Here is a 57,671-nt window from a genome sequence, read left to right as displayed (position 1 = left end):
GAGCTGGTCGATGGTGTAGGTGGCCGGATCGGCGGCGCCGGATTCGCCGTGGCCGCGATGGTCGTAGAACACCATGCGGGTATCCGAACCCCATTGGCGCAGCAGCTCGTCCCGCAGGAACGACCAGGATTCGGCCCGCAGACAATGCCCATGCACGAAGACGACCGTCAACGGCGCGGCGGGCGAGCCGAATTCGCGCACGGCGAGCGGTGTGCCGTCGTCGGCGGTGACGGTGACACGGCGGCCGTCGTATTCGGCCGCGCGGAGGGCGATCGTGGACATGTCGTGCTCCTGGAGAGTCCGCTCGTGCCCGGTTGTCGATAGGTATTACCGACGCGTCAACCCCTCGAACCTGGCGTTATGCACACGTTGTGGAACCGGTGCCGCGAATAGACCGCGCGGTCGGATGAGGTTCGTCAGGAGAATCTCGGCCAATCTAGTAGATATCCTAGAAACGCGTAGATTGCCCGATGAACGGGCTGATCATCGTTATCTGCACCTATCTAGCTTCTCGCCTAGACAGACTGAGAAATCGGAATGCGGCGGGACCGAACGATGACTCCGGCCGCTGCTGTCCCGGCGAACAATCAGTAACTTCGTCACGCCCGGTGGCCCTGACGTCAACGCGCTGGTGGTGACGCCAGGGTCGCGCAGTTCGGCGATTGCGTAAGCTGAGCGACCGATTGGCCTGCGAGACGAGAGTTTGCTGTGGAGTTACGCGATATCGAGATCTTCCTGACCCTCGCGGAGGAACTTCATTTCGGCCGGACCGCGGCACGGCTGCACGTATCTCCCGGGCGCATCAGCCAGGTGATCAAGAAGCAGGAGCGCAGCGTCGGGGCGCATCTGTTCGAACGCACCAGCCGAGCCGTACGGTTGACTCCGTTGGGTGAGCAGCTGCGCGACGATCTGCGGCCGCACTACCAGGGCTTACTTCAGAGCCTGGTCCGGGCGCGGCTGGCGGCGCAGGGCAAGACCGAGATGTTGCGGGTCGGGATGATCTCCACGAATGCCTATGAGCTGCGGCCGTATTGGGACGAATTCCGGGCTCGCCATCCCGCGTGCGGCCTGACCATCCGCCACAACGCCTTCATCGATCCGTTCGTGCCCCTGCGCAACGGGGATATCGACGTGCTGGTCGCCTGGCTCCCGGTCGAGGAGCCGGATCTGACGGCCGGGCCGGTCGTGTTCTCCGAGCCGAAGGTGCTGCTGGTCTCCTCGGATCATGAACTGGCCGAACGGATATCGGTGCCACCGGAGGTGCGGGGCGACTTCGCCGGAGCGACCGCGGTCCCGAGTCTGCCCGAATACTGGGAGGATTCGTTCCACCCGTTCTACACACCCACCGGCCGCATGGTGGAGAAGTCGCTGTTCGTCCGGAGTGTGGAGGACATTCTGGTCGCGGTCGGCAGCGGTGAGGTGATTCAGAATCTGGGCGCACACGCCAGTCGCCACTTCGCCCGCCCGGGCATCGTCTTCCTGCCTATCGAGGACTCCGCGCTGCTGCGATGGGCGCTGGTGTGGCGCTCGGATCGGGAGAACCGATGGATCCGCGGGCTGGCCGATATCGCGCGGGATCTCGGCACGATCGAGATGTGACCCCCGCCGGACCACCGGCCCGCGGCATCGAATGCGGTGCGGGCCGATGGCTTTCCGGGTTCGGCGTCCGGAGTTCTATGTTCCCGCAGTCGTTCTGGTCGAGGGCAGGAACGGGGTGAGCAGATTCGATTCGGTGGAGGCGCCGAACTGCCATTCGGCGATCCACGGTCCGGTGCCCTCGCTGGGGTCGAGCACGCCCTCCTCGAGCCAGCGGAACCGGCCGTCGAGCACCTCGCGGGCGAGTGCGGCATCGGCGTCATCGGTGTTGTCCCACAACGTATCGAACAGGCGCTCCACCCGCAGCCGCGCCTGCTTGCAGAAGGTGTCGGCCAGCTGTTCGGCGGCCGGGCCCTCCGGACTGCCCGCCACCCGCAGTGCCTGCGCGCGCACGCAGGCCGCCGACATGGCGAACAGTTCCGCGCCGATATCGACGACGCGGCCCAGGAAGCCCTGGCGGTATTCGAGTTTCGCCTGCCAGCGCGCCATGGCGTACATCAGCGACCGGGCCTGCTTGCGCGAGGACCGTTCCACGAAGCGCAGATGCTTTGCCAGCGACCCGAACTCGGTGTAGGCGGCGGGCACGGTTCCGGCGCCGACCGCGAGCTGCGGGAACCATTTGGCGTAGAAACCGCCCGCCCCGACCGCGGCCTTGGCCTTGGCCTTGAATTCGGCATTGCGGTCGACCAGCGCCCCGGCCGCGGCCATATGGGCATCGGCCATCTCGCGGGCGATCAGCAGCCGCATGATCTCGCTGGAGCCCTCGAAGATTCGGTTGATGCGCAGATCGCGCACCAATTGTTCGGCGCCGACGGCACGTTCGCCGCGCGCGGCCAGCGATGCCGAGGTCTCGTAGCCGCGTCCGCCGCGGATCTGCACCAGCTCGTCGGCGATGGTGCAGCTCATCTCCGAGGCCCACAGCTTGGCCAGTGCCGCCTCGATGCGGATATCGTTGCGCGCCTCGTCGCACATGGTGCCGGACAGATCCAGCGCGGCCTCCAGGGCGAAGGTCGTCGCGGCGATGAACGAGAGCTTCTCGCCGACGGCCCCGTGCTCACCGACCGGGCGACCCCACTGCACACGGGTGGCACACCATTCGCGGGCGATCTTCAGCGCCCATTTGGCCGCGGCCGTGCACAGCGCCGGGATCGCGAGCCGTCCCGCGTTGAGCGTGGTGAGCGCGATCTTCAGGCCGTCGCCCTCGCGGCCGATCAGATTGGCCTTCGGTACCCGCACGTCGTACATGCGGGTGACGCCGTTCTCGATGCCGCGCAGACCCATGAACGCATTGCGCCGCTCGACCGTGATACCCGGCGAATCCGCCTCCACCACGAATGCGGAGATGCCGCCGCGATGGCCCTCGCTCTTGGGCACCCGCGCCATCACCACGAGCAGCTCGGCGACCACGCCGTTGGTGGTCCACAGCTTCACGCCGTTGAGCGTGTACGCCTCGCCGTCCTCGGTCGGCGTGGCCGTGGAGGCCATCCGGGCCGGATCGGAGCCGACATCGGGCTCGGTGAGCAGGAAGGCGCTCACGGCCCCTTTCGCGCAGCGCGGCAGGAACTCTCGCTTCTGCTCGGGGGTGCCCGCGAGCTTGAGCGGTTCGGGGACGCCGATGGACTGATGCGCCGACAGCAGTACGCCCAGGCTCGGATGCGCCGATCCGACGATCATCAGGGCCTTGTTGTAGCCGACCTGTGAAAGGCCTTGCCCGCCGTACTCTTCGGGGATCTTCAGGCCGAAACAGCCCAGTTCGGCCAGGCCGCGCACGTATTCGGCGGGGATCTTCGAGGTCTCCTCGATCACGGCGCCGTCGATGGTCTCCGCGAAGGCGCGCAGTCGGTGCAGATAGGCCTCGGTCTTGGCCGCATCCGCCTCCGAGGGCTGTGGATAGGGGTGGATCAGGTCGAGCCGGAAGCGCCCGAGGAACATCTCCTTGGCGAACGACGGCTTGGCCCAGGTGGTTTCACGCGATTCCTCGACGAGCGCCCGGGCCTGTTCCTCCGTGGCGTCGACTTTCGCGGTAGTCGCCATGATGTCCTCCTCGGACGTGATCGGAATCACATTCGAGTGTAGGAGTGTTGGTTACTCGCCGGTAGGGGTTCGGGGGCAGGGAAATCCAACCGTCGCTAATGATCTTGGCGGATAAGAGGATTGCTCAGCTCACACTGCGGAGATATCGGCCGAAATGGGGCACGGTGAATCCGATGGTTCCCCGCTCCGCCGAGTAGATGAGGCCCTTCTTGATCAAGCCGTCGCGCGCGGGTGACAGTGAGGCGGGTTTGCGGCCGAGTTCCTGGGCGACCGCCGACGTCGCGACGGGCCCATCGTCGCCGGACAGATCGGCCATGGCGCGCATGTACTCTCGCTCGGCCGGGGTGGCGCGCTCGTAGCGGGAACCGAAGAATCCGACCGCCAACTCCTCCTCGGCCGCCGGGGCGGCCAGCTCCACATCCTCCGCGCCGATCGGGCTCTGCGCCGCGAAGTCCCAGGTCGCCTTGCCGTAGGCCTGGACGAAGTACGGATAGCCATCGGCCTTGCGGTACAAGGCATCCAGCGCGGTCTCGGTGAACTTCACCTGTTCGCGATCGGCCGGGGCGATGAGCGCATGGTCGGCCGCCGCACGGTCGAGCCGATCGATCTTGTGATAACTGAACAGTCGCTCCGAATAGCTTTTCGATGCCGACAGCACCGCGGGCAGATGCGGCAGCCCCGCGCCTACGACGATCAGCGGCGCCCCCTCCTGGCTCAGCTCGTGGCAGGCGCCGCAGACGGCCGACACATCGGCGGCGCTGAGATCCTGCATCTCATCGATGAAGATCGCGATCCCCACACCGATGTCCCGGGCCACCTGGCCCGCCTCCATCAGCAGTTCCACCAGGTCGATCTCGATATCACCGGAATCGGCACGCCCGGTTACCGCGGGCACATCGATACCCGGCTGCCAGCGCTCGCGCATGCCCTTATCGGCGGTGGAGCGCAGCGCGAAGGCCTTGAGGATGCCCAGGAAGTCGTCGACCATCTCCGGATTGCGATGGGCCACCGCGACCTGCCGCACCGCCATATGCAGCGCCGAGGCGAGCGGTCGGCGCAATTCCTGATCGGGCCGGGCCTCCAATTTGCCCGTGCCCCAACCCTGGGACCGCGCGGCCGACCGAAGCTGATTGAGCAGCACGGTCTTTCCCACCCCGCGCAGCCCGGTGAGCACCACACTGCGCTCCGGCCGCCCCCGCGAGACGCGCTCCAGCACGATATCGAAGGCATCCAATTGCCTGTCGCGCCCGGCGAGTTCGGGCGGCCGCTGGCCGGCGCCGGGGGCGTACGGGTTCCGCACGGGGTCCATGCCCATACACCGTAGCCAGTGCGCACTGAAATCTGGCGATATCTACGGTATGTCCTAGAAACAGCTATCGGCCCGCATACGGGGTCGAAAGCGCCTGGCGGACACCTAGGCTGGGGACTGTTCGCGTCCGGGTCCCAGCGCAGGGAGAAGGTTATGTCCGAGGAGCCCATCCCCACCGTGGCCGAGGTGGTCGAGTCCTGGAACGTACCGGCGGGGGCACCGGTTGCCGCGCGCATTCGCAACAGCATTCTGGTGGCCATCGAACGGGGTTATGACGATCCACAGCTGGTGGCCGATCTGGCGGTCGGGCCGTTGGTGATGGCGCTGGGGCAGCTGGAGGTCGGTCTGGCCGACGCGCGGCGGCGGATCGAGGAGTTGGAGCGGGCGCTGGACGACCGCGACGGCTCCGAGAACTGACGTCCAGCCCCGTAACGCTCGCGGCTCTCGGTTCTATAACACCGATGAGTGCTCCAAGATCGGGTTGTACCCACCGCCCGAACTCGTGAAACCGCAGGCCGCCCATGGTCGGTGTTAGTTGGGCCTTAACTATCGGGTTCTACCGGTGGACATCGACGCGGCGTGGCCGTAATCTTCTCGTGACTTCACGGAGTCTGTCGCTTCATCGGAGAGGCGGCCCGAGAAGTCACCCGCCTAATCGGTGGTCGAGCGGGCAGCTCGAACGCCGAACCGGGGACCCAGGTGTGTTGGGGTGAATCCCTTTCGGTCGCAAGGCCGATGGGGTAGGGCCGAAACTTCCCGGCCCGAACCCGTCAGCTAACTCGGTCGGCGGCGTGGGCAGGAAGAAACAGGAGATTCAGCTCGGTGGGTAAGCACAGTTTGCAGCGGGAATCCCGGCTGCCGAATTCGGTCAAGGGCGCGTTGGTTTTCGGCGCCGTGGCAGCGACAACCGGTGCGATGCCGGCGATTCCAGCCATGGCCGCGACCGTCGACATCCCCGGCGTAGGTAACTTCGACGTACCGCTGGGTGACCAGCAGGTCAACGAGGTGAACCAGGCGCTGGCCGCGCACGCCGATCAGATCAAGCAGGTGCAGCAGGCGCTGGCGCCGCAGGCCATGGCCCCCGGCCAGGCCGCGCCCGGCCTCCCCAACTTCGCGCCGCCGATGTTCCAGCAGCAGACGGCCGGTGACGTCGCCCTCGACGCGGCCAAGTCGAAGCTTGGCGCCGAGTACGTGTGGGGCGCTACCGGCCCGGATGCCTTCGACTGCTCCGGTCTGGTGCAGTGGGCCTACAAGCAGGCCGGAATCAAGCTGCCGCGCACCAGCTTCGAGATGGAGCACGTCGGCCGACCGATTGCCCTCTCGCAGCTGGCGCCGGGCGACATCATCGTCACGAGTAATGGCGGCCACGTCGTCATGTACGCTGGCGACGGCAAGATCGTGCAGGCGCCCACGTCCGGTGAGACCGTCAGTTTCGCGCACCTGAACACCGACGACGTCGTCACCGCACGCCGAGTCGCCGCCTGATTTCGCACCATGCCCGGTCGCATGGCGCGGCCGGGCATGAGGAGCGAATCTGGAAGTGTCACAATCAATCTCAGCCCGAGTCGACTCCTGGACTTGGGCCGTTCGGCTGTTCAAAACCCGATCCGCGGCCGCGACCGCGTGCCGTGGTGGGCACGTACGTGTCAACGGCGTAGCGGTCAAACCCGCACATCAGATCAAGCCCGGTGACGAGGTGCGGGTCCGGGTCAGCGGACTTGAGCGCATCGTGATCGTCGAGCAGATCGTCACCAAGCGTGTGGGCGCTGCCATCGCCGCCCAATGCCTGATCGATAAGAGCCCCCCGCCTCCGCCCAAGGAAATCGTCGCGTCGCTGCCCCGCCGCGATCGCGGCACCGGCCGACCCACCAAACGTGAACGGCGCGAGACGGATCGGTTACTCGGGCGCTCGCACGACTGAATCATTGCTCGCGGTGAGTCGCCCGATAGTCGTCGCGCGGCCACCTCTGCCCTGACGACCGCCGCGACATCCGTAACCAGTGCTCCGAGCATCAGAGCCGTGCACGCACTGGCGCAGGCGTTCATGCCATGCTCACCTGTACGTCCCACGCCTCCCGCTGCGACGACAGCGGCTGACCAAACGTTGACGGGCACCGGCCAAACTGGTTGACACAAACGACTTACGCCAAACGGTCAGTCGGCTCGCTTACGAGTGTGGTTCGGCTGACGGCATGATGGTTTCCTCGGCCGCGCGCTTCTCCAATGCCGCGAGGTATGCGGCGGCGGGTTCGGCTTCGGGTACGCCGAGGCGCTGGTAGATCTCGACGGCGGCACTCAGGTCGGTGACGGTGGCGGGGATATCGCCGAGTGCGGCCCGGCAGCGGGCGGTGCCGTCGAGGGCACGAGCCTGTTCGAGTTGGCCTCCGATTTCGCGGGCAAGGTCGAGGGCGTCGGTGAAGGCAGTCAATGCCTCGTTCAATTCACCTGTGGCCAGCGATACTCGCCCGATTCCGTTGAGTTCCTCGGCTTGGCCGAGGACGTCACTGACGTCACGGTAAAGAGTCAGCGCCTGTCGGTGTAGGTCTGCGGCCCGTCGGTGCTCTCCGGTTCGCTCATGCAGTAGACCGAGGTTACCGAGGGTGTCGGCCTGTTTCCGACGGCCACCGAGCTCCTGATTCAGTGCCAATGCTTGCTGCAGCAGCTCGGCGGCCTGCTCGTAGTCCCCGGTCTCCCGTGCCACGTAACCGAGAGATGTAAGGGCTTCGGCTTCCCCGTGTCGGTGCCCGACGTCTCGATAGCCGGTCAGGGCCTGACGATGAAGTTCGGCGGCTTGCTCGTAGTTCCCGGTTTCCCGCCGGACGAGGCCGAGGTAGTGGAGAGCGCGGGCTTCTCCCTGCCGGTAGCCGATGCCACGGTAGCGCGTCAGAGCGTCCTGCAGGACGGAGGCGGCTTGCTCGTAGCCTCCGGTCGCATGTCGCACGAGGCCGAGGTTGCCGAGGGCATGGGCTTCCCCGTAGCGGTCGCCGATGTCGCGGTAGCAAACGAGGGCCTGCTGCAGCAAGTCGACGACCTGCTCGTAGTCCCCGAGAGGCTGGTGCACGACGCCGAGGTTGTTGAGGGCGTTGGCTTGCCCGCGCTGGTTGCCGAGGTCGCGGTAGCGGGCCAGGGCCTGGCGATGAAGGTCGGCGGCCTGCTTGTAGTCTCCGCTGAGCTGGCACACGACGCCGAGGTTACTGACGGCGTTGGCTTCCCCGAGGCGGTTATCGAGGTCGCGATAGAGCGTCAGGGCCTGCCGGTACAAGTCGGCGGCCTGCTCGTAATCCCCGGTCTGCCACTGCAGTGTGCCGAGGTTGTTGAGGGCGTTGGCTTCCGCGAGATTGTCGCCGCAGCGGCCTGCGGCCTCGGCCGCGCGGCGGTGCAGTCGACTCGCAAACGGCCACGGTCCATCCCGGTCCAGCAGTCCAACCATCACCTCGGTGAACGCGATCATCCGTGCGGGATCACTTTCAGCGGTGCGGTCCAGGCAGGCCAGCAGATTGGCCCTTTCGGCGCGCATCCACGCCAGCGCCCGCATCTGGTCGACGAATTCGCGCACTGCGAGACTACCGGTATCGATGGGGGATGCGGTGTCTCCGTCGGCGGGGCGGGTATGGCGGGCCAACCACTGGTCGGCGTGAGCAGCACTGCGCTGGTAGTAGTCCAACAGCCGAGTCATTGCCGCGATGTTGTCTGCGGCCGGGGCGGTCGCGGCAAGGGTGCGGGCGAATTCGCGCAGTAGGTCGTGCAGCCGGTAGCGGCCGAGACTCGTCTCTTCGACCAGATGGTCGGTATAGAAAGCCTCCAGATGGCGCCGTGCGGTGTCGAGTGGGATATCCGCCAGCGCCGCCACCGCCCATAGGTCGAATTCGGCGCCGGGATGCAGACCCAGCAGACCGAACACTATCTGCTGGTCCACCGGGAGATCTCGATAGGACAGTTCGAACGCGGCCCGCACCGCTCGATCCGAGGTTTCGAGTTCGGCCAGCCGATCGGTTGTGGCAGTGAACATCTCGGCGAGATCGGTGATGTTCCAGGCGGGACGATGGGCCAGCCGACCTGCGAGCAGCACGATCGCCAACGGCAGATATCCGCATAGCTCGACGAGACGATCCACTGCCGCCCGATCTGCGGCATCGGTGATGGTGCGATGGGCCAGGGTGGCGAAAAGGCCTGCGGCGGAGTCGGGATCGAGCACGTCGAGTGCCAGGGGCGCGGCGCCGTCCAGGGCGATGAAGCGGCGTCGACTGGTCACCATCGTCACGCATCCGCTGCCGGTGGGTAGCAGAGGTTCGATCTGGGCGGGGCTGTGGGCGTCGTCGAGTAACAGCAGTACTCGCTTGTCGGCGAGCCGATCTCGCCACAGATCCCGGCGGCCTTCCAATGTATCGGGCAGGCTGCGAGGGTCGATGCCCAGGCCGGTCAGCAATCCGGCCAGCACTTCCGCCGGGTCCGCGACCGGTTGCCCTGGGGTGTGGGCGTGCAGGTGCACGAAGTACTGCCCGTCGGGAAACCGCGATGCCAACTCGTGTGCGGCGCGGATCGCCAGGGCCGTCTTGCCGACGCCCGGCATGCCGTCGATCGCGTGAATCGACACCACCCGCTCCGATTCTGCGGCCTGCACAATGCGCCGTAACTGATCCTCACGGCCCACCAGCGTGTCCACATCGCGGGGCAATGCCTTGGTCGCCACCGGCCGCGGCGGTGCTGGCCCCGCCGGAGTCTCAGCGATCGCGGAGGTCCACAACCGTTCCCACGCACGATGATCGATCAGATTCTCGCGAACGCGCCCCGGTTGAGCCTTGGCAAACGTGAACAACGTGACCAGCACCGGTACCACCGACTCGAACGTATGGGGCAGGTTGCGGCCGGATCGCCAATCGCTGATCCGCTGGGCCGTCACGGCCTGTTTCTCGCCGGGTCTGTGCGCGGCTCGCATTCGCTGTGTGGTCGTGCGCACTACCTGATCCAACGTCGGTTTCCCCGCCGCCTCGAACAGCTCGCCCAGCCGGTCGGCGAAAACTCTTCGCGGCGAATCCGATTCGTCGCCATGCCGCACGGGCGCCCTCTCCATGACAACCCATCCTACGAACGTGCGCCGACACGACAGCGCGACTGGTCCGATTCTCCCGTTTCTCCGGACCGGAATTCTCGTAGATGCCTTCTGACCGGATTACGGGTCCGGTTCGGTCGACGGCGTTGTGGTTTCCTCGGCCGTGCGCTCCTCCTTCAATGTCGCGAGGTATGCGGCGGCGGGCACGGCCTCCGGTACGCCGACGCGCTGGTAGATCTCGACCGCGGTGCTCAGGTCGGTGACGGCGGTGGGGATATCACCGAGGCCAGCGAGGCAGCGGGCGGTGCCGTCGAGAGCGTGAGCCTGTTCGAGAAGACTTCCGATCTCACGAGCTACCCCGAGAGCGTCGGTGAACGCTGCCAATGCCTCGACCAGTTCACCGGTGGCCAGCAACACCCGCCCGACGCCGTTGAGTTCCTCGGCCTGTCCGAGGCGGCTGCCGATGTCGCGGTAGAGGTCCAGGGCCCGCTGATGCAAGTCCGCGGCCCGCTGATGGTCCCCGGTTCTCTCATGCAGAATGCCGAAGTTGCCAAGGGTATCGGCCAGGTCGTGACGGTTGCCGAGGGTCTGGTTCAGGGTCAAGGCCTGCTGAAACAGGCCAGCGGCCTGCTCATGGTCCCCGATTTCCCGGTGCACGTAACCCAGCGATGTGAGGGCTTGAGCTTCTCCGTGGCGGTCGCCGAGGTCTCGCTGCAGGGCCAAGGCCTGCTGTAACACGCCAGCGGCTTGCTCGCAGTCCCCGGTTTCCCGGCACGCGAGACCGATTGCGCCGAGGGTTTGGGCTTCCCCACGGCGGTCACCGAGGCTGCGGTAGAGATCCAGAGCCTGCTGATGCAGCTCTACGGCCTGCTCATAGTCCCCGGCTTCCCGGCGCGCGTAACCGAGGTTGCTCGAGGCGGCGGCTTGTCCGAGACGGTGGCCGAGGTCGCGGTAGAGGGCTAGGGCTTGCTGATGTAGCTCTGCGGCCTGCCCTAGATCCCCGGCGACGCGGCGCACGAAGCCGAGGTTGTTGAGGGCGTTGGCTTCCCCGAGGTGGTGGCCGAGGTCGCGGAAGAGGACCAATGCCTGCTGTTGCAGGTCGGCCGCCTGCTCGTAATCTCCGAGGCGCCAGCTGACGACGCCGAGGTTGGCGAGTGCGTAGGCCTCCCCGAGATGGTCGCCGAGGTTGCGGCAGAGGACCAATGCCTGCTGCTGCAGGCCAGCGGCCTGCTGGTGGTTTCCGGCAAGCCCTTGTGCGATACCGAGGTTGACGAGGGCGTTGGCTTGCTTGAGGTGGTCGCCGAGGCGGCCGGCGGCATCGGCTGCGCGGCGGTGCAGTCGCGTGGCCAGTGGCCACGGCCCGTCTCGATCCAGTAGTCCGGCCATCGTCGCGGTCAACGCGATCATTCGCGCGGGATCATGGTCGGCGGTGTGCTCGAGGCAAGCCAGCAGGTTGGTCCGCTCGGCGCGCATCCAGACCAACGCCCGGATCTGGTCGCCGAACTGCCGTACCGCAACACCTCCGTTCTCCTCGATGAGTGTGGCGGGCCGGGTCTGCCGGGACAGCCACCGATCCGCGCGGGCAGCGGTGTGACGGTAGTAGCGCAGCAGGCGATCCATTGCCGCGGTGTTGTCGGCGGCCGGGGCGGTCGCCGCGAGGGCACGAGCGAATTCGCGCAGTAGGTCGTGCAGCCGGTAGCGACCCGGGCTGGTCTCTTCGATCAGATGGTCGGTGTACAAGGCCTCCAAGTGCCGCCGCGCAGTGCCGAGCGGGATATCACCCAGCGCAGCCACCGCCCACATGTCGAATTCGGTGCCCGGATGTAAACCCAACAGCCCGAATACGACTCGCTCCTCTATCGGAAGATCCCGATAGGACAGCTCGAACGCCGCCCGCACCGCCCGATCCGAGGTTTCGAGTTCGGCCAGCCGGTCGGTTGTGGCGGTGAACATCTCGGCGAGATCGGCGATGCTCCAGGCACTGTGGTGGGCAAGTCGCCCGGCGAGTAGCACGATCGCCAATGGCAGGTACCCGCACAGTTCGACAATGCGCTCGGCCGCTGCCAGATCCGTCGCTGCCTGAGCGGTGTCGCCGGTGATACTGCGATGCGCGAGGGAGGCGAACAGCCGCACGGCGGAGTCGGGATCGAGCACCTCGAGTGCCAAGGGGCTTGCCCCGTCGAGGGCTACCAGACGGCGGCGACTGGTCACGATCGTCACGCTGCCGCCACCTCCGGGCAGGAGCGGTTCGATCTGGGCGGGGCCGTGGGCGTCGTCGAGCACCAGCAGAATTCGCTTGTCCGCGAGTCGATCTCGCCACAGATTCCGGCGGGTTTCCAGGGTGTCGGGCAGGCTGCGTGGGTCGATGCCGAGATCGGTCAGCAGCCCGGCCAGTACCTCCGATGGGTCCGCGATTGGTTGGCCGGGAGTGTGGGCGTGGAGTTCGACGAAGTACTGCCCGTCGGGAAACCGATCTGCCAATTCGTGGGCGGCGCGAATTGCCAACGCGGTCTTGCCGACTCCGGGCATGCCGTCGATCGCGTGGATCGATACCACCCGTTCCGATTCCGCTGCCTGCGCGATGCGGCGCAGTTGGTCCTCGCGACCTACCAGGGTGGTCACGTCGCGCGGTAGCGCTCTGGTCGCCACCGGTCGCGGTGGGCCGCCGGGGGTTTCGCCTACCGCCGAGCTCCACAACCGTTCCCACGCTCGTTGATCGATCAGATCCGCGCGAATGCGGCCCTGCTGAGCTTTGGTCAAGGTGACCAGTGTGACCAGCACCGGTGCCACCGATTCGAATGTATGCGGCAGGGTTCGGCCGGATCGCCAATCACTGATTCGCTGTGCCGTCACGTTCTGTTTCCCGCTGGGACCGCGCGCGGGCCGCAGCCGTTGCGTGGTCGCCCGGGCCACCTGATCCAGAGTCGGCTTCCCGGCCGCCTCGAACAGCTCGCCCAGCCGGTCGGCGAAAACTCTTCGTGGCGAATCCGATTCGTCGCCATGCCGCACGGGCGCCCTCTCCATGACAACCCATCCTACGAACGCGCACCGACACGACAGCGCGACTGGGTCTATTGTCCCGTTTCTCCGGACCGGAATTCCCGTAGATGCCTTCTGAACTGCTGCTTTGCCGTCCGGACAACGGTTCGTCGTGGCTGCGCGCCGCGACTGCGATGACGATAAGGGACGTCTCGGCAGGTCGGGGGGACATGCGCGTCAGCGCGTAGGTCCGGGCCTGAGCCGGTATGAGAAGCGCCGCAGGTGGAGGGGATCAGCGGCGCTTCTCGGCACCGGCCCCACCGAACATGAACGGAGCGAAACGGATCGGCTACTCGGGCGCCCGCCCGGCCGAACCGTTGGTCTCGGGACCGCCCGACATCCGCCGCGCGGCGACGCCCGCCCCGATGGCCGCCGCGACGATGGTCACCAGTGCCCCGAGCATCAGCGCCGACGCCTCGCCCGGCACCAGCACACCCAACTGGGTCCCGACCGTCACCGCGGCCACCGGAACCCCGATCTGCGCGGCCGCCAGGGTGGCCAGGCTGATCGGCTGGCCCAGCAGGCGCATCAGGGCATGCGCCAGCACCGCCGCCAGCCCCAGCGTCACGCCGAGTGCGATCAGCCGTGGGTGTGCGCCGAAATCGCGCAGGTTCAGTCGCGCGCCCAGCCAGACGAAGAACAGCGGGCCGAGGAATCCCTCGGTGATCCCGAACAACTGACGCGCGACCCGGCGCGGCTCGCCGACCCCGGCCACCGCGAGCCCGGTGGCGAAGCCCGCCAACATGATCGAGACATGGGTACGGGTGGCCAGTGCCGCGATCCCGAACAGGATGGCGAGGCTGACGCGCAGTTCGAGGGCGAACTCGCGGCGCTCGGATTCCTCGTGGGCGCGCTTGCGCAGGCCGGATCGCTCCAGATAGCGCAGCAGGAAGAACAGCGCCACCGCGGTCACCGCGACCGCCAGCGCACCCAGGGCGGCCTGCCCTGCCGCACCGGTATCGATGACCAGCGGCAGCGCGACGACGCAGGCGGTGTCGGCGACGGCCACCTGCGCGGTCAGCGCCAGCACCGACTTACCCTGCAGCCGAGAGGAATCGATGATCGGCAATACCAGCGCGGCCGAGGACGAGGCGATCAGCACCGAATACATCGCCCCATGTCCGGTCCCGAACCAGTCGGCGACGGTGAATCCCGCCGCGGCCGCGAACACCCCGACCGCCACCGCCCGCACCGCACCGCTGCCCAACGCCGCCCGCACCGCCGGATCCCGCACCGGCACATGCGTCCCCGCCACGAACATGACCAGCGCGAACCCCATATCCGACAGAAACGCGAACATCGGATCCTCCGGATGCAGCACCCCGAACCCGGTGCGCCCGAACACAATCCCCGCGACCAACTCCCCCAGCACCACCGGCACATGCCAAGCCGCCCGCCACGACAGCAACGGCCCGGCCAACCCCAGCACGAAAACCAGCGCCAGCATGGAGAAGTCCATCCGCCCTACCTCCCCGCCACAGAACTTCCCGGCCCCGCCCCGCCCCGCAGCCAGCACCTCGTCATCCAGCAATCATCGGCCCCCCACCTCGACACCACACGCAGACACGCGGAATGCGACCAGCTGAGCACAACCAGCGACCTCGCCGAGTGCCCGAGATCCACCCGATGGCGAGGTAACCGGGCAGGCAACGGAATGGCCCCGGACGTCCACAGCCGCACAGGGAATCGAATCGGCAGATCACACGTCCGGCGCGCCATTCATTGGTCCAGCGCCTTACGCATGTTTTCGTCGGGCGTGGCCTACCGATGTTTTCGTCGGGCGTGGCCTACCGATGTTTTCGTCGGGCGTGGCCTACCGATGTTTTCGTCGGGCGTGACCGACCGATGTTCTCGTCGAGCGCGACCCACTGATGTTCTCGTCGGGCGCCACCCACCTATGTCCCCCGCCGAGCGCAGCGAGGCGGGGGTCAGCCGTTGTCCAAGGCCAGGAGGGTGGGTTCGCGGTGGGTGAGGATCTGGGTGAGTAGGGCGGTGGCTCGGGCCGGGTCGAGTGGGGTGATGCCGGTACGGCGGAGGTGGTGGGTGGATTCCCAGTTGCCCCAGGCGATATTCGTCGTTCGGTGGTCGTCGCGGGTGCGGGCGATGGTGTCGAGGGTTGCGGCGATGGTGGCTCGGGCGGGGGCGGTGGGGTCGCCGGGGATGCCGGTGACGGTGGAGAACAGCAGGGTGAAATCGATCGGATCGGTGGCGGTGAGGTCGAGCAGGTCGATGGCGGCTCGCACCGTGGGGGCGAACAGGTGCGTGAGTAGCCGGGCCGAGGGTGGGTCGGCGCCGGCGGGTGCCCCGACACCGGCGGCGTGTACCAGTCCGCGGATGATCGAACCGCATTCCCGGATATCGTCGAGCGCGCTCGCGAGATCGGCGCGATCGGTGATATCGCAGCGCGCCACCACGATTCGATCGTCCAGGCCATCCAGTAGCGGCGGCAGCGGGCGGGGGGTGCGGGTCAGCACCACCACATCGCGCGCGCCCGCATGGAGCAGCCAGCGCACCGCGACCGCCCCGAGCACGCCGAGACCACCGGTCACCACATAGGCGCCCTCGGAGGAGATCTCCCGGTGCCGCGCGGCGGTCGGCACGGACCGGAATCGGCGCGCCGTGACCATCGGACCGTCGAGCGAAAGCTCCTCGGCCACACCGTAATCCAGCACAGCCGCGGCGACCGAACGGGTATCGCCGCCCGGCGCCCACAGCAGCCGAACCGGCGGCGTCGCATCCGATCGCAGTGCGCGGACCACCCCGGCCACACCGTTCTGCGTGCGGTCGGCATGGTCGCGCAGCACCACGGTCACGGCCGCGACGGCGGGGCAGTTCCGCAGTAGCCGTAGCAGTTCGAACGCCCGCGCCACCGCCGTCGGCGCATCGTCGCAATCCCGGCCCGACCACACCACGATGGCGGCGGTCGGCTCCCGCAGCCGCGCGAGCGCCGCGGTGAGTTCGCGCGCCACGCGCCGGGTCGGCAACCGGCGATCCAGCGCCCGCGCCAGCCCGACCGCCAGGGGCGATTCGCCGATGACCAGTGCGCGGTCCAGTCGCACCGACGCGCCCGCGGGCGGCGTGATCCGGATCCAGCTTTCGGTGCGCAGCACCGACGCCGCCCATTCCAAGGCCGTGGCCACCGTGGGGTCGTAACCCGTTGCGGCGTGATATGTTTCGACATCACTCGCAGATACCACCGAACCGTCGAGCGTTGCCTCGGGTTCGTCGTTGGCGAGCGGAGCGGTAACCGGCGGGGCGAAAGCATCAGCCCGCCAACGCCTTTCGCACATCTGACCCGTGAACAACCCCTGCGCCGACCAATCCACCTCCCGCCCCTCGAGATACAGCCGCGCGATGCCGCCGAGATATGCCGCCACCTCGTCCTCGCGCCCGGCCATCGGATGAGTCGAATCCTGGAAGTCGGGATACTCGCGCACGATCGGGGTCAGCACCGGATCCGGCGCGATCTCGAGCACCGTCGTCAGGCCATCGGCCGCAGCCGCCTCCAGTGCGGCGGCCAAATGCACCGGGCCACAGGCATTCTCGGCCCAGTAATCGGCCCCCATGAGCGCCTCGGTGATCACCGCACCGCGACGGGTCGTCGAATAGACCGGCACGCCCGGCTCGTCCGCGCCGACCCCCGCGAGCCGCGCGGCGAACTCCGCCCGATCCACCGCCATCACGAGCCCGAGATCATCGGATACGGCCCGCGCGGGCACCCCGCGCCGACGCGCCCGGCGCAGCACCGACTCCAGCCGTCGCGGCGGTCCCGAGACCACCACCGCATCCGGCCCGTGCACGGCCGCGACGGCGACCTCCCCCCGCATCGGCTCCAGCAGTCGTCCCGCCTCGTCCGGCGTGGTCTCCAGCAGCACGGCGCGCGCCCGGTCGAGCGCACCATGCGCCACCGCCAGCCGCGCCCCGTCGAGCAAGGAGACCGCCCCACTCACCACTGCCGCGACGATCTCCCCCGGCCCGTATCCGGCCACCGCATTCGGCCGAATCCCCCAGGACCGCACCAACTCCGCCAACGCGATCTGGAAAACGAACATCGCCTGCGTCCCGGGCTCGAATCCGTGCCGCGGCGTCCACACCCGCGCGCCCCCGGCCCGCACCACCGCGTCGGCGGCCTCGGTGACCGCCCGGGCGAAGACCGGATACCGCGCCCCCAGTGCCCGTCCCATCCGCGCATGCTCGCCCCCGCGCCCGGGGAACAGCAGCAGCACCCCGCCGTCGCGGCGCACGGAATCGGGTCCGAGCACGACGTGGCGACCATCGTGGCCCCGCGCGAGCGTGCGCAACCGCGCGGCCGCCACGGCATGATTCCCCGCGATCACCGCCGCCCGCACCGATTCGGGCAGTAAACGTCCTGCCGCCGAGGCGAATTCGGGCAGCGCGGGATGGGTGGCCAGCAGCTCGTCGGCCCAACGCCCGGCGAGTTCGCGCAGCCTCCCCTCGTCAGCACCGCTGAGCGGAATCACCACCGGCGGATCGGCCCCACGGCCCGGCGTCTCGGCCACGCCGCGCAGCACGGCATGCGCCGTCGTGCCACCGGTCCCGACCGATCCGACCCCGGCCACCCGTCCCACCGCCGCGACCTCCTGCCAGCCGATCGGCTCGGTCGGCACCCGCAGCCCCCGCTCGTCGAGCCGCAACGATTCGCTGCGCTGCCGAAAGGCCGTGGCACCGACGATGATTCCCCGATCGATACATAACGCCGCCTTGGCCAGTCCGGTGACACCCGCCGCCGCCTCGAGCGGACCGAGCTCGGCCGTCACCGATCCGATCCAGATCTTGGCCGAGGGTTCGCCACCGTCCTGTAGCACCGCGGCCAGGGCATCGATCTCCACCGCCTCGTCGGAAGAGGCCGCACCGCCGTGACATTCGAAGTAGCCGCTCGCGCGCGGATCGAGACCGGCGCGCTCCCACGCCGTCCGGATCACCCGCTGCCGCGCCGACCCGTCGCGCCCCGACCGGCCATCCGAACCCACTGCGGTGCCGAGGATTTCGGCATACACTCGGTTCCCTTCGCGCCGCGCGTCCGCGGTGCGTTGCAGGATCAGGACCGTGCACGCACCGCCCCCCGCGTCCACGCCGCCGACGATCGCCCACGGCGCCGTGCCGTCGGCCAGTAGGCGCACGGCCAGATCGACCGCGGCCAGCCCCGAGGAGCCGGCGCTGTCCAGCACAAGACTCGGGCCGCGCAGATCCAATACCTGCGATACCCGATTGGCGATCATGTTCGATCCGCTCGCCCCCACCAGTACCGCCGCCGGTGAACCCCGCGCGCGATAACCGATTCCGGCATCGTCGAGGGCCTCGATCGCCACGGTCAGGCTCAGCCGCTCGCGCGGATCCATGGCGGCGGCCGCAGCGGCATCGATGCCGAACCAGTCGTGGTCGAAGACGGGCTCGACCCGATCCGCCGCAGTGCCGTCGAGCAGCAGCTCCCACAGCCGCCGCGCCCCCGCCGCGCCCGGCATACGACAGCCGATACCGATGATCGATACCGGCTGCGGTGCAGGCGCGGGGTCGGTCATCGCTGCGTTCTCCCTCCCTGCCTCCGGCGACATGCGCCGACAGTCGGGTAACCCCCAGCGATTATGCCGAGAACTGGCCTCGCGGAGAAGTGCTTTCGATGCGGCATCGGATGCCTTACGGTTGCGCTGTGTCATCGAAACGGACAGACGTGACCGATGGACGACCCGGCACGCTGATCACCCTCGCCCGCTGCTGTGCCGCGCTCGCCGCGACACCCGGAAAACTGCTGCGCCCGCGGCAGCCGGATCGGGCGTTTCTGGCGGATCTGACGGTCGCCTCGATTCCACAGGCGCGCACCACGGTCCGGCTGACCGCGCTGCTGCAGGGCCGGATGTCCGCGCCGGCCACGATCGTCGCCGAGGGCGTCCGCAGCCTGCGTGAGCTGCCGATGGCCATGGGCGCGTTCCTGGTCGAACATCCGCGGGCCCGGATCCTCGTCGATCCGGCGCTGTGCGCGGGCGTGCACGATCGGGTGCTGCTGCCGGGTATGTCGCTGCCGGTGCGGATGCTGGTCTCGCCGGACAAACCGGTGCTGGGGATGGCCGACGCGCTGGCGGCGCGGGATCTGACCGGTGCGGATATCGACTTCGCGCTGGCGACTCATCTGCATTGGGATCACGTGTCCGGTCTGCTGGAGTTGCCGGATTCGCTCGAATTGCGGGTTCCGGCAATCGAATACGAGTGGGCGATGACCGGAGCGTACGCCCCGTACGGCGTCGTGCGCGCCCCACTGCGCGAGCGCGCGGTCGGCCATCTGGAACTCGACGGCCCGCCGGTGCTCACCTTCCCCCGCAGCCACGACGTCTTCGGTGACGGCGCGGTGGTCCTGGTCGACCTCGCCGGGCATACGCCGGGCAGTATCGGCGTGCTGCTCGCCGTCGACGACGGCACCCGCGTGCTGCTGGCCGGTGATGCGATCTGGAACACCTTGCAGGTCGAGCTCATTCGCGAGAAGGCCCCGATGCCGGGTCGGCTCTTCGACGCCGACCGCGACCTCGCCTTCGAAACCATCCAGCGGCTGCACGCCCTTCCGGACGGTATCGAGATCATCGCGAGCCACGATTTCGCGGCCGTCGCCGCGCGAGCCTGAAACCCGCGGCGATCCTGGCCGCGGTCGGTACCGGGCTCATGATCGCCGCGTATACGACCGTCGACGGGCTGGGCGTGCGCCGGGCCGAGAGCACGCTCGGCTACATCGCCTGGTTGATGCTGCTCGAGCAGATCGCCATTCCGATCGTCGCCACCGCACTGCGCGGGCGCGAGCTGTGGACGAAGATCCGTCCGGTCTGGCATATCGGGCTGCTCGGCGGGGCGATGAGCGTGCTCGCCTACGGGCTGGTGCTGTGGGCTCAGACCCGCGGCGCGCTCGCCGATGTCGCGGCCCTGCGCGAGACGAGCATCATCGTCGGCGCGCTGATCGGCACGATCTGGTTCAAGGAAAGCTTCGGCGCCGCGCGAATTGTGGCCACCTGTGCGGTATTCGGCGGAATCGTGGTCATGATTTGATCAGCATGGCCCGGGCGTAGAGCAACTGGAAGCCGCTGCGCTGGGAGTTCTGCTGGGATTTGGAGCCGGGCATCGTCACGATCACGGCCAGATCGCAATTCGCCCGTGCCGCATCGGCGAGCCGGGCCGACAGCAGCGCGGTCTGCACGCCGTGGCGGCGGTGCGCGGGAGCGGTTGCGGCGCCGTTGAACTGGGCTATGCCGTCGCCGCATCGCATACTCGCCGCGCCCGCCGGTACGCCGTCGCGGCGCGCCAGATAGCGGCGCACGCCCGATACCGCGGCCATATCGCGCGTGACGGCGGCCAGCACATCGCGCGGGAATTCCTCTTGCGAGGCAACGCCCTGCTCGTCTGGATGGGCGAAGCCCTCGACCATGACGTCCACCCAGCTGTCGAGTTCGTCGTCGCCGCTGCGCTCGATCTCGAGGGCGGCCGGGACCTGTCCGGCGAATCCCGGTTCGATGACCCGGCCCAGCACGTTCTCGAACGAGGTCAGCCGATAGCCCCGCTCGGTGAGCGCGATGGCCAGCGCCGGATCGCCGAGCTGAGCCAGCTCGACCTGCGTCGGTGTTCCCGTTGCGGCATAGGCGGTTTCGAGTTCGTCCAGCTCCGCGGCCGACGGCAGCTCACCGAAGCCCAGGCCCGCCACCTTGTTCAGGGGCGAGCCGGGCTCGGTGAAGCAGGCCGCGCCGCCCCCGATGAGCCGAACGAATCCGGCAGCCTCGGGGCGACGGCGTCGCCCGGCCTCGGTGCCCGCGATGGTCAGCTCCACCGCGGCGCGCTCGATGCGCGCGGCCAATTCGGTGCCGCAGAAAAGGGATTCGCTCACAGGGCCAGTTATATCGGCCCTGTCCAGCGATTTCCGTGCACTCAGGCGACGAAGGACGCCAGCCGGTCGTTGATCAGCGCCTCGGCCTCGGAGACCATCCGCGAGATCAGCTCCGCGCAGGTCGGGATGTCATCGATCAGGCCCTGCACCTGTCCGGCGCTCCAGATGCCCGCATTCAGATCACCCTCCTCGAAGACCCGCCGCCCGCGCGCGCCCGCGACCAGATCGCGCACATCGTCGAAGGTCGCGCCGCCGGCCTTTTCGATCTCGACGACCTTGCGGCTGATCTCGTTGTCGGCGACCCGCGCGGTGTTGTGCAGGGTGCGGAAGATGAGCTGAGTGTTGCGCTCGGTATGCGCGACGATCTGCTCCTTGACGTTCTGGTGGATCGCCGACTCCTGGGTGCACATGAAGCGGGTGCCCATATTCACCCCGTCCGCGCCCAGCGCCAGCGCCGCGACCAGGCCGCGCGCATCGGCGATGCCGCCGGAGGCGATGATCGGAATCTCGAGCGCCTTGGCGGCGGCCGGAATCAGGATCAGGCCGGGCACATCGTCCTCGCCCGGATGTCCGGCGCATTCGAAACCGTCGATGCTCACGCCGTCGACGCCGATCTTCTGCGCCTTGAGCGCGTGCCGGACGCTGGTGCACTTGTGCAGCACCTTGATTCCGGCCTCCTTGTAGTACGGCAGGAAGGGCTCCGGATTGCTGCCCGCGGTCTCGACGATCTTGACGCCGGATTCGATGATCGCCCGCATGTACTCCTCGTACGGCGGCGGGTTGATCGACGGCAGGATGGTGACGTTCACGCCGAAGGGCTTATCGGTCAGCTCCCGGGTGCGCTCGATCTCGCGGCGCAGATCCTCGGGCGTGGGCTGGGTCAGGGCGGTGATGAAGCCGAGGCCGCCGGCATTGGCCACGGCCGCGACAAGCTCGGCCCGGCCGACCCACATCATGCCGCCCTGCACGATCGGATGCTCGACCCCGAACATCTCGGTGAACCTGGTCCGCAACATCTGTGTTGTCCTCCTGCCTGCGCGGACGCGCCTGCGCCCGGATGTCTCGATAGTGGCATGGCGGCTGTGACGCGGACAACCTGGATGTAAGTCACAGTTTGCTGATTGCTTCAAGTCTGGCGGAAATCAGCCAGACTGATAGCCGATCTCCTACGCCTCCGTTAGCGCTCGTGAACTGGGGAATGATCAAATGAGAAGAACTTGCCCCAATCTTCTCTGTAACCCTTGTCACGATGAAAAGTTAGTTGGTATTCTCACCGGCGTTCGAGAGGAGTTCAGATGACCCAGGTGCTCGGCGAGCCGATCCGGTCGCGGCGTAACCACTGGAACAACCAGCTGGCCACGCATGCGCTGATGCGTCCCGAGGCCGTCGCCCTGCGGTTCCGCGGGCGCGACACCACCTGGCGGCAGCTGCACGAGCGCTCGCTGCGCTTCGCCGATGCGCTCGCCCGGCGCGGGATCGGATTCGGCGATCGGGTGCTCATCCTCGCGCTGAACCATCCGGAGTATCTGGAGGCGGTCTTCGGCATCAACGCGCTCGGCGCGATCGCGGTGCCGGTGAACTTCCGCCTGACCCCGCCCGAGGTGGCCTATCTCGCCGCCGACTCCGGCGCCCGGGCGATCGTGACCGATACGGCGCTACGCCCCCTGGCGGCGGGCGTGCGCGCGCAGTCCCCGGCGCTCGAGTTCTGCGTCGTGATCGGCGGGCCGAGCGAGGAGGGTGTGCTCGGCTACGACGATCTGCTGGCCGAGGACGGCGAATCCCATATGCCGTGCGATATTCCGGAGGACACGCCCTGCCTGATCATGTACACCTCGGGCACCACCGGCAGCCCGAAGGGCGCGGTGCTCTCGCACGGCAATATGAACGCCCAGGCCCTCACCTGTATCCGCGCCCTGAATCTGACACCCGATGCGATCGGCCTGTGCACCTCGCCGCTGTTCCATATCGCCGGATTGGGCAGTCTCGCACCGCATTTCCTGCTCGGCGCGACGACCGTGCTGCATCCGCTCGGCGCGTTCGATCCCACCGAATTCCTCGACGCCGTCGAGGCGGAACAGGCCACCTCGGTGTTCTGCGTGCCCGCGCAGTGGCAGTTGATCTGTGCGGAGCCGACCGTCAAGCGGCGCCGCCTGGCGCTGCGCGTGCTCAGCTGGGGTGCGGCGCCCGCCTCGGATACCGTCCTGCGGGCGATGGCCGACTGCTTCCCCGAGGCCCAGAACGTGGCCGTCTTCGGTCAGACCGAGATGTCGCCGATCACCTGTGTCCTCGACGGTCCCGATGCCCTGCGCAAACTCGGTTCGGTCGGCAGGCCCATCCCGACCATCCAGACGCGCATCGTCGACGACGAGATGAACGATGTGGCGCCCGGCGAGGTCGGCGAGATCGTCTATCGCGGACCGACTCTCATGCAGGGCTACTGGAATAAGCCCGAGGCCACGGCGGAGGCGTTCGCGGGCGGCTGGTTCCACTCCGGTGATCTGGTGCGCCGGGACGAGGAGGGTTTCGTCTGGGTGGTCGACCGTAAGAAGGACATGATCATCTCGGGCGGTGAGAACATCTACTGCGCCGAGGTGGAGAACGTGCTGTACGGCCATCCCGAGATCCACGAGGCCGCGGTCGTCGGGCGCGCGCACGAGAAGTGGGGCGAGGTGCCGGTGGCGGTCGTCGCGCTGGTCGATCCGGACGCCGGGCTGACCCTCGCGGCGCTCGAACCGTATCTGAACGAGAACCTGGCCCGCTACAAGCATCCGAAGGAGCTGGTGATCGTCGCGGAACTGCCCCGCAACGCCAGCGGCAAGGTATTGAAAGTTCAACTGCGCAAGGACTATTCGAGCTGAGTGGGCCCGGCGCATGGGGCAGTATGGAGTCATGTTCCTCGATCGCTCCCGAACCGCCGTCCTCGCGTTGCACTGGCAGATCAATGTCGTCAAGCCGGAGGGGTTCTTCGGGCCCATGCTCGCCGGACCCGTCGCCGCCGGCGGGGTGATCGAGCGGGCGCGGACCTTCCAGGATGCCGCGCTGGCGGCGGGGATTCCGGTGCTGTTCACCCGCTTCACCGTTCCGATCGGTGAGGGCGATCTGGTGCGCAATACCGGATTCATGCGATCGGTGGCGGCGGCGCAGACCGAGTTCCGGCCGGATTCGCCCGGCGCGCAGATCGTTCCGGAGATGCGCGATCAGATCACCGTCGGCTCGGTGTTCGACAATCAGAAGCTGTCCGGCCTGGCGGGGAACGCGCTGGCGGACTGGCTGTTCGCGCGCGGGGTGACCACACTGCTGATCACCGGCGTGGCAACGAATCTCACCGTCGAGCAGACCGCCCGGCACGCCACCGACCTCGGCTTCGTCGTACATCCGGTCGCCGACTGCATGACGGCCGCGACCGTCGAGGCACATATCGCCTCGCTGGCGAATCTCGAATTGACCACCGCGGGCAGCCTTTCCGCGGAGCAGGTGCTGCCCGAACCGGGGGCGGTGCGGCCCGCCTAGATCATTTCCTTACTCGTGAGCCAGCGCATGATGAACCAGCCGCAGAACACGGGCAGCCAGCAGGTCAGCACGCGGTAGAGCAGCACCGCGGGCACGCCGATGCCCGCGGGCACGCCGAAGGCGGCCAGCCCACCGATGAGCGCCGCCTCCACCGCGCCGACACCGCCGGGTGTCGGCGCCGCCGAGGCCAGCGTGCCGCCGATCATGGTCACCACGGTGACGGTCACGAATGTCGTGCTGCCGCCGAACGCCTCGATACTCGCCCACAGCGCCCCGGCGGCGCCGAGAGTGATCGCGGCGCAACCGCCCACGATCATCGCCAGCCGGCTCGGGCTGCGGGACAGATCGCGCAGCTCGTGCACGACCTCGGCCAGCTGCGGCCGCACCTCGGTGCGCAGCCAGCGCCGCACCGTCGGGATGAACATGGCCGCGCCCACCACGCCGAGCAGCGCGCCCGCCGCCAGATACAGCACGGTCGCGCTCGGCACGATATGCGCCAGATTCGCCGATACCCCGGCCGCGACGCTGAAGAACACCAGCAGGACCACATGCGTGATCACCTGCACCGCCTGCTGCAGCGCGACCGCCGCGGTGGCCCGGACCGCGCCCAGCCCATTGCGTTGCAGGAAGCGCACATTCAGCGCCAGGCCGCCGACGCCGGCGGGTGTGGTGGTGGCGGCGAAGGTGTTGGCCACCTGGGCCAGCAGCAGCCGGGGGAAGTTCACCGATTCCGAGGTGCAGCCCCACAGCGCCATGGCCGCGCCGAGATAGGTGCCAGCCGACACCGCCAGCCCGAGCAGACCCCACCACCAGTTGGCGCTGCGCAGTTCGGTGATGAAGGTCGGCACCTGGCTGATGTAGGGGTAGGCCACGTAGACCAGGCCGATCAGCAGCACCAGCTGAACGATCTGATTGCGCGAGAAGCGGGTGATGCGTGCCGATTCGATGCGGTCGGCGTCGGTCTGATGCACGACCTCCTCGCGCATCGCCTTCATCAGCGCCCCGGCCTCGGGGACGGATTTGCGCACCGGGGCGGATATGGCCGATTTCGTCAGTCGCCGAGAGGCGTCGACCACGGCCTGTTCGCCGAGCATCTGGATCGCGACGCGCACCGCGGTATCCGCGCCGAACAGTGCGCCGGTCGTCAGCAGCAGCTGCGCGGCATCGGCGGAGAAACGCGATTCGAAGGCGCCGAATTCGGCCCACATGAACCCGCCGAACAGGACGCGGCCGTCGACGATGCGGATCTCCTCGGCGCGCAGATCACCGTGTGAGATCTGCGATCGATGCATGTTCTGCAGCGCCCGCCAGACATTGGCCAGCACGATCGCGTTATCGGTGGCCGCCAGCGGCGATCCGCGCAGCGCGGTATGCGCGTAGAGCGTCCAGCCGCGATCGAGCGCCGCGACGGTGAGTGGCTTGTTGCTGGCCAGGCCGAGATCGCCGATGGCGATACCCATCAGCGCGCGATGTTCCACCGCACGGCGCATCGAGGCGAAGGCCGCGGGGCGCTCGCTGCTGCGGAAGGTCAACCAGCGCCGCAGCTGTCGCAGCATGCCCCAGCTGCGCTGGTTCTGCCCGTACATCTCCACCACCAGCCGGTGATGCGGACCGGTCTCGGCCGACAGCAGCAGCGGACCCGGCCCGGCCGGGCGGATCACCGTGAAACCGGTGACCGTATAGCCGCGCCCGGCCAGCACCCGCACCGCGGCGTCCAGCGGCACCTCCAGCGCGGGCGTGCCGACCAGCAGTGCGATCACCGCACCCACGAACCACCCGACGGCCAGCCCGAACATCGCCCGCGAGGGCACCACCAGACTCACGAACAGATGCAGCGGGACGAACGCGCCCAGCAGCGCCCACCACCAGCGTCGCCAGGAGGCGGGCAGCCAGGGACTCGCGACCGTGAGCACCGCGGCCAGCATGGCGATCCAGCGCGGATCATCGAGGAATTGCGAGAGGAAGGTGTCGAGCTGTCTGGGCACCGCCAGATGCCATTGCGGCGCGGAGATGCCGGTGCCGGTGATCGACAGGGCCAGCACCGCGAGCAGTCCGGCCGTCAGATAGCCCGCCAGCAGCTTCCACTGCCAGCGGAAGATCAGCCGGACCAGGATCGCGAACGGCAGCGCGCAGATCGCGACGCTGTAGAGCAGATAGACGATATTGGACTGCTCGGGAGTGAGAATCCCCAGAATGTCGGAGACCGAGCGCTCCAACGCCTCCCACCGCGGCCGGGTGATCAGCGAGCCCGCGACGACCAGCGCCACCAACAGGGCCGACAGCACCACGCGCAGAATATCGCTGGTGCGCCGGATCCGCGGCTGCAGCAGGCTGCCGGAGACGGGGATCTCCCGCCCGTCGACTCGCATGTCGTATCGGAACTTTCGGATCGAGGGAGCGGCGTCGGTCCCGGGGTCGGCTCGGGTGTGAGTATGCAGCAGGGCCACGAACGCCTCGACGGCAACACGCCGTCGCGGGCGTGCCCGGCGGGTGGTAAGCGCGTTCAGCTCCTCGATCTTCATGTCGCCTCCCTCCCTTGATCAACCAGGGAAGATCTTATGGGGTCAGGGGTAACCGACCGGTAGCGACGATTTCGCCCTGAAAGCCGCATCGCGCGTGCAACCATCACACGGTGAGCCGAGATGTCCGTATCTGTTTCGTTGGTGATTCGCTGGTGGCGGGGCTTGGTGATCGCCAATGCCTGGGCTGGCCCGGGCGGCTGGCCGCGCGGGCGATCGGGGCCGGACGCCCGGTGACCTACTACAACCTCGGCGTACGGGCACAGACCTCGGCCGATATCGCGGCGCGCTGGGAGTCCGAATGCGAACAGCGGCTGCCCGAGGGCATCGATGCGCGCGTGGTCTTCTCCTTCGGCATCAACGACACCCTCCTCGACGAGGGCAAGGTGCGCGTGCCCACCGAACGGTCCCTCGCGGATCTGACCGCGATCCTGCGCCGCGCCAAGGCCCGGCGCTGGGAGACGATGGTGGTGGCACCGCCGCCCGTCATCGACGACGAACAGAACGGCCGCATCGAGAAACTGGATGCGCATTTCACCGAAATCTGTGAGGCCGAAGATATTCCGTACGTCCGGATACATCAGCCCCTGCGGCACAGCGAGATCTGGATGCGCGAGATGTCCGCGGGCGACGGCTACCATCCCGGCGCTGCGGGCTATGAGGAATTCGCCGCGCTGATCGTCCCGCTGTGGCTGCTGTGGCTGTCCGAACCGGGATCGGGCCTGCCTGTCGTGGGCTGAACCTCAGCGCGTTTCGAGCACGGCCATCGCGGCGTTGTGCCCGGCGATCCCGCTGACGCCGCCGCCGCGCACCGCACCCGCACCGCACAGGAAGACGTTCGCGTATTCGGTCCGCACGCCCCAGCGGGCGGCCGGGGCCGGATCGTCGTCGGTGCGGAACGGAAAGGCCAGATCGCGATGGAAGATATGGCCGCCGGGCAGGCCGAGTTCGTTCTCCAGATCGATCGGCGACTTCGCCTCGAGGCAGGGGCGGCCGTCGGGTGTCGTCGCCAGGCAGTCGCGGATCGGCTCGGCCAGCACCGAATCCAGTTGGGCCAGCGTCGATTCCACGAGTTGGTCGCGCATCGTGTCCGGGTCGCCAGCGAAAAGCCGTGCGGGAGTGTGCAGGCCGAAAAGTGTGAGGGTGTGCATGCCCTGCGCGGCGAGTTCGGGGGACAGGATCGAGGGATCGGTGAGCGTGTGGCAGTAGATCTCCGACGGCGGTGCGCTCGGCGGCGGCCCGGCCGCGGCCTCGCGATAGGCCCGCTCGAGTCCGGCGTAGCCCTCGGCGATATGGAAGGTACCGGCGAAGGCCTCGCGCGGATCGAGATCATCGCGCAGCCGGGGCAGGCGGCGCAGCAGCATGTTCACCTTCAGCTGCGCCCCTTCGGGTTTCGTCGACGCGGTCGTACCCAGCAGCCGGGCCAGCTCGTGCGGGGCGGCATTGATCAGCACCTGGCGCGTGCCCACCGCGCCGCCCTCGTACCGGATCTCGGCGCGCACACCGTCGGTCTCGATCGCGGTGACCGCGCGCCCGGTCACCAGCTCGGCCCCGGCCGCCCGGGCGGCGTCGGCGAGGGCATCGGTGAGCGCGCCCATCCCGCCGACCGGTACATCCCAGTCGCCGGTGCCGCCGCCGATGACGTGATAGAGGAAGCAGCGGTTCTGCCGCAGTTCCGGATCGTGGGCGTGGGTGAAGGTGCCGATCAGGGCGTCGGTGAGGACGATCCCGCGCACGGTGTCATCGGCGAAGGTGGCCTCGATCGTCTCGCCGAGCGGGCGTTCGAAGATCGCCTCCCAGGCAGCGGCGTCGTCGACGATCTCGCGGAGCCCGGCCCGGGTGGGTAGCGGTTCGGTCATGGTGGGGAACACCCGCCGCGCCAGCCGCGCCGTCGTGCCGTAGAACCGTTGCCACGCTTGATAATCCGAATCCGAACCGGTGAGCCGCGCGAAGCCCGCCCGGGTGCGTTCCGGATCGGCGGTGTCCACCAGCAGCCCGCCGTCGCCGACCGGGGTGTAGGAGGAGATGCGCCGACGCCGCGTCTCGAATCGCAGCCCCAGCTCCCGCACGATGGCGGGTGGCAACAGGCTCACCAGATACGAGTACCGCGACAGCCGGGCGTCGAAATCCGGGAACACCCGCTCCGAGACGGCCGCCCCACCGGTGTGCGGGCCGCGCTCGAGCACCAGCACCGAACGCCCGGCCCGGGCCAGATAGGTCGCCGCCACCAGGCCGTTGTGGCCGCCGCCGACGATGACGACGTCGTAGCTACTAGGCATCTGCCCTGAATACCACGTCGGCGTCAGGTGGTGGCGAGCAGATATCCCTGCGGACCGTTCTCATCCGGATCGGGTTCGCGCGACATCCGGGCGATCGGGCGAAATCCCGTATCGCGCAGCTCCTTTTCCAGACCGCGCAGCGACCACCAGTACCCCGGGGCAACCGCATGCTCATGCGGCACCACCTCCACCGAATCGTCGACGGCCTTGAAGCCGAGCAACAGATGTCCGCCGTCGGCCAGTACGCGCCGGAATTCCGTCAGCACCGCGGGCACCCGCTCCGGTGGGGTGTGAATGATGCTGTACCAGGCCACGATTCCACCCAGCGAGGCGTCCGGTAGATCCAGATTCTCCATCGTGCCCTCGTCGAATCGCAGCCCCGGATACGTCGCCCGGGCCAGCCGGATCATCTCCGGTGACAGATCGATCCCGAACACCTCGAGCCCGAGACCGGCCAGATGCGCCGCGATTCGCCCCGGCCCGCATCCCACCTCCGCCACGCGCCCGCGCACCACATCTGCGAACGCCCTCAACATCGCCCGATCGAACGGCCGCTTCGCCATCTCGCCCGCCGCGAATGCCGCGTACCGCTCCGCCATCGCGTCGTACGCCGCGCGCGTGGCCACCACATCCGCTCGCTCACTCGTCCTCGAATCCCGCACCGCGCCACCCTATCCCCGCCGCGACGGCACAATCGCGGCATGGAGACGCTCGGATCGAAGACGGTCTACATCAACCCCTGGATGGAGGTCCGCGAGGACAATGTGCGCCGATCGGACGGCTCCCCCGGCATCTTCGGCGTGGTGCACTGCCCGGATTTCGTCATGCTGGTGCCGATGGACGGCGACCGACTGCATCTGGTCGAGCAGTACCGCTACGCCCAGCGCCGGCGGTGCTGGGAATTCCCCGCCGGGACGCTGCCGGAGCGGGCCGTCGGCGATCCGCTCGAGCTCGCCCATCGGGAGCTGCGGGAGGAGACCGGGTTGCGCGCCGGTCGGCTGATCCGGCTCGGCGCGGTCGATACCGCCCCCGGCTGTATGGCCCAGCGCGGGGAGATCTTCCTCGCCACCGAACTCACCGAGGGCGAGCCCGACCGCGAACCCGAGGAGCAGGATATGCGTTCGGCGTGGTTCGACCGCGCGGTGGTGGAGCGGATGATTCGGGCGGGCGAGATCACCGATTCCCAGACCCTCGCGGCGTATTCGCTGCTACTGCTGCACGAGCGGGGCTGAGGGGAGGAAGGCCGGGATGCCGTGCGGGATGGCCCGGGCCAGCAGGGCCGTGGGCGTCGTGCCGAGCCGCGCGGTGAGCAGGAAGCCGTCGCGATCGTCGACGGAGTGCTCGGGTTCGAAGGCGATGTAGGCGAAGGGCGGATCGGCGGCGGCCAGGCGATCCAGTTCCGCTGTGACCGCGCGCCATTCGTCCTCGGGGACGTACTGCCGCATGACCGAATGCCAGACGATGGTGAGAGTGCCCGGCAGCGGCTCGATCCCGGCGAGGAAGTCGCGGGCGGAGGTGCGCTCGATGGTGACGGGCACCTCCCGGGCCAGTCGCAGGGCGCCGTCGAGGCGGGCCAGGCGGCCGGGCTGATCGGGCCAGATATAGGCACGCAGGGCCAGTGCGTCGCGGGATGAGCAGGGATCCAACGGATTCGGATCACAGCCGCGGCGCTCGATGATCTCGACCCGGGGGTGACGCGCGACGGCGGCGCGCAGCCAGTCCGGCACCGGTCCCCGCCACGCGTGGTCGATCGTGACGGGAGAACCCTCCGGCCCCCAGGCGAGATCGCCTGCCGCCCAACGGAAATGGTCGGCGCGCAGATTGAGGCCCGCACTGCTGCCCAATTCCAGCAGCCGGATCGGCAGCGGCGTCGCATCCACCGCCGCCAGCAGACCGGCCAGCAGCGGGACGGTCCGGCCCACCTCGTTCGTCTGCGGCGGCCGGGTCAGCCAGTCCCGGATCCACTCCGGATGATCGGCCACCACGCGCCGAAAGGCCGCCCACACCCGGCCGTTCGGCTGCGGCTCGGCATGCGGATTCGTGCTCGGATAGTAGGCGGCGAGTTCCGGCGCCGCACCGGACAGGGCGAGCGCGTGCACGGCCGCCAGGAAGCGCAGCGGGATCGCGGCATCGCGTTCGGCGTCCTCATATCCGGCCAGGGCCGCCGCGCACGGGCCACCGGCGGCGACATCGTCGGCCACCTCGGGCAGCAGGGCGGCATAGAGCGGGGATCCGAGTTGGGCGCAGGCCCGGGCGTGTAGGTCGAAGTTCGCGGCGAGGGACATATCCGAACTCTGTAGGTCGCGGGCCGGTGACGCAATGGGCGCGCGGAACCGAGGTTCCGCGCGCCCATCGTCAGGGGGTGCTGCCGCTACCGCACGGGGGCCGTTGTCGGGGTCGTCGACGGCGATGTCGTCGTGATGGGCGCGGGTGTGGTCATGACCGGCTTCGCGATCTGGGGCGTGGTCGGTGCGGCCGGGGTCGTGGTCGGTGCGGTGGTCGTCGCCTCCGGAGCGGTCGTCGCTTCCGGAGTCGTTGCCGCTTCCGGAGTCGTTGTCGCCGTGGCTGATCCGGTTGGCGTGGTGGTCGGTGCGGCCGAGGTCGTGGTCGGCGCGGTGCTGCTGGTCGTGGTGGGCGCGGTGCTGCTGGTCGTGGTCGGTGCTGCGCTGGTAGTGGTCGGCGCCGCGGCCGGTGTGGTCGTGACCGGCGGGTTGGTCTTCTCCTTGGCCGCGGAGTCGGCCGCCTTGTACGCGGCGGCGAGGTCGGCCGAATTCGGCTGGTAGTTCGTATCGACCTGCTGACCCGCCTGCGCCTGCTGGGCCAGATGGGTGAGCCACGCGGCCGCGTATTCGGCGGAGGTCATCGGCCGGCCGTCGGCCGGATCGGCGTTGTGCCAGTAGTCGAAATGATGTCCGGACGCGTTGGGGCCGAGGGTGAGCTGATACGGATCGCTCATGATGACCGGAATGGTGTTCTGGTTGGTCACGATGAGGCCGACGATCTCGTTGAAGACCTTCTGCGGCAGATAGGCCAGCGGGGACATCTGATCCTTGGCGATCGCATCGGCCTTGGCCGGGGCCGGGGGCGGCGTCTGACCCGGCTTGTAGGCCGGATCCGAGACCCGCAGCAGCACCGAGAGGAAGGTCTCGTTGCTGGCCATCCAGTTCGGCTGGGTGGAGATGTAGTTGAACGCGTTGAACGCGATATGCCCGAGGGTGACCGCGACGTCCTGGCCGGTCGCCGGGTTCAGTCCCTCCTTCTCCAGCTTGTCGGCGTTGATCTGGCGGCCGACATTGACCACCAGCTGCAGCAGCGAGACGTTCTGCGGTGCGGCACAGGTCAGATCGCCCTCGGAACAGAACGACGCGACCTTGCCGTTGAGCGCGCCGAAGCCGCCGGCATTGTCCGGCAGTGCGCCCTGACCGGAGATCGGCTGCACGCCGCCGTTCTGGTACTTCTGATCGAAGCCGTCGGGGTGGTTGGGATCCTTGGCACCGGGGAAGGGGCCCTCGCCCGCGGAGCGGCCCGAATCGGCGAGGATCACGACACCGGTGACCTTGTTCGGATCGACGATGCCGTAGTTGCCGTCCTTATCGGCCTGCTGATTGCCCACCTGCATGGCGACCCGGCGGGCGACGTCGGCGCCCTCGCTGTAGCCGACGATGGCGAATTTGGTGTTCGGGCAGGCCATCCGGATCTCGGTCATGACCTTTTCGGTATTCGCGACACCGGCATTGACCGCATCCTCATAGGTCGCCATATCCGCCGGATAGGCGATGTACATGGCGGCATAGGAGTTGGGATCGGAGACGGCCCCGGCCGGGGCATTGATGATCGGATCCTCCCACTGGCTCTTGTAATCCCCGGCCATCGCCGCGGGCAGCTCCTCACCGTGCGGTCCGACCAGCAGCTTCGTGGTTCCCGCCGCCGGGCTGTCGCCGCGACCGGCCACCGAGATGGTCACCATGTCGTGGCATTCGGTGACCGACGCCTTGAGCTGCGTATCGGCGGTGCGGGTGGCGGTCGGCGGCGTCAGCGAGACGGCGACGATCGCCGCCACCCCCAGCGCCGTGGGCGCGGCGATCGCCGCGGCGATCTTCCGGTGCCGCACCAGGAGCTCTCGAAAGGACATGAACCGATCCCCATTTCATTACCGATAAGCAAAACGAGCAGGCCCCCCGACGGGCCGTGTGCCACCAGAGACGTCGGAATCGGGGCGGTCAGTGTTACCGGTTGGGATCGGTTATGTGCTCGAGCTCGCGCTTATGCGATCTCGGACACCGTCAAGCCCCTGGAAATACGGTTGTCCTTTTCATTGGTCGTCCTCGACGAGCCGCAACCGCCGCGCAAGATCGGAAACGAAAACCCGCTCCGGATCCACGGCATCGCGGATCCGCCGCCACTGCTCGAGCCGCGGGTACATCGCCCGGATCGTTTCCGGTGTGGTGCGGGAATCCTTGGCGAAGTACAACCGGCCGCCGACGGCGAGCACGCGCCTGTCGAGCTCGTCGCAGAGCTCGCCCAGCCCGGCCCGCAGCGGGAAATCCAGGCTGAGCATGAAACCCGGATGCGGCCACGACATCGGGGCCGGATTGCCCGGACCCATGCGCTTGAACACGTTGAGAAACGAGCGATGTCCGGAATGGGCGATCGCGCGCACCGCGTCGGCCAGTTGCTCCTCGGCGCCGAACGGCATCGAGAACTGATACTGCATGAATCCGCGGCGACCATAGGCCCGGTTCCATTCCCCCAGCAGATCCAGCGGGTGATAGAACTGCGTCAGATTCTGGATCCGTCCGCGCGCCCGCTTCGGGAAGAAGCGGTAGGCCACCTCGCCCGCGATCTTGGTGGTGAGGTTGTTGACCATCCCGTTCGGGAAGACGTCCGGGACGGTGAACAGCTGCGGCGCATCGAATCTCAACGGATCGCGGCGCAGTTCGGGCGGCAGCTGATCGAGTGTGGCGAGCGATCCACGGCTGAATCCGGCGCGACCCAGCCGCGCGCCGGTGCTGATCGTGTCGGGCACCGACATCGAATACTCGTAGCCGTCGTCCGAGCCGCCGGTCAGCAGCTCCATCGTCTCGTCGAGGCTGTTCGTGCGGTCGTTGTCGACGATGAAATACGCGGATTCGGTGTGCTTCATCCGCACTCGCGCCCGCAGCACGATGCCGGTCAGGCCCATACCGCCCACGGTGGCCCAGAACAGTTCCGCCGCATCGCCTTCCGGGCCGATCGTGCGCACCGAACCGTCGGCGGTCAGCAGATCCATCGACAGCACATGATTGCCGAAGCTGCCGTGCGAGTGATGGTTCTTCCCGTGGATATCGGAGGCGATCGCGCCGCCCACGGTGACCTGACGGGTGCCCGGCAGTACCGGAACCCACAGCCCGTGCGGTAAGACCGCGCGCATCAGCGCATCCAGGCTGACACCGGCATCGACATCGACGACACCGCTGTCCGGATCGATAGTGTGGATATGGGCGAATGCCGTCATATCGACCACGAGACCGCCGCCGTTCTGCGCCGGATCCCCGTAGCTGCGGCCCAGCCCGCGGGCGATGACCCCCCGCGGCCCGACCTCCCGGACCGCGCGCGCGACGGCGTCGATATCGGGTGTGGAAAGTACCTGTGCCACAGTCGGCGCCGTCCGGCTCCAGCCGGTCAGCGGGCGCCGATCGATCACCGTCCCACCTCTAGTGTAATTCACGGTGCCCACCGTACCGGCAGGCGTCCGATGCACTGGCGAATTACCGCTAATGCGCTTGACGAATGATGTATTGGGGTGCCATTATTAATGGGGAAAAGCGCTGCTGTTCAAGTGCTTCCATTCTTCATGCCCTCGACATCGATCGAATTCGGGTGTAGTTTGAGACTTCGCGCGGGGCGCGCGCTGTCCAATTCTCGAAATGCGCAATGACTGTGGAAGCGGCGCTGGCCGCGCGCTGCTGGAAGGACGCATCTTGACAGTCTCGAATCAGACCGAGATCACCGCGAAGCGACTCTCGTTCGCCAAACTCCGTGAGCCCCTGGATGTTCCGGCGCTGCTGGCCATCCAGAGCGATTCGTTCGACTGGTTGACCACCACCGGGCTGGCGGAGCTGCTCGTGGAGGTCAGCCCGATCGAGGACTTCGCCGGGACGATGTCGCTGACCCTGTCCGAACCCCGTTTCGAGGATGTGAAGGCCTCGGTCGAGGAATGTAAGGACAAGGATCTGACGTACGCGGCGCCGTTGTTCGTCACCGCGGAGTTCATGAACAACAACACCGGTGAGATCAAGTCCCAGACGGTCTTCATGGGCGATTTCCCGATGATGACCGGCCGCGGCACGTTCATCATCAACGGCACCGAACGCGTCGTCGTCTCGCAGCTGGTCCGTTCGCCGGGCGTCTACTTCGACGAGTCCAGCGATAAGGGCACCGAGAAGACGCTGCACAGCGTGCGCATCATCCCGTCGCGCGGCGCGTGGCTGGAATTCGATATCGATAAGCGCGATACCGTCGGGGTCCGCATCGACCGCAAACGCCGCCAACCCGTGACGGTCCTGCTCAAGGCCCTCGGTTGGACCACCGAGCAGATCACCGAACGTTTCGGATTCTCCGGGATCATGATGACCTCGCTGGAGCGGGACAACACCGCGGGCGTCGACGAGGCGCTGCTCGACATCCATCGCAAGCTGCGTCCGGGCGAGCCGCCGACGAAGGAGTCGGCGCAGGCCCTGCTGGAGAATCTCTTCTTCAAGGAGAAGCGCTACGACCTCGCGCGCGTCGGCCGCTACAAGGTGAACAAGAAACTGGGCATCCACACCGGCGAGGTCGTCGGCTCACCGGTGCTCACCGAGGAGGACATCGTCACGATCGTCGAATACCTGCTGCGCCTGCACGCGGGTGATTCGGTGATGACCGCGCCCGGCGGCCTCGAGGTCCCGGTCGAGGTCGACGATATCGATCATTTCGGCAACCGCCGCCTGCGCACCATCGGAGAGCTGATCCAGAACCAGATCCGGATCGGCCTGTCACGCATGGAACGCGTGGTGCGCGAGCGCATGACGACCCAGGACGTCGAGGCGATGACGCCGCAGACGCTGATGAACATCCGCCCCGTCGTCGCGGGGATCCGGGAGTTCTTCGGCACCTCGCAGATGTCGCAGTTCCTGGACGAGCGCAATCCGCTCGCGAGTCTGACCCAGAAACGCCGCCTGTCCGCACTCGGCCCGGGTGGTCTGACCCGCGAACGCGCGGGTCTCGAGGTCCGCGATGTGCATTACAGCCATTACGGCCGGATGTGCCCGATCGAGACGCCCGAGGGCCCGAGCATCGGGCTGATCGGTTATCTGTCGGTCTATGCGCGGGTCAACCCGTTCGGCTTCATCGAGACGCCGTATCGCAAGGTGATCGACGGCACGGTGACCGATGAGGTCGACTATCTCACCGCCGATCTGGAGGACCGGCATGTCGTGGCGCAGGCCAATGAGCCGCTCGATGCCGCGGACCGCTTCGTCTCCGATCGAATCGCGGTGCGGCGCCGCAATTCCGAGGTCGAGCTCGTCGATTCCGCCGCAGTGGATTACATGGACGTCTCACCGCGCCAGATGGTGTCGGTGGCGACCGCCATGATTCCGTTCCTCGAGCACGACGACGCCAACCGTGCCCTCATGGGCGCGAATATGCAGAAGCAGGCCGTGCCGCTGATGCGTTCCGAGGCCCCGATCGTCGGCACCGGTATGGAGCTGCGGGCCGCGATCGATTCCGGTGATGTCGTGGTGAACGAGAAAGCCGGTGTGGTGGAGGAGGTTTCGGCCGATTACGTCACCGTGATGGCCGACGACGGCACGCGGAAGTCCTATCGCATGCACAAGTTCGCTCGGACGAACCAGGGCACCTGCGCGAATCAGCGTCCGATCGTGGACGAGGGCATGCGGGTCGAGAAGGGCCAGGTTCTGGCCGACGGGCCGTGCACCGAGAACGGTGAGATGGCCCTGGGGAAGAACCTTTTGGTGGCGATCATGCCGTGGGAGGGGCACAACTACGAGGACGCGATCATCCTGTCGGAGCGCCTCGTAGAGGAGGACGTCCTCACCTCGATCCATATCGAGGAGCACGAGATCGATGCCCGGGACACGAAATTGGGTGCGGAGGAGATCACCCGGGACCTCCCGAACATCGCCGACGAGATCCTGGCCGATCTCGATGAGCGCGGCGTTGTGCGTATCGGTGCCGAGGTTCGTGACGGTGACATCCTGGTCGGCAAGGTGACCCCGAAGGGTGAGACCGAGCTGACTCCGGAGGAGCGGTTGCTGCGTGCGATCTTCGGTGAGAAGGCGCGTGAGGTCCGTGATACGTCGTTGAAGGTGCCTCACGGTGAGTCGGGCAAGGTCATCGGTATCCGGGTGTTCTCGCGCGAGGATGACGATGATCTGCCTCCGGGTGTGAACGAGCTGGTGCGCGTGTATGTGGCGCAGAAGCGCAAGATTCAGGACGGTGACAAGCTCGCCGGTCGTCACGGTAACAAGGGTGTTATCGGCAAGATCCTCCCGAAGGAGGATATGCCGTTCATGCCCGATGGCACGCCGGTCGACATCATCCTGAATACCCATGGTGTGCCGCGTCGTATGAATATCGGCCAGATCCTGGAGACGCATCTGGGCTGGATCGGTAAGGCGGGCTGGAACATTCGGCTCACCGACGGCGTCCGTCCGGACTGGGCGCGGCGATTGCCCGGGGAGTTGTTGTCGGCGGATCCGGATACGAATCTCGCGACACCCGTCTTCGACGGCGCGCGCGAGGAGGAGCTGACCGGTCTACTCGCCTCGACCCTGCCCAACCGCGACGGCGATGTCATGGTCGGAACCGATGGTAAGGCAACGTTGTTCGACGGCCGCACCGGCGAACCGTTCCCCTACCCCATCGCCGTCGGCTACATGTACATCCTGAAACTGCACCACCTGGTCGACGACAAGATTCACGCGCGTTCGACCGGTCCGTACTCGATGATCACGCAGCAGCCGCTGGGTGGTAAGGCGCAGTTCGGTGGTCAGCGTTTCGGTGAGATGGAATGTTGGGCCATGCAGGCCTACGGCGCCGCCTACACCTTGCAGGAGTTGCTCACCATCAAGTCCGATGACGTGGTGGGTCGTGTGAAGGTGTACGAGGCGATCGTCAAGGGCGAGAACATCCCCGAGCCGGGTATTCCGGAGTCGTTCAAGGTTCTGCTCAAGGAACTCCAGTCCCTATGCCTCAACGTCGAGGTCCTCTCGGCAGGTTCCGCCGTCGAATTGAGCCGCGGCGACGACGATTTCGACCGCACCGCCGCGAACCTGGGAATCACGCTGTCCCGCAACGAATCCGCGACCGTATACGACCTGCCGAGCTGACCTGTCGATCGGCCGTATCACCCCCGCCGCGGACGAAGCAGCGCGACGCCGATGCCGAGTCCGGCGGTGGAGGCGATATGGCTGATCAGGGCGCCCCGATTGGGGGACCATTCGCCGATCGCGGGCCCGCCGGACCAGAGGGCGGCCGCGAAACCCCCTGCGGCCCAGGCCATTGCCCGCCACAGCTGCGGCGATCGCGCCGAACCGGCGGCCGCCCCGGTCGCGATGGTCCCGAAGGCGCCGAGGGTGATCAGCGCCTCGCGAGCCATGTGGTACTGGGCATGTCGCTCGCCGAGCCGATCCCCGGCTACTCGATAGGTCTCATCGGTGATGTGGCCGATCGTCTGCCATATCGACGGGACCGCGGCGATCGCTCCGAACAGCAGGGCGGCATTGCCGAGTTTCTCCGGCATCGGATTCTCCTTCAGAGGTACGAATTCTGTTGGGCACCGGTCCATTCGGCGATGACATCGGATACCGCGGCGGTGTCGGCCAATTCCTCGCCGTGCCATGCCGCCGCCGCGTACCCGTCGGGCCGGACGAGAACCGCCGCCCTGCCCTCCCAGCCGCGTATCGACCGCAACGGGATCACCCGCTCGTGATGGGGGATCGGTATCGCCGTCGAGTCGAGCGCGATCAGTGCGAATTGGTCGGGATGCAGTGCGCGGTGCAGGGTTTCGCCCGTCGTCAGCGGCAGATTCGGCACCCGTCGTCCGGCCGGCGCGCCCTGCGGGCCGATACCGGCCGGGGCATAGGCGATATCGAGGCCCGACACCCAGCCGCGCAGCTCGTCCGCGGTATCACCATCGCGAGCGATGAGATTCGACATCAGTTCTCGCAGAGCGGCATTGCCCGGGGTGAACGTCGTCATCAGTGCGCCCTGGGCCAAGGTGTTCGATGCGAGCCGTGCCGCGATCGGGCGACGTTCGGCGTCGAACGATCGCGGTCCGTCGATAATGCTCGCGGGCGCGCGGCCCGACGCCTCGGCGGCGAGTTTCCACGCCAGATTGGCGGCGTCCTGCATGCCGACGTTCATGCCCTGACCGGCCGCCGGAAGATGAACGTGGGCGGCGTCGCCGGCGAGGAAGACCCGGCCGGCGCGATAGCGATCCGCATGCCGGGTGGCGTTGCCGAGGCGGGCGGTCCGAAGGATTTCGCGCAGGCCGAGGTCGTCCCCGGTCAGTCGCCACAGCAGTGCTCGCAGCTCGGCCTCGCCGAAATCCTCGGTCTGTCGGATGCGTGCCCGCTCGGGCGTCAGATTCGAATCGCCGGGCTCCATCCCGAAGAGGCGATGCACCCCGTCCGTCAGCGGCACCACGCTGTACCAGCCGCGCTCGACATCCCAATGGTGTGTGGTCGTCGGCGGGCGATCGAGACGGACATCGGCGAGGAAGCCGACTCCCGTGCTGTCGGTGCCCGGGAAGTCGATACCGGCCGACTTCCGTACCGCGCTGTGTGCGCCGTCCGCGCCGACCACATACCGAGCCCGGGCCCGTCGGCCGCCCGCGCCGGTGACGGTGACCCCGTCGTCGTTCTGCTCCAATCCGGTAACCTCCCAACCGGTTTCGACGACGACCCCGGCCGCGGCGAGATGCTCGTCCAGCAGCCGCTCGGTCTCGGGCTGGGTCAGGGTCAATACGAACGGATACGAGGTGTCGAGATTCCCGTACGGCAGATGATCCGGAAGCGAGGCGAAATGTGCTGACGGCCGGGGTATTCCGGTGTCGACCATGCGGGCCGCCAGCGAGGCGCCGCCGGTGACCGCCGGATCGGCGGGTAAGGATTCCAGGATCTCCAGTGTGCGGGGATGGATCACCGCGGCGCGCAACTGGCCGACCCGGTCGGGGCGCGCATCGAGGATTCGGATCGACAGCCGGGCCCGGTGCAGCAGGGCGGCCACGGTCATGCCCACGGGTCCGGCCCCGACCACGATGACGTCGGTACTGTTCATGCTTCCTACTTCCGGAGGAGCGAATTACCTTGATATCAAGGCTTCTCCGCCGTTGCCTTGATGTCAAGATAAAAGGAGCGACGATGGCCGCCACACCACATGACCCGGTCGACGACCTCATCGAGTTCATCGCGCGCTCGCACGGTCCGCAGGGCAAGCACGGCGACCTGCGCGCCAAATCGACGGCCTACCGACTGCGGCAGGTGGCCCATCGCCTGGAATTGGAGATGCGCCGGGAACTCTCGCGATACGGCATCGATCTCTGGGAGCTCGAACTCCTCGCGGCGCTGTTGCGCGCACCCGGCGAGCGGCTCAGTGCGGGCCAGCTCATGAACGAAATCCAGCTCACCTCAGGCACTGTCACACATCGCGTGACGCGGGTGCAGGACCGCGGCTGGGTTCGTCGCGATCCGGATCCGGCCGACGGCCGCTCGGTCATCGTGTCCCTCACCGAGGCCGGCCGCCGGCGCGCACTGGAGGTCTTCGACGTCAAAACCGATGTCGAGCGCCATGTTTTCGCGGTGCTCGAACCCGAGACCCTGGACCTGATGAACGATGCGCTCCGACGGATCGCTGCGCGGTTGACCAGCCTGAACGAGATAACCTGACGGCATCTCGCGCCGCGGTGCTCACGAATGGATCAACTCGGCATCTCTTCGGTTCGAATCCGGTCGTCGAAATGCGCGCGGGCACGCTCGACATCGGGCAGCGTGGCGGTGGACCAGTGCAGGAGTGCGTCGATGAGATCCTGTAGGGACTTTCCCAGCGGTGCGATGCGGTACTCGACGGCGATGGGCCGTGTGCTCGTGAGAACGCGCTCGACCATCCCGTTGCGCTCCAGGCGGCGCAGCGCGGTCGTGAGCGATTTCTGCGTCACGACCGGGATCGCCCGGCGGAGTTCGTTGAAGCGCAACGGCTGTGCGCACAGCGCGTCGAGAATCTGCAGTGACCATTTGTCGAGCACCTGATCGAGCAGGTCACGGTGCTGTTCGGTGAGCTGCGGGCTGTTCGATCGCGGCGCTGTGGTTTCCGGCATGACACCTAGTCTCGTTGAAGTTCCCTTCGAGTACCAGGTAGACATCGGATACCTACTCCACGGCGAAAGGGATATCCATGACAGTGCGGCTGCTGACTCCGGAAGATATGTTCACTCCCGTTCCGTACCAACATGTTTCGATCGGCACGGGCACCCGCCAGGTGCATGTGGCGGGCCAGATCGCGCGCGACGCCGAGGGCAATCCGGTGGCGCCGGGCGACCTCACCGGCCAGCTCGCACAGGCGCTGCGCAATACGGCACGCGGATTGGCCGGTGCCGGAGCGGGTTTCGCCGATGTCGTACGCCTCCGGTTCTACGTCACGCACTGGAGCCCCGACAAGTACCACGCCTTCATCGCCGGTATCGACTGTGTCGCAGACGAACTCGGGATCCCGCGCCCGTTGCCGCCCGTATCGGCGATCGGCGTCGACTACCTGTTCGAACCCGATGTGCTCGTCGAGGTCGAGGCCTACGCCGTGCTCGACTGAGATTCCTGGGGAACGGCAGGGGCCGATCCTCGGCCTATCAGCCGCCATCCTGCCGTGACTCGCCGGATTCCGGCACGCAACCACCGGCTCGGATGCTCGAAACGAACGACCTGCCAGTCGATCCCGTGTGCGGCCGATCCGTGTTTGTGCGTTTACTGCGGCTGACACTGATCGCCGGTGATGATCATTTCGTTCGTGCAGGCGATCATGGCGTCCAGTTCATCGCGGGTGTGGGTCAGGTCGCCGATTTGGCGATCGATTCGATCACGTTCGGCGGCAAACCTTTCCGCGAGTTCCGGTGTTGCCATGCCCGCGGCCATGCACGGCAGGATGTCGAGGATCGACTTGCTGGACAGGCCGGCCGAGTACATTCGCTGGATCATTTCGACGCGGACGATGGCGTGGTCGGGGTAGTGGCGCTGGCCGCTGGGGCTGCGGTCGGCGGCGAGCAGGTGGTGTTCCTCGTAGTAACGCAGGGCGCGGACGCTGACTCCGGTCTTGGCGGCCAACTCGCCGATTCGCATGGTGCCTCCTGGTGATCCGGGTCACTGCTAGTTGCCTCTGACGTCAGCGTCAGGTTTTAGCGTAGCGGGTATCCGATCGAAGTTTCCACCGGCACTGAGGAATTGAATCGTGACCAGCTTGTTCGACAGCTACCGACTCGGCACTCTGCGACTGCCCAACCGGGTGGTGATGGCGCCTATGTCGCGCGTCAGGGCCACCGCGGACGGACTGCCCACCGCATCGATGGCAACCTATTACGCGCAGCGGGCCACCGCGGGGCTGATCGTCACCGAGGGGGTGTATCCGAGCCTGGTGGGGCAGTCGAATCCCGGCGCGCCCGGCCTGCATACCGACGCGCAGGCGGTCGCGTGGCGCCCGGTGACCGATGCCGTACACGCCAATGGCGGCCGCCTCTTCGCGCAACTCATGCACGGCGGTCGGGTCGGACATCCGGATGTGGCCGGATATCAGCCGGTCGGCCCGTCCGCGGTCGCATTGCGGGCCGAAGTGTTCACCGGTGCAAGGGGTCTGCAGCCCGCGCCGGTGCCTCGTGCCCTCGAGATAGGCGAGATTCCCGGCGAGGCACAGGCTTACGCCGATGCCGCGCGGCGCGCGATCGACGCGGGATTCGACGGCGTCGAATTGCACGGCGCCAACGGATATCTGATCCAGCAGTTCCTGTCCTCCGGGGCCAATCAGCGCACCGACGCCTACGGCGGATCCCTTACCGGCCGAATCCGTTTCGCCGTCGAGGCGGCCGAGGCCACCGCCGACGCGATCGGCGCCGACCGGGTCGGCATCCGGCTATCACCGGGTGGCACGGTCTGGGATACCGTCGAAGACGATGTGCCCGAACTGTACGGCGCCCTGTTCGCCGAGCTCGCGCGGCTCGACCTCGCCTACGTCCACGTACTGGCCACCGCCGCGGAGGATCTGCTGATCACGCTGCGCAAAGCCTGGCCGAACGCGTTCATCCTCAACCCCGGCGGCCAGATCGGCCCCACCCCGACCGGCCACGCCGACGGCGAACACTGGCTGGCCCAGGGCGCCGACCTGATCGGCTTCGGCCGGGCCTACCTCGCCAATCCCGATCTGGTGGAACGGCTTCGCACCGGTGTGCCGCTGCGCGACAACGACAAGGACACCTGGTATCAGGGCGGCGACACCGGCTACCTGGACTACCCGAGCCATCAGTACTGACGACGCCCGTCGTGTAGGTTCTCGGAATTCGTGGCCATCATCGGTTTGCTGACCTGCTCCTTCTCTTCTGGTCTCAGTTCGATGGCAATTCTTCGATGCGGGCTCGGACGTCCACGCACGGTCGCGATAGCGATAGTGACGGCGGCCAGTTCGATCAGTGCCCCGGTCCAGGCGACGCCTGCGGTGCCGATGCGGTCGAGCGCGAACGAGCCCGCCAGGCTGCCTGCGCTGATGCCGACATAGACGGCACTTGCGTTGAGCGACAGCACTATCCCGGCGGCCGATGGTGCCAGGTCGACGAGGCGGTGTTGCTGGATGGGGGCGAACGACCAGCCGAAGATGCCCCACCCGATCATGGCCACGGCTGCCAGCACCGCACCGAGTCGTCCGGGACCGCCGGTGCTGCACAGCAGCCCGAGTATCGCGAGCGCGACGGCGAGTCCCGCCGTACTGATCGGGAGCAGGCGGACGGTCGGGTACCGGTCGGCGGCCCGGCCACCGAGAGTGTTGCCGACGACCGCGGCGACGCCGAAGATCAGCAGCCAGCCGCTGAGCGCCGTCTCGTGCACCCCGGCCGCGGAACCGAGCACCGGGCCGATGAAGGTCAAGACGGTGAATGCCCCCGCGATCCACGTCGCCGTCAACAGCAGTGCCGCCCACACGCGCATGCTGGCGAAGGCGATCGATCCCGTGGTGGTCTGCTCCGCGCCGGCCGGTATCGGCGGGAGCAGGGCCACCAGTCCGATGGCAGTGATCGTCGCGAGCACCGAAACCCCGGCGAAGGTCGCTCGCCAACCCAACCACCCGCCGACGAGCGTGCCGAGTGGGACTCCCACCGCGGTGGCCACGCTGATCCCGGCGCCGACGGTGGCCAGCGCCCGGCCCCGGCGCTCGGCAGTGACCAGGGTGGCCGCGGCCGCCGACGCGGCCGGTGTGAATGCGGCCGCGGTCAGCGCCGCCAGCACCCGGGCGGCGAGCATCGTGTCGTAGTCGCGGACAACCGCGGTGGCGATGTTCGCGGCGGCGAATCCGGCCAGGCTGACGAGCAGGACACCGCGCCGGGAGAATCGCGCGGTCAGCGCGCCCGCCACCGGTGCGCCGACGGCGTAGGCCAGGGCGAATACGGTCACCAGCCGCCCGGCCGCGGCGGTTCCGACACCGAGATCCGCGCCGATGGGCGACAACAACCCGGTGATGACATAGCCGTCGGTACCGATCGCGAACAATCCGGCTGCCAGCAACAGCAGAACGGATCGTTCGGAACCGGGCTTCGGCACAACACTTTCCGACATACCCGGCAATCTAGGAAGACATCACTGACATCTTGTGTCAGCGAATTCGTCTTTCTCACACGCTCTTTCGCCGTGGTAGGTGCGGACCAGAGCGGCGGCGATCTCGCTCATGTGCTGCCGCAGGGCGGCCGGGCCGAGGACCTCGGCATCCGCGCCGAGGCGTAGCACCAGACCCGCTGTGTGCTCGATGGTTTCCAGGGGGATCTCCACGACGGACCATCCGTCCGGCTCGATGCGGGCGGTGTCGCGTGCGGCGCGTACCAGATCCGGATCGAGCAGATGGTCGAGGCGACTCAGCACGTGTGCCGACATCCGCACCGTGGCTGTTCCCTGTCGGCGGCGGGTGTCGAACTCGTCGAGATAGTCCTGCCAGTACCGTGCCAGGTCGAATTCGCCGGGGTGCTCGAAGGTTTCGTCGAGTATCCGCAGCGTGACAATCTGCGACACCCGATAGGTCCGGATGACCGCTCCGGCCGCGGCCACGAGATACCAGCGGCCGGATTTGAGGACCAGGCCGTAGGGGGCGAGGGTGCGTCGCGCTTGTCGAGGATCGGCCCAGCGCCGGTATCCGATGCGAAGGCGGCGTTGATTCCACACCGCCTCCACCACGGCGGGCAGGTGCGCGAGGTCCTCCTGGAGGGTGTACCACTCGACGGTATCGAGGTGGAATCGTTGTGAAATTCGTCCGGCCGGTGCACGCACCTGTTCCGGCAGCGCCGCCATCAGTTTCCGCTGGGCGGTGGTCAGCATCGCTCCCAACCCCAGATCGGCGGCCGGACCCGGTAATCCGGACAGGGACAGGGCCTCTGCCTCGTCGGCCGTCATTCCGGTCAGCCGCGTCTGGTAGCCGTCGAGCAACCGGTAGCCGCCGTCGTGGCCGGCCTCGCTGTAGAACGGAATGCCCGCGAGGCTCAACGACTCCATATCGCGATAGACCGTACGAACCGACACCTCCAACTCTCGCGCCAACTGACCCGCCGTCATCCGCCCTCGCGTCTGCAGCAGCAACACGATGGACAGCAACCTGCTCGCACGCACCACCTCAGTCTGGCAACCACCACCGACAGCGAGTCCGTCGCGACCATCGCTACCGCACCGAATGTGATGCGCGCCACGAGATGCCGCGCGTCTTCACTGACAACATCTGTCAGTAGTCCGCTCCTACCGTGTGATCCGACCGAAACGACCACCGGAGGACCGAATGATCGCGGCAACCGAAACCTTCGACGGCACCTGGCCTTTCCCCGCCAGCTTCACCGAAGCGGCCGCATTCCGGCAGCACTACATCGACGTCGGCCCCCGCCACGGAGAGCCGATCGTGCTCCTGCACGGGGAACCGACCTGGGGATATCTGTGGCGGCACCTCATCGGCCCACTGTCGCGCACCCGGCGCGTGATCGTTCCCGACCACATGGGATTCGGCAAGAGCGCCACCCCCGTCGACCGCGGCTACCTGGCGGCCGAGCATATCGACAACCTCAACACGCTACTTGCTCGCGAACTCGACCTCACCGACATCACACTGGTCATGCACGATTGGGGCGGCCCGATCGGCACCGGATTCGCACTGCGCCACCCCGACCGAACAGCGCGGCTCTTCGCCACCAATACCGTTGTGCCGCTGGGTCTTCCCCGATACGACGAGTTGATGGCCGCCAATATGGCCGACAGCTCCTGGTTCCGCTGGGCCGCGGCCGCGCATACCGACGGCACCCTGGAGCAGCTCCTCGGCAACGCCGGCTCCACCGTCTGCCACCTCATGCTCGCCCTGCAGACGATCACCCGGCCCGAGATCATCACTCCCACCTGGGTCCGCGCCTACTCCAGCCACTTCACCAGCCCGGCCGAATGCCGCGGCGTGATCCGCTTCCCGCACCAGCTGGTCGCCCCCGACCCCGCCGCCTCGGCGGCACCGCCGGATCCCGAGGCGGTAGCCGCACTGCGCTCGAAACCCGCAGTCCTCGTGGAAGGCATGCAGGACACCGCGCTGCTGCCGCGCCACATCATTCCGGCGTTCGAGCTCGCCTACCCGGACGCGCCGATCATCGAACTACCGCACTCCGGCCATTTCACTCCCGAGGACACACCGCACGAGCTACTGGCCGCACTCGAACTGTTCCTGCACAGCAACTAGCTGTGCATATCGAGGGGCACAGACACTGCGAACGCGCACCACCTCCGCCAACCTCGAATTCTCCTGCCCTGGGACGTAACTGGTGAAGAACACAGACCGTGTAGGGCCTCAAACCCACGCACCGGCCCTGAATGAGATGCTGGGTCAAGGTAGTTGGTGCGCTAGGGCCTGCCTCGAAGTGGTGGTCTCGAGCACTGGCGCGCGGGGTGTCACCGTGATGATGCGCTCGAGTTGTTGCCTGCGTGGACGATTCGATGCCCCCAGGTAGTGGCTCTTCGCATGTCTCGTATCAGATGACTGTCTGATTTGTCTTATTGGTTCGGTTGTGATGGGATCTGCTGTTCTGTTCATCGAACTAGGGGATGTTCTCGATATGACCGTGCGACGGTTGATCATTGGTAGTGGTGTGGCGATCGGCGTGATGGCCACGGCACTGGGGGCGGGCTCGGCATCGGCCGCCGATTTCAGACTTGATCCTGCGAAGGGCTTCGCCGGTGTATACCTCGATCACGCCGATACTGCGATGCTGGCGAACACTCCGGTGCCCGACTGGCTCAACCGGATCGCCACTCCTGACAACTCTTTCTTCAACTTGTCGGACGATTCCCGCTTGCCGCTTGTCCAGGAGCCCGACGGTTCCTTCTGGTCGCCCGCGACCGCGGCAGATGTGTGGCGAGAGGCGGCGCGGCAGCCCAACGGCAGGTTGAGCGTGTTCTGGCTCGACCCGGCTCGATACGACGGCTACTCCTTCGAGGTCCGACAGGAGGTGCCGCGGCCGGCCAGTCGCGGCCGGTGATGCCCGGATAGGCGAGAACCGATCGGGAGCACCGCCTGGCGGCGCTCCCGATCCACCACTTCGAGACAGGCCCTAACCGCCTGAAGCCGTTGGGGCATACAGAGTTAGGGTTCTATGAGCATGAAATCTCGAGTCCTCATCGGCGCTATCGGTGTGGGCGGCATGCTGTCCGGCTGCTCGACGGCACCCGGCGCGGGGCCGTCTCCGTCCACCGCCCATGAAACCGCTGCGGCCACTTCGACATCGCCCGCTCGACTTTCCCCGCCGACGGCGAATGCGACACCACCGGCTCGCAATGCCGAACCGCCGGTGAAAGTCCCCACAGACAGCGGCCCGAAACAAGGCACGTCTTCCGAGGATTCCTCGTTGACGGTCACTGGTGTGCGTACGGGGCAACACCCCGGATTCACCCGAGTCGTCTTCGACCTCGAGGGCCCCGGTAAGCCGGGTTGGTACGTGAGCTGGGTGGACAAGGCGTCGTGGGACGGATCCGGGAAGCCGATCGCGCTCAACGGGCAATCGGTTCTTCTGGTCAGTATCGACCATGCGGCGTCTGCGTTCGACGGTCCGCGGTACAAGCCCGTCTACTCGCCCGAGCCCACGATCGCCGAAGTCTTTCCAGCAGGATCGTTCGAAGGGGTGCACAGGCAGTTCATCGGCGTGAATAGCGGCCGCGTCGGATTCAACGTCACCAGTCTCACCAACCCCACCCGGCTCGTCGTCGACATCGCCGCCTCCTGACCCCGGCATACCTTACGGCAGCGGGCCACCGGTGAGCAGCGCCGGAACGGGAACCGCGCACAGAACGGCCGAGTCAGCCCCGGGCCATATCCACGAAGCGGCTCAGGTGCAGCTGGTGGGCGACGGTGATTGTCGCGGTGGGGCCGTTTCGGTGTTTGCCGAGGATGAGGTCGGCCTCGCCGCCTCGGGGGTCGTCGCGTTCGAAGGCGTCGGGGCGGTGCAGCAGGATGACCATGTCGGCGTCCTGCTCGAGGGAACCGGATTCGCGGAGGTCGGAGACCATGGGGCGCTTATCGGTTCGCTGTTCGGGGCCTCGGTTCAGCTGACTGATCGCGATGACGGGGACCTCGAGTTCCTTCGCGAGCAATTTGAGGCTTCGGGAGAATTCCGAGACTTCCTGCTGTCGGGATTCGACCTTCTTACCGGAGGTCATCAGCTGGAGGTAGTCGACCACCACGAGCCGTAGATCATGCCGCTGCTTGAGCCGGCGCGCCTTCGCCCGAATCTCCATCATGGTCATATTCGGCGAATCGTCCACGAACAGCGGCGCTTCGCTGATCTCACTCATTCGCCGCGCCAACTTGGTCCAGTCGTCATCGCTCATGCGCCCGGCACGCATATCCCCGAGTTTGATCTTCGCCTCCGCCGACAGCAGACGCATCACAATCTCGGTCCGGCTCATTTCCAGCGAGAAGATGACACTCGCCAGGCCGTGCTTGATCGAACAGCTCCGCATGAAATCCATGCCGAGGGTGGAGTTGTGCGTCGGAATCATCGAGCGACCGGCAAGATACAGATGTTCGGCGTTGTCGACCTCGACGCAGCGCACCGGCACAATCCGGATCCGTCTGACATCCACGATGTATCGAGCCCCGGATCGGACAGTGCGGTTATCGGCCCGACGTTGCTTGTGCAGCAGATGCTTTCGATGCAGGCCGAATACGTCGTCCGCCGTCGCGAAGGTGAGTGTGTATGCGGTCGAGGTCGATTCGGTGCGGCCGCGCACCTTCTTCGTGGTGACGCCGCACCGATAGCCGAGACTGACGATCAATTCCTCGACATCACGAGCCAAACGCTCGTTGGTGACGGTGAATTGGACCGAGCCACCGTGCGTCACGGTTCCGTCGGTGTCCAGCAGGCCCGCCAGCAGATCGCGGCGCTGCCGCTCCGACGCTCGCAGGTAGTCCGTCGGGATGTGCTTGTCCGCCAGCACTCCGATGGTCCGGAGACGAGCCTGCACGGAACCGATCGAGTTGCGGCAGTGCTGGCAGAGGCGAAGCCCGATCGATGACCCGCCGCAGTTCGGGCAGACCGGTCGGGGCATGGGCTGCGATACGAAACGCGCCTTCCCGCCACACGACCGCCCGCAGGTCTCGACTTCACTTGTGAAGGGTACGAATTCGATGCCACACACCACGCACTCGCGCGGCGCTCTCATTTCATCGGCAGGCAGTTGGAGGCTGTACCGCAGCGTGGCCGTCTCCGAGGGGACCGCGACGATACCCTCGCCCTCGATGCGAGCGATGATTTCTGGATCGGCGGTAGTCAATTGGGCGGCTGCCGCGGTGCCGTCACCCAGCCACGCTCCGAGGGTGTAGGGCGGCACCAGCAGATCGCGGTTCGGTAGCTGCAGCGGTTCGGTATTGGCCACCGAATGGTTGATCCGGCGATCGGCCGTCTCGCAGCGCAGAGTGGCCGCGATCTCCGCTGTCGTTCGAACTGTCGCGAACGTCCGCTGATTTCGATAGCGGTTGCGCCCACTGGCCGCCTGTTGCGCGGATCTCCGCGATGCACGGGTCTCGGTGAGCCACTGGTGCTGCTCGTCGGCGACGATGACTGTGCCGTCGGAGAATTCGATCTCGTAGCAAGGGCGGTCGGTGAGGACTTCGGTGGCCGCCACGACACGGGTGGGGCGGCCGTGCGCGTCGAGCAGATGGTCTCCGACGACCACCTCGCCCATGGTGGTCCAGCCGGTGGGGGTGGGCAGTGGAGTGTCGAGGGCCAATGCCTTACCGACGCCAGGACGCGCGGCCACGATGATCATCTGGCCCGGATGCAGGCCGTTGGTGATCTCGTCGAGTTCGGTGAAGCCGGTGGGGACGCCCAGGGACATGCCGCCGCGACTGGCGATGGAGTCGATCTCGTCCATCGTGGGCTGGAGCAGTTCCTCGAGGGGGAGGAAGTCGTCGCTGGAGCGGCGCTCGGTGACCTCGTAGATCTCGGCCTGGGCTCGGTCGACGACCTCGGCGACATCCTGGCCGTCGGAGCCCGCGTAGCCGTACTGGACGATGCGGGTGCCGGCCTCGACCAGGCGGCGCAGGATTGCCTTCTCCGCAACGATTTCCGCGTAGTAGGAGGCGTTGGCGGCGGTGGGGACGGTCTGGGTCAGAGTGACCAGATAGGGCGGACCACCGATGCGCTTGAGCTCGCCGCGGCGGTCGAGGGTCGCGCTGACGGTGACCGGGTCGGCGGGTTCGCCGCGGCCGTAGAGGTCCAGGACGGCGTCGTAGACGGCCTGGTGTGCGGGGCGGTAGAAGTCGCCGGGGCGCAGGACCTCCACCACATCGGCGATGGCGTCCTTGGACAGCAGCATGCCACCCAGCACCGACTGTTCGGCCGCCATATCGTGCGGCGGCTGGCGACCGAAATCCTCACCGGGGGAGTCCGAGTAGTCCGAGTGTCCGCGATCGTCGACGACTGCCACCAGCTCGACCGTCCTCTCTCATCACGCCCGGTTCCGAGGCTATCGATGTCTCGTTGTACGCCCGGGGTACGACACGTTGCGGTTCTGCGCCGGGCCGAACGACACCGGTTGCGGCGGCCTCGTTGCGCTGGGCAGCAAACCGATGGTGTGCACGGTGGAGAACACGGAACGCGACACTCCGAGGCGTCGGACCACGACACCGGGAAGAACTCTAGGGACCGAACTGGGGACTACCAAACCGAAATGTGCACACGTCTGTGGATAGTCTGGGGACAGTTCACCTGCCGTTGTGCAGCCCCTGTGTACTACCTGGGGAAAACGTGCGCCAATTCACTGATATCAGCAGATAGCGGCCCATTTTCGAAGATATCCACCTGTGGATCGATAACGCCTCGGCGTGTCGTTCAAGATGAACGGCCGGGCGTGTTGGGTTAACAGTGCTCTCGTCGTTTATGGCGTGGATCACAATACGGGTGGTCGGTTCTGAAAGTTGTCCCCAAACCGTCCCGAACTGGGGTTGAACCGGATTCCGGCAAGTTCGAGTCGGTGACACCAGCGTGCAGCGATAAGAGAGTTAACTAATAGCTATCCCGGCGAAAAGCGTGCCGGGAACTAAAGGTGTGGCATGCCGGGGACTAAAGGTGGGGCTAAAGGTGCGGCATGCCGGGAACTAAAGGTGGGGCATGCCCGGACTCAAAGGTGGCTCGTTGGGGCGAAAAGGCGCAGCCGAAGGCCACCCTCGGGATTGCGAGGGTGGCCTTCGAACGAATTCGCGCCGGCCGTATTACCCGGCGGCGAGAACCTGCAGGTCGACCTTGGCGATCACGTCGGGGTGCAGGTGCACCACGATGTCGTGCTTGCCGGTGGTCTTGATGTGCGCCTTCGGCAGCTCGATGCTGCGCTTGTCGACGACCGGGCCACCGGCCGTCTTGATGGCGCCCGCGACGTCGGCCGTGGTGACCGAGCCGAACAGCTTGCCGCTGCCGGCGGTCTTCACCGACAGCGACACGCCGGTCAGGCCCTCGAGGGCCTGCTTGAGCTCATTGGCGTGGTCCAGGTCGCGCACGCGACGGGCGTCCTGCGCCCGACGGATGCCCTCGACCTGCTTCTGCGCGCCCTTGGTGGCGGGAATCGCCAGGCCGCGCGGCAGCAGGAAGTTACGGCCGTAACCGTCCTTGACCTCGACGGTGTCGCCGGGGGCGCCGAGGTTGTCCACATCAGCGGTCAGAATCAGCTTCATCGTGTTCCTCCCGTTCCTCAGCGAGCCGTGGACACGTACGGCAGCAGCGCCACTTCGCGGCTGTTCTTCACCGCGACGGCGATATCCCGCTGGTGCTGCACGCAGTTGCCGGTGACACGACGGGCACGAATCTTGCCGCGGTCACTGACGTACTTGCGCAGCAGCGCGGTGTCCTTGTAGTCGATATTGACCGTGCCCGTCTTGCTTTCCTTGCAGAAGGTGCACGCCTTCTTCTTCAGCACCTTTTCGCGCGCCGGTGCTTTGGCCATTGTCTTACTCCGTTACGCCTGGGAGCCGTGCGTGGCTCCTTATGAAAGCCGTTGTCTAGAACGGCGGTTCGTCGTCTGTGCCGCCCCCGAAGGAGCCGGCCGCGGGGGCGCTGCCCCAGGGATCGTCGCCGGCGCTCTGTCCGCCGCGACCACCACCACTGGGACCGCTGAAACCCCCACCACTCCCACCGGAATTGCCACTGAAACCGCCGCCGCCACCACCGCCGCGGGTGGTCTTGGCGACCTTGGCGGTGGCATACCGCAGCGAGGGACCGACCTCGTCGACCTCGAGCTCGACGACCGTGCGCTTCTCACCCTCACGGGTTTCGTAGGAGCGCTGCTTGAGTCGTCCGCTCACGATCACGCGAGAGCCTCGGGTCAGGCTCTCGGCGACATTCTCCGCAGCTTCACGCCAAATGTTGCAGCGCAGGAAGAGTGCTTCGCCGTCTTTCCATTCGTTGCTGTTCCGGTCGAACACGCGCGGTGTCGACGCGACGGTGAAATTCGCCACCGCCGCCCCCGCGGGCGTGAATCGAAGCTCCGGATCGGCCGTCAAATTCCCGATGACGGTGATGACCGTGTCGCCTGCCATGGTTCCTCCTGGTCTCCGGTGCAGTCCGCAGTGCACTCGCCTGTTGCGCTAGAGCCTAGAGACAGGCACCGACGACTACGAGTGTCTATGCGGGGAGGGGGGATTACTTCTTGTCGTTGCGCAGCACCTTGGTGCGCAGCACCGACTCGTTCAGCCCCAGCTGACGGTCCAGCTCACTCACCGTGGCGGGCTCTGCGGTCAGATCGACGACCGCGTAGATGCCTTCGCTCTGCTTCAAGATCTCATAGGCCAGACGACGGCGGCCCCACAGATCGACCTTGTCGATCTTGCCACCCTGCTGGGAGACCACACTGAGCATCTTGTCCAGGTTCGGACCGACGGTGCGCTCGTCCAGGTTCGGATCGAGAATGACCATCACTTCGTAATGACGCACGGGAACCCATCACCTCCTGTGGACTGTGAACGGCCCACGGACGTTCCGTGGGCAGGAGGGTCGTTGCGTCAGCAACCCGACAAGGCTACATGAACGGGTTCCGACCAGCGAAATCGATCCCCACCGGAGAGGTATACCGGCGTCGACGGGGTATGCCACTTATCGTGGTGCCCATGCCGAACCGACCCCCGCCTCGACCCCTCGCCGGTGTCGCCGCGGGCCGGATCGCCGCCGTCGCCGCGACCGTGCTCTGCGGGGTGACGCTGGTGTTCGCCTACCTGAACAAGGCCCGCTGCGCGGGCGGCCCCTACACCGTCGACGGCCGCAGCGAGCTGTTCGACCGGATCAAGGATGCGCGGGTCTGCTACTCCGATATCCAGTACCTGTGGCTGGGCCGCGATATCAACGAACATGTCTTCCCCTATATCAACGGCGGCATCACTCCCGACGGCACGCTGACCGGCGGGGCCGTGGAGTATCCGGTGCTCAGCGGGTTGCTGATGTGGCTCGGCGCGACCGGGGCGCATGACGACGCGGCCTTCCTGTTGCATTCGGCGTTGCTGCTCGCGCCGTTCGCGCTGCTGACGGCGTGGCTGCTGGGGCGGATGTCGGGCGCGGCCGCGCTGCTGTGGGCGGCGGGTCCGCCGCTGGTGCTCTACGCCTTCCACAACTGGGAACTGCCCGTGGTGTGCACGTCGGTGGCGGCGGTGTACGTGGTGACCACGCTGACCCGATATTCGTTGCGCACCAGGGGGATCGCCGCCGCGGTGCTGTTGGGGATCGGCTTCTGTCTGAAGCTGTATCCGGGCATCTTCGTCGTGCCGCTCGCGCTGTATGTCCTGGTCGGCGAGTGGGGCCGCATCCACCCGCGGCGCTATGACGTGCGCGGTGCGCTGGCCGTGCTGGGTGCCGCGCTGGCGACGGTGGTGGTGATCAATCTGCCGTTCGCGCTGGCTGGCTACGACGGCTGGCGGGCCTCGATCACCTTCCAGCAGTTGCGCCAGGCCGACATCACCACGAATTCGATCTGGTACTGGGGACTTCGGCCGATGTTCGGCCAGACGCCGGGCAGTGAGGCCTCGTTCCAGGAGGTGGTCTCGACCGCGTCGCCGATGCTGGTGCTGGCGGCGTTCGCGCTGGCGCTCTGGCTGGGTTGGCGGCGCTTTCAGCGCACCGGGACGTTCCCCTGGGTCGGGGTGAGCGGGGCGATGCTGTGTGGATTCCTGTTGTTCCACAAGGTGCATTCACCGCAGTACACGCTGTGGCTGATTCCGTTCCTGGTGCTGCTCGAGGTGCCCTGGACCGCGGTCGGGTGCTATCTGCTGGCGGATGCCGCCATCGGCATCGGCGTGTTCCGCTACTTCTATGCCCTGGGCATGGGGGAGCCGGCGCATGTCCAGGAGAACATCGTGCAGTTCGGGGTGTGGGGGCGCGCGCTGCTGCTGGTGGTGTTCTACTTCGCCTTCCTGCGCGCCCGCGAGCGCGGGCGATGGAGCGGGCCCCCGCCGATCGAGCGGGCGGATACCGGCGAATTGGTCTCGGTCGCTTCCTGATTCATCGCGCCATCCGCGAAAACGGCTGCGTCGAAACTGGTTTCGGTCCAGTCGGAGTCGCCGTGCGCGGCCCGGATCACGCCGTCGAGTACTTCCCGGGCGCGGTGCAGATCCCGTAGGCAGGCGTCGATGCGATCGCGTTCGGCGGCAAGGGTTTCGGTCAGATAAGGCGTGGCCTGCGCGCTGGGCGAGCCGTCGGAATCGTGGATACAGGGCAGCAGATCGGCGAGGGTGCGGCTGTGCAGGCCCGCGGCGAACATCTCCTGGATGCGGATCACCCGATCCACCGCCGACTCCGCGTATTCGCGCTGCCCGCCTGCGGTCCGGGTGGATTCGAGTAGCCCCTGGGCCTCGTAGTAACGCAGCGATCGCACGCTCACACCGGTGCGATATGCCAGCTCACCGATCCGCACGGCGTACTCCTTGCACCTGACATTGATGTCAGGTCTTACCGTACGCCCATGTTGCTGCTGACCGACTACCGCACAGACCATCTCGCCCTGCCCAATCGGATCGTGATGGCGCCCATGACCCGTCTGCGCTCGGAGCCGGACGGTTCGCCCACCGCCGATGTCGCGGACTACTACGCGCAGCGGGCCGCGGCGGGACTCATTGTCTCCGAGGGCATCTGGCCGCACAGTACCGGCCAGAGCGAGGCCTGGGTGCCCGGCCTGCAGACCGACGGGCACGTGGCGGCGTGGCGTCGGGTGACCGAGGCCGTGCACGCGGCGGGCGGGCGAATCTTCGCCCAACTCATGCACGGTGGCCGCAAGGGGCATCCGCTGGCCCGCATCGATGGCACGCTGCCCGCGGGACCGTCGGCGGTATCCGATGCGGATGTGCTGCATCTGATCGACGGCGGTAAGGCGCCGTCGCTCATGCCGCGGGCGATGACCCGCGACGAGATCGCCGCCGCGATCGAGCGGTACGCGGCGGCGGCCCGTAATGCGCTGACCGCCGGATTCGACGGGGTCGAAATCCACGCGGCCAACAGCTATCTGGTGCATCAATTCCTCGCCGGCAACACCAATCTGCGCACCGACGAATACGGCGGCTCGCTCGTCGGTCGCATGCGATTCGCGCTGGAGGTCACCGACGCCGTTGTGGCCCAGGTGGGTTCGCGACGCACCGCGATCCGGCTCTCGCCCGGGAATCCGCAGTTCGGTATGCGCGAGGACGATCCGGCGCCGCTGTATCGGGCGCTGGTGGCGGAATTGGACCGTCGCGAGCTTGCCTATCTGAATCTGACCGACAACGACGACTATCGCGCCCTGGCCGATCTGCGTCCGCGCTGGACGGGTCCGTTGATCGCGAATGTGGGCGAGAATCGCGCGCCGACCTCCGCGGCCGCCGCCGAACGGGTGCTGCGCGCCGGTCACGCCGATCTGGTGTCGTTCGGTCGGGCCTTCATCTCGAATCCCGATCTGGTGCAGCGAATCACCGACGATCTCCCCCTCGCCCCGATTCGCGAGGACGTGCTGTACGGCCGTACCGCCGAGGGTTACACCGATTACCCGGCATGGACACCGGAGTCCGTGCGGAATGGTTCGGCGGCGTGATCCGGTAGTGGAACGCAAATCTCCGGCGACATGGGATGATTCGGGCGGTTCCGCGAAACGGGGAGCCGAAACCCACCCGGTTATCGGAATTCGGCCCGGTTGCCGCTACGCTGCCCGACTATGACCCTGATCTCATCTGAGGCGGAGTTCGCTGCCGACGCGCATATGGCGGAGCGCTGGCGTCGACCTGCCTGGATCCAGCGGGTTATCGACTTTCGACCCGGCCCGCTGCACGCGTCGGCAATCGTTTCGTGTGTGGTGGCCTACAAATCCTTCGAGATGTCCTACGCCGCATTGCACAACCTCGCGATCCGCAATCTGGTGTCGTCGGATCTGGCCGCGAATGTCCCGATAGTCACCGATGGGCTAATGGTGGGATCCATCATTGCTACGGCATCATTCCGCAAGGGCGGCATGGGATGGTGGTACGCCACGCTGCTGTTCGTGTTCTCGACGCTGCTGTCGGTGATGGGGAATATCGAATACGCCCGTGAGATCGGTGGTGACTATGTATCGATCGGTATCTATGCCGGTATGCCGATGACTATGATGTTCGCCGTGCATCTCACGCTGATGCTGTGGAGCCGACGGCAGGAACGCAAGCCGCAGCAGCTCGTTGCGCTGGTCGAATCACC

46 protein-coding genes, 1 pseudogene and 1 riboswitch (2 of these 48 cut by a window edge) are annotated in these 57,671 nt (G+C 67.1%); of the genes and pseudogenes, 20 read left to right on the top strand and 27 right to left on the bottom strand.

All coding sequences use genetic code 11. The annotated features are described in order from the left end of the window. Positions 1-282, bottom strand: partial view of an alpha/beta fold hydrolase gene (locus tag ACIA76_RS14405; RefSeq protein ID WP_397152237.1) — the beginning only. The gene continues 681 nt to the left of window position 1, outside the view; the window shows 282 of its 963 coding nt (coding positions 1-282); it begins with the start codon at positions 280-282; its stop codon lies off the left edge, out of view. Positions 283-708: 426 nt separating this feature from the next. On the opposite strand from ACIA76_RS14405, the gene ACIA76_RS14400 reads away from it, so the two are divergent. Beyond that, positions 709-1,599, top strand: coding sequence for a LysR family transcriptional regulator (locus tag ACIA76_RS14400; RefSeq protein WP_397152236.1), 891 nt, complete (start codon positions 709-711; stop codon positions 1,597-1,599). Between the two features lie 75 nt (positions 1,600-1,674). Here ACIA76_RS14400 and ACIA76_RS14395 read toward each other — a convergent pair whose 3' ends face one another. Beyond that, the gene (locus ACIA76_RS14395; protein ID WP_397152235.1) at positions 1,675-3,630 is read right to left on the bottom strand and encodes an acyl-CoA dehydrogenase family protein; all 1,956 of its coding nucleotides are present in this window, start codon (positions 3,628-3,630) and stop codon (positions 1,675-1,677) included. Between the two features lie 124 nt (positions 3,631-3,754). Next, entirely contained in the window at positions 3,755-4,939 is a 1,185-nt protein-coding gene (locus ACIA76_RS14390; RefSeq protein ID WP_397152234.1) for an AAA family ATPase, read from the bottom strand. Positions 4,940-5,092: 153 nt separating this feature from the next. On the opposite strand from ACIA76_RS14390, the gene ACIA76_RS14385 reads away from it, so the two are divergent. From ACIA76_RS14385 to ACIA76_RS14375, 3 genes are all read left to right on the top strand, one after another. Next, the gene (locus tag ACIA76_RS14385) at positions 5,093-5,356 is read left to right on the top strand and encodes a hypothetical protein (protein WP_397152233.1); all 264 of its coding nucleotides are present in this window, start codon (positions 5,093-5,095) and stop codon (positions 5,354-5,356) included. A 221-nt stretch (positions 5,357-5,577) separates the two neighbouring features. After that, positions 5,578-5,743: riboswitch (cyclic di-AMP (ydaO/yuaA leader) on the top strand. 18 nt (positions 5,744-5,761) lie between these two features. Next, positions 5,762-6,424 (top strand): C40 family peptidase, encoded by a 663-nt coding sequence (locus ACIA76_RS14380; RefSeq protein ID WP_397152232.1) that lies wholly within the window; start codon positions 5,762-5,764, stop codon positions 6,422-6,424. Positions 6,425-6,479: 55 nt separating this feature from the next. After that, the gene (locus tag ACIA76_RS14375; protein WP_397152231.1) at positions 6,480-6,860 is read left to right on the top strand and encodes an RNA-binding S4 domain-containing protein; all 381 of its coding nucleotides are present in this window, start codon (positions 6,480-6,482) and stop codon (positions 6,858-6,860) included. A 246-nt stretch (positions 6,861-7,106) separates the two neighbouring features. On the opposite strand, the gene ACIA76_RS14370 is transcribed toward ACIA76_RS14375, so the two are convergent. The 4 genes from ACIA76_RS14370 to ACIA76_RS14355 all read right to left on the bottom strand — a co-directional run bounded on the left by ACIA76_RS14370 (position 7,107) and on the right by ACIA76_RS14355 (position 18,568). Further along, entirely contained in the window at positions 7,107-10,010 is a 2,904-nt protein-coding gene (locus ACIA76_RS14370; RefSeq protein ID WP_397152230.1) for an ATP-binding protein, read from the bottom strand. A 99-nt stretch (positions 10,011-10,109) separates the two neighbouring features. Then, positions 10,110-13,013, bottom strand: coding sequence for an ATP-binding protein (locus ACIA76_RS14365; RefSeq protein WP_397152229.1), 2,904 nt, complete (start codon positions 13,011-13,013; stop codon positions 10,110-10,112). 304 nt (positions 13,014-13,317) lie between these two features. Continuing rightward, positions 13,318-14,487 (bottom strand): cation:proton antiporter, encoded by a 1,170-nt coding sequence (locus ACIA76_RS14360; RefSeq protein ID WP_397152573.1) that lies wholly within the window; start codon positions 14,485-14,487, stop codon positions 13,318-13,320. Between the two features lie 469 nt (positions 14,488-14,956). Beyond that, positions 14,957-18,568 carry a KR domain-containing protein gene (locus tag ACIA76_RS14355; RefSeq protein WP_397152228.1) on the bottom strand — a complete coding sequence of 1,204 codons (3,612 nt, stop codon included), beginning with the start codon at positions 18,566-18,568 and terminating at the stop codon, positions 14,957-14,959. Positions 18,569-18,717: 149 nt separating this feature from the next. On the opposite strand from ACIA76_RS14355, the gene ACIA76_RS14350 reads away from it, so the two are divergent. Next, on the top strand, positions 18,718-19,659 hold the full coding sequence (locus ACIA76_RS14350) for an MBL fold metallo-hydrolase (protein WP_397152227.1): 942 nt from the start codon (positions 18,718-18,720) through the stop codon (positions 19,657-19,659). A gap of 38 nt (positions 19,660-19,697) precedes the next feature. Beyond that, a complete protein-coding gene (locus tag ACIA76_RS14345; protein ID WP_397152226.1) occupies positions 19,698-20,075 on the top strand; it encodes an EamA family transporter in 378 nt (125 codons plus the stop codon). Here the strand turns inward: ACIA76_RS14345 and ACIA76_RS14340 are convergent. After that, a complete protein-coding gene (locus ACIA76_RS14340; RefSeq protein WP_397152225.1) occupies positions 20,065-20,904 on the bottom strand; it encodes a GNAT family N-acetyltransferase in 840 nt (279 codons plus the stop codon). The two genes, ACIA76_RS14345 and ACIA76_RS14340, sit on opposite strands and share 11 nt — an antisense overlap. Before the next feature lie 41 nt (positions 20,905-20,945). After that, positions 20,946-21,920, bottom strand: coding sequence for an NAD(P)H-dependent flavin oxidoreductase (locus ACIA76_RS14335; RefSeq protein ID WP_397152224.1), 975 nt, complete (start codon positions 21,918-21,920; stop codon positions 20,946-20,948). Between the two features lie 279 nt (positions 21,921-22,199). Between ACIA76_RS14335 and fadD5 the strand changes: the two genes are divergently transcribed. Together fadD5 and ACIA76_RS14325 are read left to right on the top strand one after the other, a co-directional pair. Further along, a complete protein-coding gene (gene fadD5, locus ACIA76_RS14330; RefSeq protein ID WP_397152223.1) occupies positions 22,200-23,762 on the top strand; it encodes a fatty-acid--CoA ligase FadD5 in 1,563 nt (520 codons plus the stop codon). Positions 23,763-23,793: 31 nt separating this feature from the next. After that, positions 23,794-24,414, top strand: coding sequence for a cysteine hydrolase (locus tag ACIA76_RS14325; protein WP_397152222.1), 621 nt, complete (start codon positions 23,794-23,796; stop codon positions 24,412-24,414). Here the strand turns inward: ACIA76_RS14325 and ACIA76_RS14320 are convergent. After that, positions 24,411-26,783 (bottom strand): YbhN family protein, encoded by a 2,373-nt coding sequence (locus tag ACIA76_RS14320; protein WP_397152572.1) that lies wholly within the window; start codon positions 26,781-26,783, stop codon positions 24,411-24,413. The two genes, ACIA76_RS14325 and ACIA76_RS14320, sit on opposite strands and share 4 nt — an antisense overlap. 263 nt (positions 26,784-27,046) lie before the next feature. On the opposite strand from ACIA76_RS14320, the gene ACIA76_RS14315 reads away from it, so the two are divergent. Continuing rightward, positions 27,047-27,673, top strand: a complete 627-nt coding sequence (locus tag ACIA76_RS14315) for a GDSL-type esterase/lipase family protein (protein ID WP_397152221.1) — start codon at positions 27,047-27,049, stop codon at positions 27,671-27,673. Positions 27,674-27,676: 3 nt separating this feature from the next. On the opposite strand, the gene ACIA76_RS14310 is transcribed toward ACIA76_RS14315, so the two are convergent. Both ACIA76_RS14310 and ACIA76_RS14305 read right to left on the bottom strand, forming a co-directional pair. Further along, positions 27,677-29,212 (bottom strand): phytoene desaturase family protein, encoded by a 1,536-nt coding sequence (locus ACIA76_RS14310; RefSeq protein WP_397152220.1) that lies wholly within the window; start codon positions 29,210-29,212, stop codon positions 27,677-27,679. Positions 29,213-29,235: 23 nt separating this feature from the next. Continuing rightward, positions 29,236-29,874 (bottom strand): class I SAM-dependent methyltransferase, encoded by a 639-nt coding sequence (locus ACIA76_RS14305; protein WP_397152219.1) that lies wholly within the window; start codon positions 29,872-29,874, stop codon positions 29,236-29,238. Positions 29,875-29,913: 39 nt separating this feature from the next. On the opposite strand from ACIA76_RS14305, the gene ACIA76_RS14300 reads away from it, so the two are divergent. Continuing rightward, positions 29,914-30,444: an NUDIX domain-containing protein gene (locus ACIA76_RS14300; RefSeq protein WP_397152218.1), complete on the top strand. Its 531-nt coding sequence runs from the start codon at positions 29,914-29,916 to the stop codon at positions 30,442-30,444. On the opposite strand, the gene ACIA76_RS14295 is transcribed toward ACIA76_RS14300, so the two are convergent. The 3 genes from ACIA76_RS14295 to ACIA76_RS14285 form a co-directional block, all read right to left on the bottom strand. Then, positions 30,421-31,497: a DUF2332 domain-containing protein gene (locus ACIA76_RS14295; RefSeq protein ID WP_397152217.1), complete on the bottom strand. Its 1,077-nt coding sequence runs from the start codon at positions 31,495-31,497 to the stop codon at positions 30,421-30,423. The two genes, ACIA76_RS14300 and ACIA76_RS14295, sit on opposite strands and share 24 nt — an antisense overlap. Positions 31,498-31,583: 86 nt before the next feature. Beyond that, positions 31,584-33,344 carry a cutinase family protein gene (locus ACIA76_RS14290; protein WP_397152216.1) on the bottom strand — a complete coding sequence of 587 codons (1,761 nt, stop codon included), beginning with the start codon at positions 33,342-33,344 and terminating at the stop codon, positions 31,584-31,586. Between the two features lie 180 nt (positions 33,345-33,524). Continuing rightward, positions 33,525-34,919: an FAD-binding protein gene (locus ACIA76_RS14285; protein ID WP_397152215.1), complete on the bottom strand. Its 1,395-nt coding sequence runs from the start codon at positions 34,917-34,919 to the stop codon at positions 33,525-33,527. Between the two features lie 235 nt (positions 34,920-35,154). Between ACIA76_RS14285 and ACIA76_RS14280 the strand changes: the two genes are divergently transcribed. Then, entirely contained in the window at positions 35,155-38,583 is a 3,429-nt protein-coding gene (locus ACIA76_RS14280) for a DNA-directed RNA polymerase subunit beta (protein WP_397152571.1), read from the top strand. A 17-nt stretch (positions 38,584-38,600) separates the two neighbouring features. On the opposite strand, the gene ACIA76_RS14275 is transcribed toward ACIA76_RS14280, so the two are convergent. Continuing rightward, on the bottom strand, positions 38,601-38,996 hold the full coding sequence (locus ACIA76_RS14275; RefSeq protein WP_397152214.1) for a hypothetical protein: 396 nt from the start codon (positions 38,994-38,996) through the stop codon (positions 38,601-38,603). Between the two features lie 11 nt (positions 38,997-39,007). Beyond that, positions 39,008-40,534: an FAD-dependent monooxygenase gene (locus tag ACIA76_RS14270; RefSeq protein WP_397152213.1), complete on the bottom strand. Its 1,527-nt coding sequence runs from the start codon at positions 40,532-40,534 to the stop codon at positions 39,008-39,010. Between the two features lie 83 nt (positions 40,535-40,617). On the opposite strand from ACIA76_RS14270, the gene ACIA76_RS14265 reads away from it, so the two are divergent. Further along, positions 40,618-41,142 carry a MarR family winged helix-turn-helix transcriptional regulator gene (locus ACIA76_RS14265; protein ID WP_397152212.1) on the top strand — a complete coding sequence of 175 codons (525 nt, stop codon included), beginning with the start codon at positions 40,618-40,620 and terminating at the stop codon, positions 41,140-41,142. 32 nt (positions 41,143-41,174) lie between these two features. On the opposite strand, the gene ACIA76_RS14260 is transcribed toward ACIA76_RS14265, so the two are convergent. Then, complete coding sequence (locus ACIA76_RS14260) at positions 41,175-41,570, bottom strand: winged helix-turn-helix transcriptional regulator (protein ID WP_397152211.1); 396 nt, start codon at positions 41,568-41,570, stop codon at positions 41,175-41,177. A gap of 77 nt (positions 41,571-41,647) precedes the next feature. Between ACIA76_RS14260 and ACIA76_RS14255 the strand changes: the two genes are divergently transcribed. Next, complete coding sequence (locus ACIA76_RS14255) at positions 41,648-42,058, top strand: RidA family protein (RefSeq protein ID WP_397152210.1); 411 nt, start codon at positions 41,648-41,650, stop codon at positions 42,056-42,058. Positions 42,059-42,210: 152 nt separating this feature from the next. Here ACIA76_RS14255 and ACIA76_RS14250 read toward each other — a convergent pair whose 3' ends face one another. Beyond that, complete coding sequence (locus ACIA76_RS14250; protein WP_397152209.1) at positions 42,211-42,582, bottom strand: MerR family transcriptional regulator; 372 nt, start codon at positions 42,580-42,582, stop codon at positions 42,211-42,213. A gap of 109 nt (positions 42,583-42,691) precedes the next feature. On the opposite strand from ACIA76_RS14250, the gene ACIA76_RS14245 reads away from it, so the two are divergent. Further along, on the top strand, positions 42,692-43,762 hold the full coding sequence (locus ACIA76_RS14245) for an alkene reductase (protein ID WP_397152208.1): 1,071 nt from the start codon (positions 42,692-42,694) through the stop codon (positions 43,760-43,762). Here the strand turns inward: ACIA76_RS14245 and ACIA76_RS14240 are convergent. Both ACIA76_RS14240 and ACIA76_RS14235 read right to left on the bottom strand, forming a co-directional pair. Beyond that, a complete protein-coding gene (locus ACIA76_RS14240; RefSeq protein WP_397152207.1) occupies positions 43,753-45,054 on the bottom strand; it encodes an MFS transporter in 1,302 nt (433 codons plus the stop codon). The two genes, ACIA76_RS14245 and ACIA76_RS14240, sit on opposite strands and share 10 nt — an antisense overlap. A gap of 21 nt (positions 45,055-45,075) precedes the next feature. Beyond that, a complete protein-coding gene (locus tag ACIA76_RS14235) occupies positions 45,076-46,092 on the bottom strand; it encodes a helix-turn-helix transcriptional regulator (protein WP_397152206.1) in 1,017 nt (338 codons plus the stop codon). Positions 46,093-46,255: 163 nt separating this feature from the next. Between ACIA76_RS14235 and ACIA76_RS14230 the strand changes: the two genes are divergently transcribed. The 3 genes from ACIA76_RS14230 to ACIA76_RS14220 all read left to right on the top strand — a co-directional run bounded on the left by ACIA76_RS14230 (position 46,256) and on the right by ACIA76_RS14220 (position 48,725). Further along, positions 46,256-47,188 carry an alpha/beta fold hydrolase gene (locus ACIA76_RS14230; protein WP_397152205.1) on the top strand — a complete coding sequence of 311 codons (933 nt, stop codon included), beginning with the start codon at positions 46,256-46,258 and terminating at the stop codon, positions 47,186-47,188. A 373-nt stretch (positions 47,189-47,561) separates the two neighbouring features. Next, positions 47,562-47,984 carry a hypothetical protein gene (locus ACIA76_RS14225; protein ID WP_397152204.1) on the top strand — a complete coding sequence of 141 codons (423 nt, stop codon included), beginning with the start codon at positions 47,562-47,564 and terminating at the stop codon, positions 47,982-47,984. Between the two features lie 456 nt (positions 47,985-48,440). Further along, entirely contained in the window at positions 48,441-48,725 is a 285-nt protein-coding gene (locus ACIA76_RS14220) for a hypothetical protein (RefSeq protein WP_397152203.1), read from the top strand. A gap of 73 nt (positions 48,726-48,798) precedes the next feature. On the opposite strand, the gene dnaB is transcribed toward ACIA76_RS14220, so the two are convergent. The 5 genes from dnaB to rpsF form a co-directional block, all read right to left on the bottom strand. Beyond that, positions 48,799-51,429 (bottom strand): replicative DNA helicase, encoded by a 2,631-nt coding sequence (gene dnaB / locus ACIA76_RS14215; protein ID WP_397152202.1) that lies wholly within the window; start codon positions 51,427-51,429, stop codon positions 48,799-48,801. A gap of 784 nt (positions 51,430-52,213) precedes the next feature. After that, the gene (gene rplI / locus ACIA76_RS14210) at positions 52,214-52,669 is read right to left on the bottom strand and encodes a 50S ribosomal protein L9 (protein ID WP_397152201.1); all 456 of its coding nucleotides are present in this window, start codon (positions 52,667-52,669) and stop codon (positions 52,214-52,216) included. A 17-nt stretch (positions 52,670-52,686) separates the two neighbouring features. Further along, positions 52,687-52,938 (bottom strand): 30S ribosomal protein S18, encoded by a 252-nt coding sequence (gene rpsR, locus ACIA76_RS14205; protein ID WP_068002859.1) that lies wholly within the window; start codon positions 52,936-52,938, stop codon positions 52,687-52,689. A 55-nt stretch (positions 52,939-52,993) separates the two neighbouring features. After that, complete coding sequence (locus tag ACIA76_RS14200) at positions 52,994-53,530, bottom strand: single-stranded DNA-binding protein (RefSeq protein ID WP_397152200.1); 537 nt, start codon at positions 53,528-53,530, stop codon at positions 52,994-52,996. 103 nt (positions 53,531-53,633) lie between these two features. After that, positions 53,634-53,924 (bottom strand): 30S ribosomal protein S6, encoded by a 291-nt coding sequence (gene rpsF / locus ACIA76_RS14195; RefSeq protein WP_397152199.1) that lies wholly within the window; start codon positions 53,922-53,924, stop codon positions 53,634-53,636. Between the two features lie 173 nt (positions 53,925-54,097). Between rpsF and ACIA76_RS14190 the strand changes: the two genes are divergently transcribed. Then, the gene (locus ACIA76_RS14190) at positions 54,098-55,477 is read left to right on the top strand and encodes a hypothetical protein (protein ID WP_397152198.1); all 1,380 of its coding nucleotides are present in this window, start codon (positions 54,098-54,100) and stop codon (positions 55,475-55,477) included. Between the two features lie 65 nt (positions 55,478-55,542). Here the strand turns inward: ACIA76_RS14190 and ACIA76_RS14185 are convergent. Next, a pseudogene (locus ACIA76_RS14185) lies at positions 55,543-55,890 on the bottom strand (MerR family transcriptional regulator); the annotation flags it as partial. 48 nt (positions 55,891-55,938) lie between these two features. Between ACIA76_RS14185 and ACIA76_RS14180 the strand changes: the two are divergent. Further along, positions 55,939-57,036: an alkene reductase gene (locus ACIA76_RS14180; protein WP_397152197.1), complete on the top strand. Its 1,098-nt coding sequence runs from the start codon at positions 55,939-55,941 to the stop codon at positions 57,034-57,036. Between the two features lie 120 nt (positions 57,037-57,156). Beyond that, positions 57,157-57,671, top strand: partial view of a DUF2637 domain-containing protein gene (locus ACIA76_RS14175; RefSeq protein WP_397152196.1) — the 5' portion only. The gene runs 202 nt beyond the window's last position; only the first 515 of its 717 coding nucleotides appear in the window; its start codon is at positions 57,157-57,159; the stop codon falls past the right edge of the window.

The sequence above is a fragment of the Nocardia sp. NPDC051570 genome, from assembly GCF_044454005.1.
Classification (GTDB): Bacteria; Actinomycetota; Actinomycetes; order Mycobacteriales; family Mycobacteriaceae; genus Nocardia.
The sequence above is the reverse complement of the archived record's forward strand: the minus strand, read 5'-3'. Positions and strand labels throughout refer to the sequence as shown.

Bases quoted from the DNA above. Each gene is read 5' to 3' on its own strand.
- ACIA76_RS14395 (WP_397152235.1), bottom strand. From the start codon at position 3,630: ATGGCGACTACCGCGAAAGTCGACGCCACGGAGGAACAGGCCCGGGCG.
- ACIA76_RS14390 (WP_397152234.1), bottom strand. From the start codon at position 4,939: ATGGACCCCGTGCGGAACCCGTACGCCCCCGGCGCCGGCCAGCGGCCG.
- ACIA76_RS14385 (WP_397152233.1), top strand. From the start codon at position 5,093: ATGTCCGAGGAGCCCATCCCCACCGTGGCCGAGGTGGTCGAGTCCTGG.
- ACIA76_RS14370 (WP_397152230.1), bottom strand. From the start codon at position 10,010: ATGGAGAGGGCGCCCGTGCGGCATGGCGACGAATCGGATTCGCCGCGA.
- ACIA76_RS14365 (WP_397152229.1), bottom strand. From the start codon at position 13,013: ATGGAGAGGGCGCCCGTGCGGCATGGCGACGAATCGGATTCGCCACGA.
- ACIA76_RS14360 (WP_397152573.1), bottom strand. From the start codon at position 14,487: ATGGACTTCTCCATGCTGGCGCTGGTTTTCGTGCTGGGGTTGGCCGGG.
- ACIA76_RS14355 (WP_397152228.1), bottom strand. From the start codon at position 18,568: ATGACCGACCCCGCGCCTGCACCGCAGCCGGTATCGATCATCGGTATC.
- ACIA76_RS14345 (WP_397152226.1), top strand. From the start codon at position 19,698: ATGATCGCCGCGTATACGACCGTCGACGGGCTGGGCGTGCGCCGGGCC.
- ACIA76_RS14335 (WP_397152224.1), bottom strand. From the start codon at position 21,920: ATGTTGCGGACCAGGTTCACCGAGATGTTCGGGGTCGAGCATCCGATC.
- fadD5 (WP_397152223.1), top strand. From the start codon at position 22,200: ATGACCCAGGTGCTCGGCGAGCCGATCCGGTCGCGGCGTAACCACTGG.
- ACIA76_RS14325 (WP_397152222.1), top strand. From the start codon at position 23,794: ATGTTCCTCGATCGCTCCCGAACCGCCGTCCTCGCGTTGCACTGGCAG.
- ACIA76_RS14320 (WP_397152572.1), bottom strand. From the start codon at position 26,783: ATGCGAGTCGACGGGCGGGAGATCCCCGTCTCCGGCAGCCTGCTGCAG.
- ACIA76_RS14310 (WP_397152220.1), bottom strand. From the start codon at position 29,212: ATGCCTAGTAGCTACGACGTCGTCATCGTCGGCGGCGGCCACAACGGC.
- ACIA76_RS14300 (WP_397152218.1), top strand. From the start codon at position 29,914: ATGGAGACGCTCGGATCGAAGACGGTCTACATCAACCCCTGGATGGAG.
- ACIA76_RS14295 (WP_397152217.1), bottom strand. From the start codon at position 31,497: ATGTCCCTCGCCGCGAACTTCGACCTACACGCCCGGGCCTGCGCCCAA.
- ACIA76_RS14290 (WP_397152216.1), bottom strand. From the start codon at position 33,344: ATGTCCTTTCGAGAGCTCCTGGTGCGGCACCGGAAGATCGCCGCGGCG.
- ACIA76_RS14275 (WP_397152214.1), bottom strand. From the start codon at position 38,996: ATGCCGGAGAAACTCGGCAATGCCGCCCTGCTGTTCGGAGCGATCGCC.
- ACIA76_RS14270 (WP_397152213.1), bottom strand. From the start codon at position 40,534: ATGAACAGTACCGACGTCATCGTGGTCGGGGCCGGACCCGTGGGCATG.
- ACIA76_RS14265 (WP_397152212.1), top strand. From the start codon at position 40,618: ATGGCCGCCACACCACATGACCCGGTCGACGACCTCATCGAGTTCATC.
- ACIA76_RS14260 (WP_397152211.1), bottom strand. From the start codon at position 41,570: ATGCCGGAAACCACAGCGCCGCGATCGAACAGCCCGCAGCTCACCGAA.
- ACIA76_RS14255 (WP_397152210.1), top strand. From the start codon at position 41,648: ATGACAGTGCGGCTGCTGACTCCGGAAGATATGTTCACTCCCGTTCCG.
- ACIA76_RS14250 (WP_397152209.1), bottom strand. From the start codon at position 42,582: ATGCGAATCGGCGAGTTGGCCGCCAAGACCGGAGTCAGCGTCCGCGCC.
- ACIA76_RS14240 (WP_397152207.1), bottom strand. From the start codon at position 45,054: ATGTCGGAAAGTGTTGTGCCGAAGCCCGGTTCCGAACGATCCGTTCTG.
- ACIA76_RS14230 (WP_397152205.1), top strand. From the start codon at position 46,256: ATGATCGCGGCAACCGAAACCTTCGACGGCACCTGGCCTTTCCCCGCC.
- ACIA76_RS14225 (WP_397152204.1), top strand. From the start codon at position 47,562: ATGACCGTGCGACGGTTGATCATTGGTAGTGGTGTGGCGATCGGCGTG.
- rplI (WP_397152201.1), bottom strand. From the start codon at position 52,669: ATGAAGCTGATTCTGACCGCTGATGTGGACAACCTCGGCGCCCCCGGC.
- rpsR (WP_068002859.1), bottom strand. From the start codon at position 52,938: ATGGCCAAAGCACCGGCGCGCGAAAAGGTGCTGAAGAAGAAGGCGTGC.
- ACIA76_RS14200 (WP_397152200.1), bottom strand. From the start codon at position 53,530: ATGGCAGGCGACACGGTCATCACCGTCATCGGGAATTTGACGGCCGAT.
- ACIA76_RS14190 (WP_397152198.1), top strand. From the start codon at position 54,098: ATGCCGAACCGACCCCCGCCTCGACCCCTCGCCGGTGTCGCCGCGGGC.
- ACIA76_RS14180 (WP_397152197.1), top strand. From the start codon at position 55,939: ATGTTGCTGCTGACCGACTACCGCACAGACCATCTCGCCCTGCCCAAT.